Annotated in this window: 52 protein-coding genes and 1 pseudogene; 20 read left to right on the top strand and 33 right to left on the bottom strand. The window is 71.8% G+C overall.

Features of this window, described 5'->3' with window-relative positions:
- The 4 genes from HDR73_RS16295 to HDR73_RS16280 all read left to right on the top strand — a co-directional run.
- The coding region (locus tag HDR73_RS16295; RefSeq protein ID WP_287136488.1) for a sensor histidine kinase at window positions 1-1,192 on the top strand (1,192 nt) is incomplete at its 5' end.
- A complete protein-coding gene (locus tag HDR73_RS16290; RefSeq protein ID WP_012299571.1) occupies window positions 1,189-1,887 on the top strand; it encodes a response regulator transcription factor in 699 nt (232 codons plus the stop codon). The genes HDR73_RS16295 and HDR73_RS16290, both read left to right, overlap by 4 nt.
- 171 nt (window positions 1,888-2,058) lie before the next feature.
- Window positions 2,059-2,478 carry an organic hydroperoxide resistance protein gene (locus HDR73_RS16285; RefSeq protein WP_011931929.1) on the top strand — a complete coding sequence of 140 codons (420 nt, stop codon included), beginning with the start codon at window positions 2,059-2,061 and terminating at the stop codon, window positions 2,476-2,478.
- Window positions 2,479-2,560: 82 nt separating this feature from the next.
- Window positions 2,561-2,944 carry a chorismate mutase gene (locus HDR73_RS16280; protein WP_012299570.1) on the top strand — a complete coding sequence of 128 codons (384 nt, stop codon included), beginning with the start codon at window positions 2,561-2,563 and terminating at the stop codon, window positions 2,942-2,944.
- Between the two features lie 132 nt (window positions 2,945-3,076).
- On the opposite strand, the gene HDR73_RS16275 is transcribed toward HDR73_RS16280, so the two are convergent.
- Window positions 3,077-3,922 carry a LacI family DNA-binding transcriptional regulator gene (locus HDR73_RS16275; RefSeq protein WP_049791929.1) on the bottom strand — a complete coding sequence of 282 codons (846 nt, stop codon included), beginning with the start codon at window positions 3,920-3,922 and terminating at the stop codon, window positions 3,077-3,079.
- 278 nt (window positions 3,923-4,200) lie between these two features.
- Between HDR73_RS16275 and HDR73_RS16655 the strand changes: the two genes are divergently transcribed.
- The 7 genes from HDR73_RS16655 to HDR73_RS16245 are packed head-to-tail and all read left to right on the top strand — an operon-like array spanning window position 4,201 to window position 8,999.
- Complete coding sequence (locus tag HDR73_RS16655) at window positions 4,201-4,536, top strand: LOG family protein (RefSeq protein ID WP_198433865.1); 336 nt, start codon at window positions 4,201-4,203, stop codon at window positions 4,534-4,536.
- Window positions 4,448-4,795, top strand: a complete 348-nt coding sequence (locus HDR73_RS16270; protein WP_223842644.1) for an LOG family protein — start codon at window positions 4,448-4,450, stop codon at window positions 4,793-4,795. The genes HDR73_RS16655 and HDR73_RS16270 overlap by 89 nt, the downstream gene beginning before the upstream one ends.
- 23 nt (window positions 4,796-4,818) lie before the next feature.
- Complete coding sequence (locus HDR73_RS16265) at window positions 4,819-5,424, top strand: haloacid dehalogenase-like hydrolase (protein ID WP_049791928.1); 606 nt, start codon at window positions 4,819-4,821, stop codon at window positions 5,422-5,424.
- Window positions 5,421-6,404: a ribose-phosphate diphosphokinase gene (prs, locus tag HDR73_RS16260; protein ID WP_012299568.1), complete on the top strand. Its 984-nt coding sequence runs from the start codon at window positions 5,421-5,423 to the stop codon at window positions 6,402-6,404. The genes HDR73_RS16265 and prs overlap by 4 nt, the downstream gene beginning before the upstream one ends.
- Entirely contained in the window at window positions 6,401-7,093 is a 693-nt protein-coding gene (locus HDR73_RS16255; protein ID WP_012299567.1) for a ribulose-phosphate 3-epimerase, read from the top strand. Before prs ends, HDR73_RS16255 begins: the two co-directional genes overlap by 4 nt.
- Window positions 7,090-7,632 (top strand): phosphoribosyltransferase family protein, encoded by a 543-nt coding sequence (locus HDR73_RS16250; protein WP_012299566.1) that lies wholly within the window; start codon window positions 7,090-7,092, stop codon window positions 7,630-7,632. Before HDR73_RS16255 ends, HDR73_RS16250 begins: the two co-directional genes overlap by 4 nt.
- 41 nt (window positions 7,633-7,673) lie before the next feature.
- Window positions 7,674-8,999 (top strand): MFS transporter, encoded by a 1,326-nt coding sequence (locus HDR73_RS16245; protein WP_041464645.1) that lies wholly within the window; start codon window positions 7,674-7,676, stop codon window positions 8,997-8,999.
- A 209-nt stretch (window positions 9,000-9,208) separates the two neighbouring features.
- Here the strand turns inward: HDR73_RS16245 and HDR73_RS16240 are convergent, their stop codons facing one another.
- The 13 genes from HDR73_RS16240 to HDR73_RS16180 all read right to left on the bottom strand — a co-directional run bounded on the left by HDR73_RS16240 (window position 9,209) and on the right by HDR73_RS16180 (window position 23,664).
- A complete protein-coding gene (locus tag HDR73_RS16240) occupies window positions 9,209-10,192 on the bottom strand; it encodes an ATP-grasp domain-containing protein (RefSeq protein WP_012299564.1) in 984 nt (327 codons plus the stop codon).
- A gap of 115 nt (window positions 10,193-10,307) precedes the next feature.
- Complete coding sequence (locus HDR73_RS16235; RefSeq protein WP_012299563.1) at window positions 10,308-11,129, bottom strand: endonuclease/exonuclease/phosphatase family protein; 822 nt, start codon at window positions 11,127-11,129, stop codon at window positions 10,308-10,310.
- Between the two features lie 67 nt (window positions 11,130-11,196).
- Window positions 11,197-11,724 carry a YdcF family protein gene (locus tag HDR73_RS16230; RefSeq protein WP_223842643.1) on the bottom strand — a complete coding sequence of 176 codons (528 nt, stop codon included), beginning with the start codon at window positions 11,722-11,724 and terminating at the stop codon, window positions 11,197-11,199.
- A gap of 212 nt (window positions 11,725-11,936) precedes the next feature.
- Window positions 11,937-13,835, bottom strand: coding sequence for a DUF4012 domain-containing protein (locus HDR73_RS16225; protein ID WP_012299561.1), 1,899 nt, complete (start codon window positions 13,833-13,835; stop codon window positions 11,937-11,939).
- Complete coding sequence (locus HDR73_RS16220) at window positions 13,832-15,034, bottom strand: O-antigen polymerase (protein WP_223842642.1); 1,203 nt, start codon at window positions 15,032-15,034, stop codon at window positions 13,832-13,834. Before HDR73_RS16220 ends, HDR73_RS16225 begins: the two co-directional genes overlap by 4 nt.
- A gap of 6 nt (window positions 15,035-15,040) precedes the next feature.
- Window positions 15,041-15,544 carry a hypothetical protein gene (locus tag HDR73_RS16215; protein ID WP_041464643.1) on the bottom strand — a complete coding sequence of 168 codons (504 nt, stop codon included), beginning with the start codon at window positions 15,542-15,544 and terminating at the stop codon, window positions 15,041-15,043.
- Complete coding sequence (locus HDR73_RS16210) at window positions 15,523-16,572, bottom strand: polysaccharide pyruvyl transferase family protein (RefSeq protein ID WP_012299560.1); 1,050 nt, start codon at window positions 16,570-16,572, stop codon at window positions 15,523-15,525. Before HDR73_RS16210 ends, HDR73_RS16215 begins: the two co-directional genes overlap by 22 nt.
- The gene (locus tag HDR73_RS16205; RefSeq protein ID WP_012299559.1) at window positions 16,569-17,759 is read right to left on the bottom strand and encodes a polysaccharide biosynthesis protein; all 1,191 of its coding nucleotides are present in this window, start codon (window positions 17,757-17,759) and stop codon (window positions 16,569-16,571) included. Before HDR73_RS16205 ends, HDR73_RS16210 begins: the two co-directional genes overlap by 4 nt.
- Complete coding sequence (locus HDR73_RS16200) at window positions 17,756-18,802, bottom strand: glycosyltransferase family 4 protein (protein WP_223842641.1); 1,047 nt, start codon at window positions 18,800-18,802, stop codon at window positions 17,756-17,758. The genes HDR73_RS16205 and HDR73_RS16200 overlap by 4 nt, the downstream gene beginning before the upstream one ends.
- Window positions 18,802-19,932 (bottom strand): glycosyltransferase, encoded by a 1,131-nt coding sequence (locus HDR73_RS16195; RefSeq protein WP_012299557.1) that lies wholly within the window; start codon window positions 19,930-19,932, stop codon window positions 18,802-18,804. Before HDR73_RS16195 ends, HDR73_RS16200 begins: the two co-directional genes overlap by 1 nt.
- Window positions 19,932-21,407: a sugar transferase gene (locus HDR73_RS16190; protein ID WP_041464642.1), complete on the bottom strand. Its 1,476-nt coding sequence runs from the start codon at window positions 21,405-21,407 to the stop codon at window positions 19,932-19,934. The genes HDR73_RS16195 and HDR73_RS16190 overlap by 1 nt, the downstream gene beginning before the upstream one ends.
- Window positions 21,408-21,498: 91 nt before the next feature.
- Entirely contained in the window at window positions 21,499-22,218 is a 720-nt protein-coding gene (locus HDR73_RS16185) for an arsenate reductase/protein-tyrosine-phosphatase family protein (protein WP_012299555.1), read from the bottom strand.
- A gap of 9 nt (window positions 22,219-22,227) precedes the next feature.
- Window positions 22,228-23,664: a tyrosine-protein kinase domain-containing protein gene (locus tag HDR73_RS16180; RefSeq protein ID WP_041464641.1), complete on the bottom strand. Its 1,437-nt coding sequence runs from the start codon at window positions 23,662-23,664 to the stop codon at window positions 22,228-22,230.
- Between the two features lie 214 nt (window positions 23,665-23,878).
- Between HDR73_RS16180 and HDR73_RS16175 the strand changes: the two genes are divergently transcribed.
- Window positions 23,879-26,158 carry an acyltransferase family protein gene (locus HDR73_RS16175; protein WP_012299553.1) on the top strand — a complete coding sequence of 760 codons (2,280 nt, stop codon included), beginning with the start codon at window positions 23,879-23,881 and terminating at the stop codon, window positions 26,156-26,158.
- A 322-nt stretch (window positions 26,159-26,480) separates the two neighbouring features.
- Here HDR73_RS16175 and HDR73_RS16170 read toward each other — a convergent pair whose 3' ends face one another.
- From HDR73_RS16170 to HDR73_RS16135, 8 genes and pseudogenes are all read right to left on the bottom strand, one after another.
- Complete coding sequence (locus tag HDR73_RS16170) at window positions 26,481-27,518, bottom strand: acyltransferase family protein (RefSeq protein ID WP_041464640.1); 1,038 nt, start codon at window positions 27,516-27,518, stop codon at window positions 26,481-26,483.
- Window positions 27,519-27,609: 91 nt separating this feature from the next.
- Window positions 27,610-28,326 carry an SGNH/GDSL hydrolase family protein gene (locus HDR73_RS16165; RefSeq protein WP_012299551.1) on the bottom strand — a complete coding sequence of 239 codons (717 nt, stop codon included), beginning with the start codon at window positions 28,324-28,326 and terminating at the stop codon, window positions 27,610-27,612.
- A gap of 200 nt (window positions 28,327-28,526) precedes the next feature.
- A complete protein-coding gene (locus HDR73_RS16160; protein ID WP_041464639.1) occupies window positions 28,527-29,579 on the bottom strand; it encodes an endonuclease/exonuclease/phosphatase family protein in 1,053 nt (350 codons plus the stop codon).
- 247 nt (window positions 29,580-29,826) lie between these two features.
- The gene (locus tag HDR73_RS16155) at window positions 29,827-30,624 is read right to left on the bottom strand and encodes a dienelactone hydrolase family protein (RefSeq protein ID WP_223842640.1); all 798 of its coding nucleotides are present in this window, start codon (window positions 30,622-30,624) and stop codon (window positions 29,827-29,829) included.
- A 2-nt stretch (window positions 30,625-30,626) separates the two neighbouring features.
- Window positions 30,627-32,990, bottom strand: coding sequence for a phosphoribosylformylglycinamidine synthase subunit PurL (purL, locus tag HDR73_RS16150; protein ID WP_012299548.1), 2,364 nt, complete (start codon window positions 32,988-32,990; stop codon window positions 30,627-30,629).
- Window positions 32,987-33,682 carry a phosphoribosylformylglycinamidine synthase subunit PurQ gene (gene purQ / locus HDR73_RS16145; RefSeq protein WP_012299547.1) on the bottom strand — a complete coding sequence of 232 codons (696 nt, stop codon included), beginning with the start codon at window positions 33,680-33,682 and terminating at the stop codon, window positions 32,987-32,989. Before purQ ends, purL begins: the two co-directional genes overlap by 4 nt.
- Before the next feature lie 152 nt (window positions 33,683-33,834).
- A pseudogene (purS, locus tag HDR73_RS16650) lies at window positions 33,835-34,074 on the bottom strand (phosphoribosylformylglycinamidine synthase subunit PurS); the annotation flags it as partial.
- 95 nt (window positions 34,075-34,169) lie between these two features.
- Window positions 34,170-34,853 carry a DUF2848 domain-containing protein gene (locus HDR73_RS16135; RefSeq protein WP_012299545.1) on the bottom strand — a complete coding sequence of 228 codons (684 nt, stop codon included), beginning with the start codon at window positions 34,851-34,853 and terminating at the stop codon, window positions 34,170-34,172.
- A gap of 165 nt (window positions 34,854-35,018) precedes the next feature.
- Between HDR73_RS16135 and HDR73_RS16130 the strand changes: the two genes are divergently transcribed.
- Window positions 35,019-36,416: an MFS transporter gene (locus HDR73_RS16130; RefSeq protein ID WP_012299544.1), complete on the top strand. Its 1,398-nt coding sequence runs from the start codon at window positions 35,019-35,021 to the stop codon at window positions 36,414-36,416.
- Between the two features lie 107 nt (window positions 36,417-36,523).
- Here HDR73_RS16130 and HDR73_RS16125 read toward each other — a convergent pair whose 3' ends face one another.
- Window positions 36,524-37,198, bottom strand: a complete 675-nt coding sequence (locus tag HDR73_RS16125; protein ID WP_012299543.1) for a GntR family transcriptional regulator — start codon at window positions 37,196-37,198, stop codon at window positions 36,524-36,526.
- A gap of 28 nt (window positions 37,199-37,226) precedes the next feature.
- Here HDR73_RS16125 and HDR73_RS16120 point away from each other — a divergent pair, with 28 nt between their 5' ends.
- On the top strand, window positions 37,227-38,066 hold the full coding sequence (locus HDR73_RS16120; RefSeq protein ID WP_012299542.1) for a carbon-nitrogen hydrolase family protein: 840 nt from the start codon (window positions 37,227-37,229) through the stop codon (window positions 38,064-38,066).
- Window positions 38,067-38,072: 6 nt separating this feature from the next.
- Here HDR73_RS16120 and HDR73_RS16115 read toward each other — a convergent pair whose 3' ends face one another.
- The 7 genes from HDR73_RS16115 to HDR73_RS16085 form a co-directional block, all read right to left on the bottom strand.
- Window positions 38,073-39,233, bottom strand: a complete 1,161-nt coding sequence (locus tag HDR73_RS16115) for an MFS transporter (RefSeq protein ID WP_133064087.1) — start codon at window positions 39,231-39,233, stop codon at window positions 38,073-38,075.
- An 8-nt stretch (window positions 39,234-39,241) separates the two neighbouring features.
- Window positions 39,242-40,429, bottom strand: a complete 1,188-nt coding sequence (locus HDR73_RS16110; RefSeq protein WP_012299540.1) for a class I tRNA ligase family protein — start codon at window positions 40,427-40,429, stop codon at window positions 39,242-39,244.
- Window positions 40,429-41,691, bottom strand: a complete 1,263-nt coding sequence (locus HDR73_RS16105) for a B12-binding domain-containing radical SAM protein (protein WP_012299539.1) — start codon at window positions 41,689-41,691, stop codon at window positions 40,429-40,431. The genes HDR73_RS16110 and HDR73_RS16105 overlap by 1 nt, the downstream gene beginning before the upstream one ends.
- On the bottom strand, window positions 41,688-42,695 hold the full coding sequence (locus HDR73_RS16100; RefSeq protein ID WP_012299538.1) for a Gfo/Idh/MocA family protein: 1,008 nt from the start codon (window positions 42,693-42,695) through the stop codon (window positions 41,688-41,690). Before HDR73_RS16100 ends, HDR73_RS16105 begins: the two co-directional genes overlap by 4 nt.
- The gene (locus HDR73_RS16095) at window positions 42,682-43,719 is read right to left on the bottom strand and encodes a Gfo/Idh/MocA family oxidoreductase (protein ID WP_106408647.1); all 1,038 of its coding nucleotides are present in this window, start codon (window positions 43,717-43,719) and stop codon (window positions 42,682-42,684) included. Before HDR73_RS16095 ends, HDR73_RS16100 begins: the two co-directional genes overlap by 14 nt.
- Window positions 43,710-45,254: a Rossmann-fold NAD(P)-binding domain-containing protein gene (locus HDR73_RS16090; protein WP_012299536.1), complete on the bottom strand. Its 1,545-nt coding sequence runs from the start codon at window positions 45,252-45,254 to the stop codon at window positions 43,710-43,712. The genes HDR73_RS16095 and HDR73_RS16090 overlap by 10 nt, the downstream gene beginning before the upstream one ends.
- A 145-nt stretch (window positions 45,255-45,399) precedes the next feature.
- On the bottom strand, window positions 45,400-46,389 hold the full coding sequence (locus HDR73_RS16085) for an aldo/keto reductase (protein WP_012299535.1): 990 nt from the start codon (window positions 46,387-46,389) through the stop codon (window positions 45,400-45,402).
- Between the two features lie 124 nt (window positions 46,390-46,513).
- Here HDR73_RS16085 and HDR73_RS16080 point away from each other — a divergent pair, with 124 nt between their 5' ends.
- Both HDR73_RS16080 and HDR73_RS16075 read left to right on the top strand, forming a co-directional pair.
- Window positions 46,514-46,987, top strand: coding sequence for a Fur family transcriptional regulator (locus HDR73_RS16080; RefSeq protein WP_041464638.1), 474 nt, complete (start codon window positions 46,514-46,516; stop codon window positions 46,985-46,987).
- A 76-nt stretch (window positions 46,988-47,063) separates the two neighbouring features.
- Entirely contained in the window at window positions 47,064-48,593 is a 1,530-nt protein-coding gene (locus HDR73_RS16075; RefSeq protein ID WP_012299533.1) for a catalase, read from the top strand.
- Between the two features lie 79 nt (window positions 48,594-48,672).
- On the opposite strand, the gene HDR73_RS16070 is transcribed toward HDR73_RS16075, so the two are convergent.
- A complete protein-coding gene (locus HDR73_RS16070) occupies window positions 48,673-49,359 on the bottom strand; it encodes a pectate lyase (protein WP_223842639.1) in 687 nt (228 codons plus the stop codon).
- A 387-nt stretch (window positions 49,360-49,746) separates the two neighbouring features.
- On the opposite strand from HDR73_RS16070, the gene HDR73_RS16065 reads away from it, so the two are divergent.
- A complete protein-coding gene (locus HDR73_RS16065; RefSeq protein WP_198433863.1) occupies window positions 49,747-50,748 on the top strand; it encodes a hypothetical protein in 1,002 nt (333 codons plus the stop codon).
- Between the two features lie 85 nt (window positions 50,749-50,833).
- Here the strand turns inward: HDR73_RS16065 and HDR73_RS16060 are convergent, their stop codons facing one another.
- Together HDR73_RS16060 and HDR73_RS16055 are read right to left on the bottom strand one after the other, a co-directional pair.
- On the bottom strand, window positions 50,834-51,382 hold the full coding sequence (locus HDR73_RS16060; protein WP_049791926.1) for a GNAT family N-acetyltransferase: 549 nt from the start codon (window positions 51,380-51,382) through the stop codon (window positions 50,834-50,836).
- Window positions 51,379-51,954, bottom strand: a complete 576-nt coding sequence (locus HDR73_RS16055; RefSeq protein ID WP_223842638.1) for a GNAT family protein — start codon at window positions 51,952-51,954, stop codon at window positions 51,379-51,381. Before HDR73_RS16055 ends, HDR73_RS16060 begins: the two co-directional genes overlap by 4 nt.
- Before the next feature lie 86 nt (window positions 51,955-52,040).
- Here HDR73_RS16055 and HDR73_RS16050 point away from each other — a divergent pair, with 86 nt between their 5' ends.
- From HDR73_RS16050 to HDR73_RS16040, 3 genes are read left to right on the top strand one after another with little or no spacing between them, the layout of a single operon-like run.
- Complete coding sequence (locus HDR73_RS16050; protein ID WP_012299528.1) at window positions 52,041-53,189, top strand: AI-2E family transporter; 1,149 nt, start codon at window positions 52,041-52,043, stop codon at window positions 53,187-53,189.
- Window positions 53,186-53,986 (top strand): DUF1206 domain-containing protein, encoded by an 801-nt coding sequence (locus HDR73_RS16045; protein WP_012299527.1) that lies wholly within the window; start codon window positions 53,186-53,188, stop codon window positions 53,984-53,986. Before HDR73_RS16050 ends, HDR73_RS16045 begins: the two co-directional genes overlap by 4 nt.
- The gene (locus tag HDR73_RS16040; protein ID WP_198433862.1) at window positions 53,983-54,711 is read left to right on the top strand and encodes a PhzF family phenazine biosynthesis protein; all 729 of its coding nucleotides are present in this window, start codon (window positions 53,983-53,985) and stop codon (window positions 54,709-54,711) included. Before HDR73_RS16045 ends, HDR73_RS16040 begins: the two co-directional genes overlap by 4 nt.
- The last annotated feature ends 217 nt before the right edge of the window (window positions 54,712-54,928 follow it).

Raw genomic sequence — 54,928 nt, 5'->3', positions numbered from 1 at the left:
GGGCTGGGTCGTCGGGATCCTCGCGGTCGCCCAGTGCGCACCCCTCGCCGCGCGCCGCCGCCACCCGCGCGCCGTGCTCCTCGCGGTCTCGGTGCTGCAGGCCGGGCTCGTGGCGGCGCTGCCGCCCGGCTTCGTCTTCTGGGCGGCCGCCCCCGTGGTCGCCGCGTACACGGTCGGCGTGCGGCTGCCGGTGGGGCCGGCCGCGAGGATCGTCGCCGCGGCCCTCGGGATCGAGGCGGTCGGCGCCGTCCTGGCCGCCACCGCCTGGCTGCGCGCGGAGCTCATGCCCGGGGTGGTCCGCGTGCCCCTCGGCCTCCCCAGCCTGGTGGAGGCGGCGTCGCTCCTCGCCAGCGGGATCCTCATCGCCGTCGCGAGCGCCGCCGTCGGCTCCTGGGTCGCGCTCCGCCGCCGGCACGACCGCGACGTGCTCGCGCGCGCCGTCGAGACCGTGGAGCACCAGGCGGCGCTCACCCGCGCCGCGGTCGCCGCCGAGCGCACCCGCATGGCGCGCGAGCTGCACGACGTGGCCGCGCACCACCTCACGGCGCTCGTCGTGCAGGCGGGCGCCGCCGAGCGCCTCGTGGACCTCGATCCCGAGCGCGCCCGCGAGTCGCTGCGGGGGATCCGCGTCCAGGGCCGCGAGACGCTCGACGCGCTGCGCTCCATCGTCGGGATCCTCCGCCAGACGTCCGACGGCGAGGGCGGCGGCGACGCGGGCACCGCCCCCGTGCCCGGCCTCGCCGACCTCCCGGGCCTCGTGGCGGCGGCCCGCACGTCGGGCACCGAGGTCGAGGAGCGCGCGACCGGCGACGCGCCCGCGCTCGCGCCGCTCGCCGACGTCACCGCGTACCGCACCGTGCAGGAGGCGCTCGCGAACGCCCGGCGGCACGCGCCCGGATCCGCCGTGACCCTCACCACCGAGGCCGGCCCCGCGCGCATCGCGCTCACCATCGAGAACGCGCTGCCCGCTGCGGCACAGGCGACGGCGCCCGGCTACGGCCTGGTCGGGATGCGCGAGCGGGCCGCGCTCGTCGGCGGCCGCCTGGAGGCGGGCCCCACCGCATCCGGCACCTGGCGCGTGCGCCTCGAGCTGCCGGTCGAGCCCGTCCCGGCCGCGCCCGTCCCGGCCGCGCCCGTCCCGACGGCGCCCGTGCCGGCCGGGCCCGCATCGGCGCAGGGGGCCGACGCGTGATCCGCGTGGTGCTGGTCGACGACCAGTCCATCGTCCGCGCCGGCTTCCGCGTCGTGCTCGAGACGGCCGGCGGCATCGAGGTGGTCGGCGAGGCGTCGGGCGGCCGCGAGGCGGTGGAGCTCGTGCGCCGCCTCGCGCCCGACGTCGTGGTGATGGACGTGCGGATGCCCGGCGGCGACGGCATCGAGGCGACCCGCGCGATCACCGGAGCGGATGCGCATGCGGACGCGAAGGCGGACACCCCGGCGCGCGCGCCCGGCGACGATCCGCAGGGCCCCGCCGTCCTGGTCGCCACCACCTTCGACCTCGACGAGTACGTCTTCGGCGCGCTCGAGGCGGGCGCGCGCGGCTTCGTGCTCAAGGACGCGGAGCCCGAGGAGTTCATCCAGGCCGTGCGCGCGCTCGCCGAGGGCCGCGCCGCCCTCGACGGCGTGACCACCCGCCGTGTGATGGACGAGTTCACGCGACGCCGGGTCGCGTCCGCCGTGCACCCCGGCGTCGAGGTCCTCACGCCGCGCGAGCAGGACATCGTGCGGCTCCTCGGCGACGGCCTCTCCAACGACGAGATCGGCGGCCGGCTCGTGATCGAGACCAGCACCGTGAAGTCGCACCTCACGCGGATCATGACGAAGCTCGGCACCCGCGACCGCCTGCAGACCGTCGTGTGGGGCTACCGCTCGGGCCTGCTGCCCTGACCGCTGGCGGGCCGCCACGACGCGCCCGGAGGAGCCGCCGCGACGCGCCCGGGCGGCCGGCCGGGCCGCGCACGATGCATCCGCCGCGTTCGCCCGCGATCCACCGTCCGTGCCGCGAACGTCCACCGCGGGCGGCGCGCGCTCCCAGCCCCGTCGTGGTCTGATGGATGCATGGAACCCATCTACACCGCTATCGCGCACGCCTCCGGCGGAGGACGCGACGGACACGTCCGCAGCGAGGACGACCGCATCGACTTCGATACCCGTCCCCCCAAGGAGATGGGCGGCTCGGGCGAGGGCACGAACCCCGAGCAGCTCTTCGCCGCCGGGTACAGCGCCTGCTTCCTCGGCGCCACCCACCTCGTCGGCAAGAACGCCGGCGTCGACACGAAGGACGCCGGCGTCTCCGCCAGCGTCTCCATCGGCGACAACGGCCAGGGCGGCTTCGGCCTCGCGGTCGAGCTCGACGTCTACCTCCCCAACGTGGCGCCCGAGCGCCGCCAGGAGATCGCGGACGCGGCCCACCAGGTCTGCCCGTACTCCAACGCCACGCGCGGCAACATCGACGTGAAGGTCACCATCGTCGACTGATCCACCCGAGCGAGCAGAGGCGGGCGTCCCCATCGGGGACGCCCGCCTCCGTCGTCCAGGCGCGGATGGGTAGGGTCATCGCATGCCTGAGAACACCGGCCCCGCAGGGGCGCCCCTCGACGACGACGCCCGTGCCGCCCTCGAGGAGCTGGGGGAGATCCGCGGGAGCATCGACAACATCGACGCCGCCCTCGTGCACCTGCTCGCCGAGCGGTTCAAGTTCACGCAGTCGGTCGGCCGGTTGAAGGCCGCGCACGGGCTGCCCGCGGCGGATCCCGAGCGCGAGCGCCGTCAGATCCTCCGCCTCCGCGCGCTCGCCGAGGAGTCGAAGCTCGACCCGGCCTTCGCGGAGAAATTCCTGAACTTCATTGTCGCCGAGGTCATCCACCACCACACGCGCATCGCCGAGGACCAGGGCGCGGCCACCTCGGCCGTCGCGCCCGAGGACGGCGGCCCGGCGGCCTGACGACGCCGGGCGCTCCGCTTCGAGGCGGGAAGGGGGGCATTCTCTGCGAAGCTTCTGGGGCGCGATCTGCTTGGCAAGCGGCAACTTGGCCAGCCGTCTCGTGGATCACCCGCCCATTTGACAGCCTGTGCGTCAGGCCACAGAACCTCTCAGTTGCAGAGTCGCGGGGATAATCCGTGAAGCTGGAGGCCTGCCATCGTGCCACCAGCTGCGCAGCAGCGACATCGCAGTAGAACCGAGCACCTCGGCCTCAATCCTGACGCTCGTGAGCCCAGGAACCAGCCACTTGTCTATCTCTCGATCGTCAAAGCTCGCTATGGAGACTTCGGCGGGGATGCCCAGGCCGAGTGAGGCTGCGGCGAGGTACACCCCGAGCGCCATGTCGTCCGTGTCGCAGACGAGGGTGAGTGGCATGGTGCGCTGACCGAAGACGCGCAGCGCCTGCGCCCTGGCAGCACCGACGGTAGCCGGCGTGCGGATGATCGAGTAGTGGAGCCCTGTGCCTTCAAGAACGGCACGCATCGCAGAGCCGCGACTCTCGAACGTCCACGAGGACAGGTCGGCCGCCAAGTGGATGATGGGGCGTTCCGGGCGGCTCACCAGATGAAGCGCCAGCTCACGCGCGCCAGCGGAGACATCGGCATTCACTGTGGGAACCGGCCCCGAGGGGTCGGCATCAAGGAGCACCGTGGGTATTCGCTGCGCGGTGGCTTGGACCTCGTCCCAATCCAGTGAGCAGCCGATGATGCCATCCACAGTTCGGTTAAAGGGCGGGAGGGCGGAGACGTCATCGGCCGCAAGCGGATAAATGATCACGTTTACGTCCTCGATCCTCGCGGAGCGGGCGAGGGAATCATGGACAGCGGCAAAGAAGCTGTTCCCCAAGACGGGGGTGAGGAGCGCGACGGTCTTCGAGTAGCCGACGCGTAGCTCGCGGGCTGCGGTGTTGGGGGGAGTAGCCGAGTCTGTCGGCTGCATCCAGCACGCGCTCCCGTGTCCGATCCGAGACCCGGCCATTCGCCTTGCCAGAGAACACCAGGGACACCGTGGTTTGTGACACCTCAGCAACTCTGGCAACGTCGTGGCTCGAAACCCGCTTCCTGGGGAGGTATTCGTCCGTGGAGTTCACATGGTCCCTTCGAGGGTAGTGCGCCCTCCGTGCGGGCGTGGCTCGGCAGCTCCAGCGTTGCGCACCCCTCAGTGTAGGGCTAGTCTCCTCCCTGCTGAGTACTACGTATGACTACGGAGAGGCGCAAATGAAGTCCATTGCAGTGTTCTGCGGAGCGTCATCCGGCGCCTCGCCCCTATACGAGCGGGCCGCACGCGAGCTGGGCAGGGCTCTGGTGGAGCGCGGAATGAGCCTTGTCTACGGCGGCGCGTCAACCGGCCTCATGGGCACCATCGCCGACGAGGTGATATCGCTGGGTGGGACGGTCGTGGGAGTGATTCCCGACAGTCTCGTGCGTTTCGAGGTGTGCCACAGGGGCCTTACTGAGTTGCGACGTGGTCGCCGACATGCACGAACGGAAGGCGATGATGGCTCGGCTTGCCGACGCATTCGTAGCTCTACCCGGCGGCCTCGGTACTTCTGAGGAGGTATTCGAAGTCGCGACCTGGTCGCAACTCGGGATGCACGCCAAGCCCATCGGGTTCGTGAACACCCTGCGCTACTACGATCCACTCTTCGCATTTCTCGCCCATGGGGTGGAGCAGGGGTTCATGCACCGGGAACACATCCAGCATCTACGCCTCGATGAGGATCCCGATGCCCTGCTCGATGAGCTTCTGGGTTCAGTCACGCCGCCTCATCTGTTCCAGTCCCGTGCGGCGCGAGCGGCGATGGTGCAGTGAGCGGCGCGATCACACGACTCGTAGTGTTCGACCTCGACGGAACGCTCATGCCGGGCACGACCGCCGCGCGTGAGATTTCAGTAGTCGCAGATGTGCTGGCTGAGATTCGGTCGCTCGAGAGTCAATATGACGCGGGCCTGCTGGACAGCCTCCAATTTTCCGTCTCTGCGCTCGCTCTCTGGGGTGACCGCTTCGAGGAGGCCTGTCGCGAAGCAGCCGCACGTGCTCCTCGCATCGGCTCGATGACACGGGTGCTGTCCGACCTGGTATCGATGGACATCGTCACATGCCTGGTGACGATGGCTCCGCTGGAGTTCGCCACCCTGTTCGCGTCATTCGACTATGTTCGCGCTTCTCAGTATGGGCTGAAGATCATGGGGCCAGGCGACAAGCCAGGTGCTGTCGACGCTATCCGATTGGATTTGGGCGTCGCCTCGGAAGAGGTGGTGGTGGTCGGTGATGGAGCCTCCGACATCCCCCTATTCATCAAGTTCCGCAGGACCATAGCCATGAATGCCATACCGGAGCTCTCCGGTATCGCGCGGCATTCCTATGAGGGCGACGACCTCCGCGAGGCGATCGGGCTCGAAGTGGAACAGTTCGCTTTTCAGAGCGGGGGTGGGAAGTGATTGTAGCTTCATGCGCGGCATTCGAAAGAGATCATCCCACCGCCCTGGAGAAGATAGTGGCCTCGATGAACGCCCCTGTCACCGTGCACCGATCCATCGATGAGGTATTCCCGGACGGCGAGATTTGCGTCGCGTTACCGCAAGGCACCCTGGTCGAAGATGTGCTGCTGCTGCAGTCGTTGTCCACGGATCCTGTGGCATTGAATGACGCGGTCTTCGCGCTCCTCGCTTCGATACGCATGTACCGCGTTGCTGGAGTGGCTCGGATCACTGTGTTCGCACCGCACCTGGCGTACTCCCGTGAGGAGCGAGCGGCGGCAATCGGGGGACGCGTGTCGACGACACAGCTCCTAGCCGACTTAATAGGCGCTGCGGGGGCGGACTGCGTCATTGCAGCGCAATCGGGGTCCGTGGCTCTGGTAAGCGAGGCCTACAAGCCACTGGCGATCGAGCAGCTCTACGCGACGAATTTCTTCGTATGGTGCATCGAGTCGATGCAGATTGCTGATCCGGTGCTCGTCGCCCCCGACCATGGGGCGGCGGATCTAGTGCGCAACATCGCTGCACGCCTTGGTCTCCAGCATGCGCGTGCTGACAAGCAGCGGAAGGGTGCGACGGATGTGGCTCTCAGCCTCACGGAGCAGGCAGGTGCGCTCAAGGGCCGTGAAGTGATCATCATCGACGACCTGGTCTGCAGTGCAGGAACTCTCGACCAGGCGGTTTCCGCCGTACGCACGCTCGGCGCTTCTCGTGTCACCGCGGTGGCGGCACATCTCCGGCTTACTCCCCTCGGCATGTCTCGCATACGCGCCATGGTCGCAGCAGGTCACCTCGCCGGGCTCGTTGCATGGGATACCTGCGGCGCGCCGCGTGTGAGGGGTGTGCAGACCTTCGCGTTCGCCGATTGGTTGGGGCCTGAGCTCTGCGCGGTGCTCCGAAGGCGGTCCAGAATTGATGCGAACGAGGAAGCAGTCTCGTGAGCGAAACGCAATTGACATTTTCCGTCTCCGTCGTCTGCATCAACCAGACGCATCTCTGGAGAGAATTGACCGCGATCAGATCGCTCGGCGTCAGTCGACTGCACATAGACATCATTGACCCGTCTTTCGGTAATCTCGGCATGGCTCCCGAGAGCATCCGGGACCTCAGCGATGACCTGCGAATGCCGGTCGACGTCCACGTCATGGTCGCCGAGCCCTCTTTGCTGGTCCCAAAGCTCGTGGATCGTGGCGCTCAAGCGATCCTTGTACATCAGCGTCATGTGACTCCCGAGGCGCTCGAAGTTCTACGCGCCGCTACGGTCGGCGGTACGGAGGTCGGGCTCGTGCTCGACGCATCGGAATCCCCGAGGGACTGGCTTATCGACATTGTCCGCCCTCAGAGGTTAGTGGTGATGGCCGTGACGCCCGGCGGCGCGGGCCGCCCGTTCAGGCGCGAGGCTCTTGATACTGTTCGTATGGCGGCAGAGTTCCGCGGAAAGTCTTCAGTGGAATCAGTCGAAGTCGATGGGGCAGTCAGTTCGATCACCATCGGCAAACTCGTCGACGCGGGTGCCGACTCGTTTGTCCTAGGAAGCTCCGTATTTCCGGATCGGGTGGCGCGTGCGGACCGGTTCCTGCCATTGCTGGAAGCGGCGGGAGCGGCGGACGGGGAAAGGGTGGGCCGGTGAGCGGCGTGGACGTGGATTTCGCGGGTGTTTCAAGGACGCTGCCAGCGGTTCCGCTTCCCAGCGGGATTCGTGTGGCATATCTGAAACTGTATGGCGACGTCGAGCTCACTGAGCATTGCGCGTCGATACTTGCGGGCGAGATGCGGTCGGATGTCGAAGTTCTGCTCGTGGGCGAGAGTGGCGGCATTCTGCTGGGCCATGTCATCGCCCGCCGACTCGGTCTCCCGTATGTACTTGCTCGCAAGAAATGGCGGCCCAACATGGAGCACCCGTTGCGGCAGTTTGTGCGCTCGATAGGGACCGATGGTGACCAAGTGCTCCTGGTTGATGATGAGGACCAGGTGTTGCTAGCCGGCAAGAGAGTGGCGATCGTCGATGAGGTGATAAGCAGTGGCGCGACCCTCGGGGCCATGCGGGCGCTGGCATGTTCCGCCAACGCGACCGTCTCACAGGTGCTTGCGGTCGCTACCGAGGGCGACCATCGGGATGACGTCGTGGCACTCGCACATCTACCACTCTTCTCGGACGGCGTTCGATGATATTGCGGGCATCGAGGGCTTCGCGATCGGCGCCATGGCTCTTGTGTGCGATCCAGTTCCTTGTCGCGGTCGAGTTCTCGATAGTCAACGTCGCGGTGCCGGACTTGCAGGACGACTTCGGCACCGCGGCACCGGTGACGCAGTGGGTGCTGTCGGCTTACGCGATCGGCTTCGCGTCGCTCTTGTTCTTGGGAGGGTGTGCGGCGGAGAGGTTGGGCGCTAGATCCGTCGTCATAGGAGGGCTTCTCTGCTTCTCCGTTACGAGCGGCGTGGCGGCGATGACGCCAGACATATGGTCGCTCATCGCCATACGGGTGCTCCAGGGTGCATCCGCGGCGTTTCTGACTCCTGCAGCGCTCACGCTCCTAACGAGCCTCGGCGACGGTCCGGCTCGTGACCGCTGGTTAGCTCTTTGGGGAGCAGCAGCGTCGGTGGGATTCGCTGGTGGTGTCATCTCGGGCGGGGTGTTCACCCAGCTCTTCGGGTGGCGGAGCGTGTTCGTGTCCTGTGCGGTCACAGCCTGCATCTTGTTGGCATCTTCGCTCTTCGCTTTGCCGCAGGTGACCTCGGGTGCGCGGCAGGTCGATGTGCTGGGCGCGAGCCTCTTCGCTCTGACTGGAGTATCGATCGCCTCCGCTTTCGGAATGACCGCTGACGCGTTGGGAGATGCCCGTGTCGCCATCTGGGCGGCAGTTCTTGCCGCGGCGAGCGGTGTCCTGCTGATCTTCCAGCAGCAGCGGAGCCGAAATCCTCTTGCTCCTCGAGGGCTATTGAGGCGGCGGGACGTAAAGATCGGCATGTTGCTGAGCTTCGTGGCCCCGGCGGCGGGCGGGTCGATGGTCTACTTCTCTTCTCTCTACATGCAGAACGTCTTGGGCTGGTCCGAGCTCGGCACCGGCGTGGCGTTGCTTCCGGATGCCCTGGCGGCTGCGGCTGGTGCCTATGCGGCGCCGGCGCTCGTTAGGCGCGTTGGTGTGAAGTTCACTGTGTGTGTTGGATTCAGCGCCATGCTGTTCGGGTTGTTGATTCTGTGCATGCGACCAAGCGCCTCTACGGCGACAGTCATTCAGGTGCTCGTGGGTACGAGTCTCACCGGGTTTGGCCTCGTCTTGTGCGGTGTTGTCGCAACGGTTGCGGGCTCCCGGAACCTCTCAAAGGGGGAACACGGCGCTTCCGCCGGTATCCTTACCGCCTCACAACAGTGGGGCGTTGCTGCCGGTCTCGCGCTGGGCGCGAATGCCGTGGCATTGTCGGGCAACCCGGCAGCTGGCACACTAGTCGGTGCCCTAGTCGCTTCAATGGCGCTACTTGCGATTCTGATCGCCGCTTTGTCTAGCTTCAGGCGGGCTCCGACCCGTATCTCTTGATCGTCCTTCGATCCGAGGGAATCCGATGGTCGCGTGTGGGTTCGCAGAGCACATGCGGCAGCCGGCTGCTGCACGCAGGCGCATATGTCGCATCCACTGACCCGCGGGGCATTTGTGCGGCTGCGGCGCTGAGTCAACCGCGCGTGCTTAGTTTCGCGTCTCTCGACACCGATGTTGGCGCGCGGAGAGCGCATGGACACCTCGACCGATTATTCCTCCGGGTAGGCCTCCCGCAGCACGCGCTCCAGCAGCTCCGCCACCGCGCCCGGACCCGATGCCGGCGCGACCGCCTCGACGCCGGCGTTGTAGTTCGTGTTGGTGTTCACGTCGTACGTCACGAGCCGGCCGTCCGCGGTCTCGATGAACTCGATGCCGGCCACCTCGATCCCGAGCCCCGCGAGGAACGCGACGTACCGCTCCACCAGCGGGTGCTCCGTGGTGATGTCCTCCCGCAGCGAGAAGATCGTGTCGCCCGGCTGCTGCGCGATGGTGGCGCCGGGCGGCATCACGAGCGCGCCGGTCGCCGGGTCGATCGCGCAGGCGTCCGCCGGGCAGAGCTGGTAGCCGCCGCGCGCGGTGTCGGCCTGGATCGCGTAGACGAACCGCCCGCCGACGATCTCCACGCGCGTCACCCGCGGCGTCGCCGCCTCCAGGTACTCCTGCAGCAGCGTGATCCCGTCCTGCGGCTCCTCGAAGTCCGGCCCGTCGACGTAGGCGGCAAGCTCCTCGACGCTGTCGAACCTGCGGACGCCGAGGCCCTTGCCGCCCTGGTTGTGCTTCGTGATGAAGGGCGTCGGCAGTCCGCGCGCCGCCTCGACGATGCGGTGGCTGCCGACCACGGCGCGCGTGCGCGGCACCTCGATGCCCGCCGCGCGGAGCGCCGTCAGCTGGTCGACCTTGCTCACCTCGATCTCGATGGTCCGGCGGCCGTTGACCGTCCGGCGGCCGTGCGCCTCCAGCCACGACATGAGGGCGCGCGTGTAGTCCTTGGAGAGCGCGTGGTCGCGCGTGTGGGCCGACGCGCTGATCCGCGACCAGAAGATCCCCTCGGGCGGTGCCTCGTCGATCTCGAGCACGCCGTCGGTGAGGAGCCACTCCTCGTACGGGACGCCGCGCGCGTCGAGGGCGGCGGCGAACGGCCCGAACCACTCGGAGTTCTCGTGGATGGCGAATACCTTCGGTGCGGTGGTCATCCCCCCAGGCTACGAGGCGCGCGGGGCGGCGACGGACGCGTGACGGCCGGCGTCAGCCCATCGGCCGCGTCAGCCCGGCGGCGTCAGCTCGACCCGCCGCGTCAGCCCGGCGTCGTCAGCTCAGGCGCACGAGCGCCTGCACCGGAAGGTGGTCGCTCATCATGCGGCCGCGCCAGGTGAAGTCGTTGACCGCGGCGGCGCGCACGTCCACGCGCTCGCTCACGAGGATCCAGTCGATGCGGGGGGCGCCGACGACCGGCGGCCGGTAGTCGGGGAACGTGCCGAACGCGGGCGTCGCCTGGCGCGCCGTGTCGAGCCAGGAGTCGCGGAGCCCGGCCCGGCGGGTGAGGGCGTCGTAGGGGAACGAGTCGACGGGCGCGTTGAAGTCGCCCATGAGCACGAGCGGCAGCCCGGCGAAGCGCGTGCGCACGAGCTCGGCGATGGCCTCGGCGGCGCGGTCGCGTGCCTCGGCGACGTCGTGGTCGAGGTGCGTGTCGAGCACCACGAGCGGGTGGCCGGTGGCCTCGTCCTGGAAGCGGGCCCAGGTGAGGATCCGCGGCATGGGGTTGCCCCACGTCATGCTGCCGATCACGTCGGGGGTGTCGGACAGCCACATCACGTCGTGCTCGAGGAGGGTGAGACGGGACGCCTGGTAGAAGATCGCGCCGTGCTCGCCGTGGCTGCCGCCCTCGCGGCCCTGCCCGACCATGCGGTACGACGGCGGCAGCGCCTTCTCGATCGCCTGGATCTGCGGCCACAGCGCCTCCTGCACGCCGAGCACCGTGGGCCGCTCCTGCTGCAGGAAGCGCGTGAGCACCTCCTGGCGCTCGGGCCAGTGGTCGGCCTCGCCCTCCCGGGTGCCGTGCCAGGGCATGCGCACGTTAAGGGAGATCAGGTGGATGTCGTCGCCGGTCGTCGGGCCGATCGCGGTGGTCATGACGACCATTCAACCCCGTGCGGCTGATCGCCTGTCCGCGCGACGACGATCGGGTCGGGAACGGGCGTCAGCAGCCGGGCGTGACGAGCGCCTTGACGAAGGCGCCGGTCTGGTACGTGTACTGGGAGACCCACTGGCGGAGGCTGAAGTCCACCGGGTCCTCGACCACCATGAGGTCGCCCGTGAAGCAGCGCGAGAAGATCAGCTGCGTGCGCGTGACGTGCGGGGTCCAGGTGATGACGATGGCGCTCTTCCAGCCGTTCTCCTCGGACTTCTCCTTGAGGTATCGCGCCTCGCCCTGCGTCGTGAACGGCGACGGGGTGTCGCACGTGACGGGGTAGGGGAACTCGCCCTGGCAGGCCGCGAGCTCGGCGGCCGACTGCGGGCCCGTGGGCGGGACGGAGAAGACGACCGTGTCGGAGTAGCCCTCGTCCACCAGCTTCGCCGCGAGGTCGCGGCGCGTGGGGTTGGGCGGGCCGATGACGTAAATCACGTCGGCCTTGTCCGGCTGGCTCGCCGGCGGGAAGACGAAGAGCGGGATGCCGGCCAGGAGCCAGGCGAGGAGGAGCACGAGGAGCGCCAGGAGGGTGCGCACGATCCATCGACGGACGCGGTGTGCCCGGCGGGGCGGGGTGGTGGTGCTGGGTGTCAACGTGTGCTCTCGGCCTGATGGATCCGCGGGGGCGGCGTGCGGGCGTGCGGGGGCGGGTGCGTCCCCCGGCGGCTCGTCGAGCCTATGGGGACGCGTGACGGTCGCGAAGCCCCCATCCGGGGCGGGCGGCGCGGTGCCGTGGCGCGGGCGGCGGATCAGCCGCCCGTCGAGCAGGGGACCTGCGTGATCTCGGACTCGAGCGGACGCACGAGCGGCGTGTGCCGCACCTCGAGCGGGCCCTGGGCGTCGGACGCCGGCATCGTGAACGTGACGTCGACCGTCTTCGTGTCCTGCGGCGCGAGCTCGGTGCGGATGCGGATCATGCCGCGTCCCATGTCGGTGCCGCGGGCCTCCTCTGTGGTCAGGTCGGCGTCCGTCTTCCAGCCCGTGACGGTGGATCCGACGGGGCCGTAGACGAGGAGGTCGTCGAACTGGCGGCCCTTGGCCGTGCCGTCGAGGCCCGTGACGTAACGCGGCAGGCTCGTGGCCGCGTCCGCCGGGGCGATGCTCGTCATGTCGACGGACACCGTGTACGTGGTGGTGTCGCCGCAGGTCTCCGCCTGGACGCGGGATCCGGAGCGCAGGTAGTAGCTCATCTTGGATCCGGATCCGATGTCGTTGAAGTACAGGCCGATCGCGGTCGCGTCCGAGTTGTCGTCCGGCAGCGCGCCGCTCAGCGGCCCGCCCTCGATGAGCGTCTGCTCCTCCGGCACCGTGCTCCACAGCAGGAGGCGCTTCTCGTCGATGGCCCGGTCGATCGCCGTGACCAGCGGGACGACGGGCGGGGTGTCGGTGACGAGCTTCGCGAAGATCGTGCTGGCCGCGCTCGCGAAGTAGCGGTCCTGCGCCAGGTAGTCGGGGTACTGGCTGTAGACCGCGCCGAGGAGCGTGGGCACCGCGTTCTCGGCGTTCAGCTCGTCGCCCGTGGCGAGCGTGATGGGGCCGGTCGCCTCCAGCAGGTAGCTCAGCGCGATGGGGTCGAACGACAGCACGCCGTCGACCCGGTCGCCGATGTTGGCCTCCCAGTACGACTTGGCGAGGGCGCCCGATGTGGGGAAGTCGGGGAACATCGTGATGTTCTGCTCGAACCGGTCCGAGCGCGGCTCGATGAGGCGCACGGTCTCGTCGGGCACGTCGCCCTGCCGCACGTTCCGCGGGAAGTCGTTGCTCGACGCCTGCTTCGCGATCCGCACGGTGCCGTCCTCGACGGTCAGCAGCACGAGCGCGGCCGGGTTGCCGCCGGTGGAGCGCACCTCCGCGTTGTTCTGGAACATCAGCAGGTAGTTGCGGGCGCCGTCGGCGCCGAGGAGGTCGGGCAGGACGCCGGTGACCTCGCGGAAGGTGCCCGCGGTCTCCTCGGTGCTCGTGAGCGTGTCGTCCATGAGGTCGACGTCGTCGGCCACCTGTGCCCAGAGGCTGTCGCGGTCGATGGTCTCGAGCTCGGCGCGGGCGCCGGCCAGGCCGTCGCTCGCGGTCTGCACGGTCTGGCCGAGGGAGCGGATCCCGTCGAGGTCGATGCGGCCGAGCACGGGCGTGAAGGCGGAGAGGGAGACCTCGGTGGCGGGCGTCACGACGTCGGTGGCGAGCCGGTCGCTGGTCGCGGCCAGCACGCGCGCGGCGTGCAGGTTCGGGCCGACGAAGGGGATCCACTCGTACGCGCCGAGCACGCCGTCGTCCGCGGCCTCCGCGGCCTTCGCGGTGTGGTCGCGGAGCTCGGCGGCGCCGGCCTTCGCGGTGTCGATGTCGCCCGCGAGGAGCGCCGTCTGCACCTGGTCGGAGAGCGGGAGCGCGTCGCGCAGCTCCGACTGCACGGTGTCGACGCGGGGGAGGATCAGCGCGGCCGAGACCGCGGTGCCGATCACGACGACGCCGAGGACGCCGACCGGGATCCAGAGGCGCTTGCGCTTCCACAGCGGCCGAGGCGTGCGGGAGGCGTCGCGTTCGGCTCGGCCGTCGCGGCCGTCGCGGCCCGCGCGGCGGCTGCGGCGGTCGGGTGATCCGTCGGAGCCGTCCGGTCCGTCGGCCGGGGGGAGGATGTCGTCGATGCCGGTCACCGGTCGGACATCCGGTCCACGGCCGGCCGTCCGGCCGGGAAGGCGCGGCCGTTGCCGATCGCGGGGCGGGCGTCGGCCGGCACGGAGGCGGATCCGCCGACGGCACCGAGCCCGGCGGCGCCGGCGCCGATGAGCGCCTGCTCGCGCACGGCGGCCGGCGCGGTCTCGTCGGGCAGGGGCACGGGCGCGCTGACCGGGCCGGTGACCTGCTTGCGGGTGGAGGAGATCCAGAAGAAGGCCACGAGGATCACGAGCGACGCGATGCTCGTCGACATGCCCTGGTACGCGTCGCCGCGGATGAGGGAGAAGAGGTACGGCGTGACGACGACCGCGATGGCCGCGCCGAGGAGCCCGCGGCGGCGCATGCGCGCGCGGATGAAGAGGCCGGCCACGAGACCGAGGAGCGCGCCGACGGCGACGACCCCGAGGATGCCGAAGTTCGAGAACGCCTCGCCGATGGCCGAGAGGCTCGTCTCGACGCGGTTGACGCCGTAGAACCGGGGCACGTAGGTGGACGTGAACCACGTGTTGCCACCGCCGAACGGCTTGTCCTCCCAGAGCCCGCGGGGCACGAACCAGGCGGGGACCGCGGCGTACGTGGCGCCCCACTGGTAGACGAAGTCGGGCAGCGACGCCACCTCGTTGAGGCGGATGAGCACGTCGAACGGGCGCGTCTCGATGCCGCTGGTGAGGCGGTCGAGGAGCACGCCGATCGGGTCCTGCGTGAGGCGGTCGAGCGAGCGGCCGTTGTCGAAGGTGGACTCGCGGATGACGATCGAGTAGACCATCGCGACCACGGCCGTGACGCCGCCGATGAGGGCGATGCTGCGGAAGCGGAACGGCTTCGGGCCGATCTGCTTGAGGATCAGGAACGGCAGGAACACGCCGATGATGAGCGGGCCGCGGCCGCCGGCGGATCCGGCGCAGACCACGAGCACGAGGACGGCGACCAGGTTGACCCAGTTCCAGCCCTCGAGGCCCCTCTGGCGGCGCGCGAGCACGTTGTAGACGATCGCGATCTGCACGGGGATGTAGGAGAGGCCGATGAACGACTTGCCGGAGAGGAAGTCGCTCCGGTTGGCGAGGCCCGTCGTGTACGCCTGGATGCCGCCCGAGGAGAACACCAGGTACACGAGGAGGCCGAGGGCCACGACCGAGGAGATGACCACGAGCGCCTGCGCCACCGACGTGTTGAACACGCGCTGCTAGCGCACCTGCGTGTCGGGGTCGACGACGGCCGGGCCGCCGGCGATGGCGTTCTGCTCGAGGGCCGCTGCGTCCTCGCCGCTGCGGGCGATCCGCCGGGCCTCGCGGGCCACCGAGTAGTAGTAGACGACGAAGAACGCCGAGAAGAAGATCAGCGCCTCGATGAGCGCGGAGCTGGCCGCGAGCTGCAGCGTGGGGGAGAAGAAGCGCGTGTCGGCGATGGCGCCCGGGCTCGTCTCCATGCTGTTGGCGACCGTGAGCGGGCGCAGCACGAACAGGAGCAGGCCGGTGAAGGCGACGATGCCGCCCGGGGTGATCGGATCCCCGTTGGAGACCGTCTCCTTCACGAGCACGCCGACGAGCAGGATCGCGAGCACCGCGATCATGAACGGGTAGGACAGCTCGTTGCCGAGCAGGGCCACGCCGCCGAGCGCGGCGAGGACGGTGAGCACCACGGCGGCCGCGAAGACCGCCGGGGTCGCTAGGCGGTACGTCGGACCCATGTGGTCATCTCCTCGAAAGCCGCGTCCAGGCGGGCGGTGGCGGCGACGAGCGCCGCCGCGGTGGTGGATGCGGCACCGGCGTCGGCCGGGGCTGCGATGGCGGTGCGGACCGCCCGGTCGAACGCGGGCTCCGTGCGCGTGCCGAACTCGGTCGTGAACGCCCCGACCTTGGTGGCGCCACCGACGGCGACCACGGGCGTCGTCAGCATCGTACCGAGGTACATGGCGTGCATGCGAGAGGCGATGACGACCTCGCGGTCGGCCATGATCCCGGCCGCGCGGCGCCAGCCGTGGTCGCCGGGCTCGGTCGTGAGCCGGGCGCGCACCTCGGGGTGCAGGGCGCCGGCGTCGGAGTCGTCGCCCTGGTCCATCGACACGAACACGACCTCGCCGAAGCGCTCCTCGAGCGCGGCGACGTCGGCGAGCGTCGCCTGCGGGGAGTGCTTCGCGTTGAGCGCGACCACGGCGCCGCGGCGATGCGCGGCCGGCGCGGCCATGGCGGCGAGCTCGGGGGCGGCGAAGAGGCTGACGTCGGCGGCGACCTCGATCGGGAGCTTCGAGTAGCCGGCGGCACGGCCGGCGGAGTCGGGGTCGCGGGTCCAGACGCGGGCACCGTCGAGACCCGAGCGGAGGGCGAGGCGCGCGCGGCGGCGGGTGACGGGATCCGCGCCGACGCCGAACACGGCGAGCGGCGTGCGGCTGGTGCGCGCGATGAGCCCGGTCACCGCCATGAGACGGGGGAGGCCCGCGAACGGGCGGTCCGGCTGGTCGTCCGCGAGGAGCGTGCCGCCGCCGACGACGACCGCGTCGACCTGGCGGACGAGGTCGGCCAGCGCGCGGACGCCGGAGACCCGGGCGCGCTCCTCGGTGGAGTCGAGGCGCGCGGCCTGCCCGAAGTCGGCGATCACGGTCTCGTGGCCCGCCCGGCGGAGCCGCTCGGAGAGCGCGTCGGTGAGGAAGGCGTCCCCGAGGTTCTGCGGGTGGCCGGACGCGAGGGTGCGGTCGGCGGAGACGATGAGGGTCCTCATGCGTCCTCCTTCCTGACGGGGCTGGTGCGGTGGCGGATGAGGAGCGCGGCGATGGCGGCGCTCAGGACGAGCTCCGCGACGAGCGTGACGCCGGCGAGCAGGGCGGGGCCGGCCGTGAGCGCGGCGGCGAGCGTGAGGACCACGGCGACGACTCCCGTGACGATGGTCGCGGTGAGCCGCACGCGGACGAGGTCGGAGCCCATCGCGTACGCCATGAGCGCGTAGTTGCCGAACTTCGGGGCGACCGACAGCAGGATCACGAGGAAGATCGCCTGGTCGAACGCGTCGCCGCCGAAGACCTGCTCGACCGGGCCGCGGAGGAGCGCGAGGATCCCGGCCAGCACGAGGCCGCCGAGCGCGAACCGCCACCAGTAGGCGCGCGCGGGGCGACCGGCGGCGCGGATCCGCGGGATCAGCTGCTGCGAGAGCGTCGCCGGCAGCACCTCGAGCGGCTGCACCACGCGGTAGGCGAGCGCGAGCGGCGTGACGGCGTCGACCCCGAGGATGGCGGTGCCGAGCACGAGCGGCGCCTGCGAGTAGAGCGCGCTGAGGGATCCCGAGAGGCCGAACTCCAGGATCTGCGGGAACACGCGCACGGGCTCGTCGCTCGTGGTCGCGAGGCCGCGGCGGACGGCGATCCACGTGCCCGCGGTGACGACGAGCGACACGACCGGGAAGGCGAGCAGCACGAGGATCTCGGGCACGAGCACCGCGATGACGAGCGGCACGGCCTTCAGCACCACGAGCGCGAGGTCGGGGAACGCGTAGGACGCGTCGCGGCGCCCGACGAGCAGGGGCGCGCGGATCGTGCGGGTGAGCGAGTCGAGCACCTGGCTGACGCCGAGCGCCGCGAGCAGCAGCACGGCCTCGCCCGGGATCGAGGAGGCGGCCGCGACGGTGAGCACCACGGCGATCACCGCGCCGAGCGAGCCGAGCCCCGCGTGGAAGGCGACCGCACGCGCATGCACGCTCCGGGTGAGGCGCGCGCGCGGCAGCGACAGCAGGAAGTTGGCGGCGCCGGAGTCGGTGATGATCGCGAACGAGCTGAGGAGCGCGAACCCGGTGACGAGCGCGCTCTGGGCCGACCCCTCCGACAGCCGCGTGAGGACCACGAGCAGCACCAGCTGGAGCACGCGCGTGAGCCCTGCGGCTCCCGTGGGGAGCAGCAGCCCGATCCGCCGGATCATCGCGTCCCGATGCTCTGGTAGGCGTCGTGGACGGTCTGCGCGGAGGTGCGCCAGTCGAAGCGGCAGGTGACGGCGCGGCGGATGCGCGCGGCGTCCTCGTCCTCGAGCGGGTCGGCGGCCGCCAGCCGGGCGAGCGCCCCGGTGATGGCGGACGTGTCGGCGGGGGAGAAGTAGTCGGCGTCGTCCTCGCAGATCCAGTGGAAGACGGGGATGTCGGAGACAGCGAGGCGCGCGCCGGCGACCATCGCCTCCACGAGCGGCAGGCCGAAGCCCTCCGCGAGGCTCGGGAACACGACGCCGCGCGAGGCCGCGTAGAGCACGGCGAGCTCGTCGTCGGTCACGTAGCCGGCCAGCTTGATGTCGTCCGACTCGGCCATGTCGACGTCGCCGAAGACGGCGCTCTTCGCGCCCACGAGCACGAGCGGATGGGCGGCGCGGGTCTCGGCGGGCAGCTCGAGGTACGCCTCGGTGAGGCGCTTGAGGTTCTTGCGCGGATCCATGCTGCCGACCGCGAGCAGGTACCCGCCGTCGGTCACGCCGAACCGCTCGAGCACGCGGGCGCGCTCCTCGGCGCCGCGCGGCTCGCCGAACACGGGGCTCGGCGCGTTGGGCGCGACCACGACGGGCGCGCTGGAGAGGCCGAGCTCGCGCACCTGCTCGGCGACGGGCTCGCTCACGGTGACGATCACGCGCGCGTCGCGCAGGTTCGCCTTGAGCAGGGGCACGTGGGTGACGACGTACTCGCGGCTGTACCACTCGGGGTTCGTGAGCACGAAGAGGTCGTGGACGACGACGATGTGGCGGCGGTGCACGAGCGGCGCGCGGCTCGTGAGCGACAGGAGCACGTCCTGGCGCGTGATCCACGGCAGGGTCGTCTGCACCCAGAGCCAGCTGCGCGCGCCGGACGACGCGACGCCCTCGGACGGCGTGGCGCGCGTGACGCCCTTCTTGCCCTCGAGGGCGCGGGCGATCTCCGTCGCGTAGCGCTGCTGGCCGGTGACCCGCTGCCCTGCGTAGGCCTCGTTGACGACGAGCCGGCGCATCACGCGACCGCCCCGTCGAGGCGGGCGCCGTCGTGGCGGACCCAGGAGGCGATGTGCCGCTCGAACACGGCGGCGTCGAAGTCGTGGGAGCGGCGGACGCTCGCGGCGGGATCCAGGGCCGCGGCCCGGGCGACGGCGTCGGCGAGCTCGGCGCCCTCCCACGCGTGCACGTGCACGCCGGTCACGCCGTCGACCACGCTCTCGGTCGCGCCGCCGACGTCGGTGACGAGCACGCGGGCGCCGGCGGCCATGGCCTCGACGGGCATGATCCCGAAGTCCTCGACCGCGGGGAACACGTACGCGAGCGCGCGCTGGTAGAGCGTGTAGAGGAGCGCGTCCGACGGGCGCGGCACGATCGTCACGGGCACGGTGGCCGCGTCGGCCTGCGCCTGGAGCTCCTCGGCGAGGGGGCCGGATCCGGCGAGCACGACGGGCACGCCCGCGGCCTCTCCCGCGCGGATCACGAGGTTGAGCCGCTTGTACGGCACGAACCGGCTGGCGCCGAGGAGGAACTGGTCGGGCAGCGACGCGGCGAGGGCGGCGTCGGCGCCGGTGAGCGCATCCGCCCACGACGCGGTGCCGCGGATGACGGACGCGTCGACGGGCGGGTGGATGACCCGCGCGTCGACGTCCCACGCCGTGCGGATGCGGTCGCGCACGAACGCGCTGTTCGCGGCGACCTCGGCGCGGGAGGCCTGCGCGCGCCGGCGGTCGAGGGCGCGCAGCGGGGGAGCGGCCGCCTTGACGAGCGGGTTCGCGCCGCGCTGGTCGAGGTCCGGGGTCCAGAGGTAGCGCGCGGGGCTGTGCACGTAGACGTGGCGGCGGGTGCCGTGGTCCCCGTGGCCGAGGTGGTGCGCGAACAGGTGCGAGCTCGCGAGGGTCCACTCGTACGCGTCGAGGTCGAGCGAGCTCCACGTGAGCGGCATGAACGGCAGGGCCAGCGGCTTGCGCTTCCGCAGCGGCGTGCGCGCGATCCAGCTCTCGCGCACCGGGCGGTCGCCGAACCGGCCCGGGTCGTCGTTCCAGAGCGTGAAGAGGTCGGCGTCGGGGAAGGCGTGCGCGAACGCGTCGAACACCTTCTCGGATCCGCCCGACTTCTCGATCCACTCCTGGACCAGCAGGCCGCCCATCAGACGGCCCCGTCCGCGCCGAAGACGGCCTTGAACGTGCGCGCCAGGATGATGATGTCGCCCGTGAGCGACCAGTTCTCCACGTAGTAGAGGTCGAGGCGGATGGCGTCCTCCCAGGAGAGTGACGAGCGTCCCGAGACCTGCCAGAGGCCGGACATGCCGGGCTTGATGAGCAGGCGGCGGCGCGCGGCGCTGTCGTACAGCGCGACCTCGCCCTCGCGCTGCGGGCGCGGGCCGATGAGGCTCATGGATCCCAGCAGCACGTTGAGGAACTGCGGCAGCTCGTCGAGCGAGTAGCGGCGCAGCACGCCGCCGACCTTCGTGATGCGCGGGTCATCCGTCACCTTGAACAGCGGGGTGTCGGCCGTGCCCTGCTGCTCGAGCAGCGCGAAGAGCTCGGCGTCGGCGTTCATGCGCATCGAGCGGAACTTGAGCATGTGGAACGGCTCGCCGTTCAGGCCGATGCGCTCCTGCTTGTAGAAGACGTCGCCCTTGCTCGTGGCCTTGATGAGGATCGCAAGGATGAGGAAGACGGGGCTCAGCACGATGAGCGTGATGCCGGAGACGACGATGTCGAACAGGCGCTTGGAGAGCAGCTTCCGTCCCTCGAAGCGCGGCGTCTCCACGTGGATGAGGGGGAGGCCGGCGACCGGGCGCGTGTGGATGCGCGGGCCGCCGATGTCGGTGAGGCCGGGCGCCATGACGAGGTGGTGGCGGCCGGGCTCGAGGCGCCAGCTGAGCTCGCGGATCCGCTCCGGCGGCAGCTCGTCGCTCGAGGTGAGCACGAGCGTGTCGGCGCCGAGGCGCTCGAGCTCCCCGAGCACGTCGTCCGCGTTGCCGACGACGGGCACGTCGAGGCCCGGGAGGCGGGACGGCCGCGCGTCGCCCGTGAGGCACGCGCCGACCACGCGGTAGCCGGCCTTGGGGGCGCGGGCGAGCGTCGTGGCGGTGTGGGTGGTGCTCTCCAGGGATCCGACCAGGAGGATCAGCGAGGAGAACTCGCCGCGCCGGCGCTGGGCCGAGAGCCACACGCGCCAGAGCGCCCGCGACAGCAGCAGCAGCACGAGGCCGAGCGGCAGGCCCGTGACGATGTAGCCGCGCGCCAGGTCGATCTTCACGAGGAAGGCGACGATGGCGATGATCCCGAACAGCCGCAGCGTCGCGTCGGCGACCTGCTTGTACTCCTGCGTGCCGGTGCCGACGATGCGGTAGTCGCGCGTGCTGTAGACGGTGAGCACGAACAGCCACGAGAGGATCAGCACGACGGAGACCATCGTGTAGGTGACGGCGACGCCCTGGGCGTTGCCGCCGAGGTCGACCGTGCCGGCCGTCGTCCCGAACCACAGGAACTGCACCCCGAAGGTCGTGAGGATGATGACGATCGCGTCGCTCAGCGCGAGGCGCCGGGCGTAGACGACCCGCCAGCGCGAGCCCTCCTGGGCCTCGTCCGTGCGTCGTGTCTGTTGCGTGTCCACTGGTCCCCCGGGGCAGGTGGCTCCCGATCGGGAGCCGGCGGTGTCTGATGGAGCGGCGTGCGCTCGCGTGGGCGGTGGTGGTCTGGTCGGGTCAGCCCCGCAGGCGCGGCGCGTCGGTCCGGGTCACGGCGCGCACCGACTCGAGGATCGACTCGATGGCGCCCCCGGCCTGCTCGCCCGAGGCGTCATACGTGGCCTGCGAGCGGCGGTACGGGTCGACCACGTCGTAGTCGTCCTCGTGCGCGGGCGGCAGGGTGACGCCGCGCTGGGCCGCGACGAGCGGGATGAGCGCCCGCAGCTGCTCCGGCACGTCGCCGTCGCACGCGATGTGCTTCTCGTCCCCCGTCACCTCGACGAGGTGCTCGAACAGCGCCGCGAACTCGCGGATCGTGAACGTGAAGCGGTTGGCGCGGGGCACCGCGCGCACGACGGCGCTGCGGTGCTCGCGCGCCATGGTGAGCACCAGGTCGACCCCCTGGATGATGCCGGGCGTCAGGAACCGCGCCTGGTGCTCGCTCGGATCCCCGCCGTACCGCACGGAGAGCTCCGCCGCCTGCTCGGGCATGCGCTGCCCCTCGGCCGCGATCGTGCCGGCGCTGGAGAAGCGCACGACCGAGTCGGCCTCGGCCGCGTGGTCGCCGAAGATCGCCCGCACCCGGGCCCGGAGGACCTGCTCGGCGAGGGCGGAGCGGCAGATGTTGCCCGAGCAGACGAACAGGACGCGGAACGAGCCGTCGTCGACGCCCTCGGAGGATGCGTCGCCGAGGGCCGCGCGTGCGGCCCTGCGGCTCGTGGGGGGGAGTTCCGACATGGAGGGGAGCTACGCCTTGATCTTCTCGATGGGCGCCTTGGTCTTCTGACCGTCCTCGTCCTCCGTGTACCCGTACCCGTACCCGTACCCGTACCCGTACCCGTAGCCGTAGTGGCCGTAGCCGTACGCGTCCGGGCCCTTGGTGGGGAGCATGGTGATGACGAGGCCGAGCACGTCCGCGCCCACGTTGGTGAGGTTGGCGATGGCGCTCTTCAGCTGCGTGCGGTGCGTGCGGCCCGCGGCGACCACGATGATGGCGCCGCCAGCGTTCTTGGACAGGATCGCCGCGTCGGTGACGGGCAGCAGCGGCGGGGCGTCGATGAGCACGACGTCGTAGCGCGCCTCGAGGTCCTGCAGCAGGCGGGCCATGCCCTGCGAGCCGAGGAGCTCCGACGGGTTCGGCGGGATCTGGCCGGCGGGGAGGATCGAGAGCATGCCCGAGCCCCAGGGCTGGATGACGTCCTCGATCTCGGCGCGGCCGATGAGGATGTCGGTGAGGCCCACGGCGCCCTCGAGGCCCATGTAGGACGCGAGACGCGGACGGCGGAGGTCGGCGTCGATGAGGACGACCTTGATGCCCGAGTCGGCCAGCGCCAGCGCGAGGTTCGAGCTGGTCGTCGACTTGCCCTCGCCCTGGATGGACGAGGTGATGACGAAGCTGCGCGAGCGGCCGCCGAACTCCAGGAACTGGAGGTTCGTGCGGAGGCTGCGGAAGGACTCGGCGCGGGGGCTCCGCGGGTCGTCCTGGACGATGAGCGGACGCTCGGTCGCCTTCGGGTCGTACGCGATGCCGCCGAGGATGGGCTTCGTCGTGACGAGCTCGACGTCGCGCTCCCCGCGGATGCGGTTGTCGAGCGTCTCGCGGAGGAGGCTGACGCCCACGCCGATGAGGAGGCCGATGAGCGCGCCGACGATGATGTTGACGGGCAGGTTCGGCGAGGACGGCGACTCGGGGATCTCCGCCTGCTCGAGCTGTGTGATCTGCACCTGCGGCGTGCCCTCGATGGTCTCCGGGACGAGCGTGCCGACGACCGTCTTGAGGCTCTCGCCGATGGCGTCCGCGAGGGTTGCGGCGTCCTGGCGGGACTGGTCCTTGACCGTGATGTCGATGATCGTGGTGTCGAGCGGCGCGGAGGCGCGGACCGACTCGGCCAGCTCGCGCGACGTGACGTCGAGTCCGTACTGGTCGATGACGGGCTGGAGCACGGCGCGGGTCGTGACGACGTCCGCGTAGCTCTTCACCGCCTGCGTGATGAAGTTGTTGCCCTGCTGCAGGTCCTGCACGTTGGAGGAGCTGCTCTGGGCGACGTACATCTTGGTGGACGCCTCGTACTCAGGGGTCTGGAGCAGGGAGAAGGCCGCAGCGGCACCCACCCCGACCAGGAGCGTCAGGATGATCAGCACCGCGCCCCTACGCAGCATCCGAATGAAGTCACGGAGCGCCATAACTTAGAACCCTTCCCCAAAAGCACACAGGCGCGGAGTGTCCGCATACGTGGGATATCCACAGCCTCGGCTGTCTATCATCACACAGCTCTCGAGCGGTGCCAGCAGCCCGGAACGCCCCCGTCCGGGGCGTGGTAGGGCCCGAACCGCCCTGTTAGGGTCGCTCAGACAGCAGTGCTGCACGGCGGTACACGAGTGAGTAGGGACCTGGGCCATGAGCTCGCAGACATTTCGCCGGGGCACGCCCGCGCTCCCGGATCCGTCGGAGCTCCGCTCCGCGCCGGACGACAAGAACCCACCAGCTGAGGGGGATTCGCCCGCGGTGAACCGCGGCTTCAGGCCGGACGTCGAGGGCCTGCGCGCCCTCGCGGTGGTCGCCGTCATCGTCGACCACCTCTTCGACTGGCCGTCCGGCGGCTTCGTGGGCGTCGACGTCTTCTTCGTCATCAGCGGCTTCCTCATCACGGGCCTGCTGCTCAAGGAGTACGAGCGCACCAAGACGATCTCGTTCCTCGACTTCTACAAGCGCCGCGTCCGCCGCATCATGCCGGCCACGCTCCTCGTGCTCGTGGTCTCCACGGCCGTGTCGTTCCTCGTCTTCAACGTGGTGCGCGCGCAGGCCAGCCTGTGGGACGCCGTCTGGTCGGCCCTCTTCGTCTCCAACTGGCACTTCGCCAGCGCCGGCACCGACTACTTCGCGTCCGACGGCCCCGTCTCGCCGTTCCGCCACTACTGGTCGCTCTCGGTCGAGGAGCAGTTCTACCTCGTCTGGCCCGTGTTGATCTTCCTGGTCATCACGTTCGCCCGCCGCCGCACCCCCAAGAACCGCGTCAAGCGCGCCCGCCTCTTCACGCAGACCATCGGCATCACGGTCGGCGTCCTCATCGTCGCGTCGCTGGCGTGGGGCTTCTACGAGACCCAGGCCCGCTCGACGGTCGCGTATTTCTCCACGTTCTCCCGCGCCTGGGAGCTCGGCATCGGCGCGCTGCTCGCGATCTTCGCGGCGCGGATCGCCACGCTGCCCGCAGCCATCCGCCCGGTGCTCGGCTACGTCGGCCTCGCGGGCATCATCGCGTCCTTCTTCCTCGTCTCCGGCGACAACGCGTTCCCGGTGCCCTTCGGCCTGCTGCCGGTCGTCGCGACCGCGCTCGTCATCGCCTCGGGCATCGGCGGGGTGTCGAAGGCGATGGTGCCGATCACGAACCCGGTCACCACCTACATCGGCAAGCTCTCGTTCTCGCTGTACCTCTGGCACTTCCCGGCGATCATCCTGCTGGACTCGCTGATCCGCGACCGCACGATGTACTACGCGGCCGCGATCGGCGCGACCCTCGTGCTCGCCATCGCGTCGTTCCACCTCGTCGAGGACCCGATCCGCCGCTCCAGCTGGCTCGACCCGAAGAAGGCCGGCCGCCGGTCCGCGGGCATGCAGCTGAAGATGACCGTCGCGGCGCTCTCCGTCGTCGCGGTCGCCGTGGTCGGCGTCGTCGCCGTGGCCGTCGTCCGCGACGACCCCAGCGACCAGAGCCAGCTCGGGAGCGGGACGCCCAGCACGGGCGGCACCGCCGCTCCCGTCGAGGCCACCGGCACCGCCCTCGCGACCCGGGGCGAGCAGATCACCGCGGCGCTCGCGTCGGACGAGTGGCCGGCGCTCGATCCCGCCGTCGAGGCGTTCGGCGACTTCGGCCGCGACGTCATCGCGCCCGAGTGGGCGAAGGAGGGCTGCCTCGGCGCCGACCTCGCCAAGGAGAAGGACGCGATCAAGAACACCGAGCACTGCGTCTACGGGAACGCCTCGGCGGGCCCGGACAAGACCGCCGTGATCTTCGGCGACTCGCTCGCGATCAGCTACGCGCCCATGCTGCGCGCCAGCCTCGGCGACGAGTGGAAGGTGCGCATCCTCACCATGGCCCGCTGCCCCGCGTCCACCGTCACGAGCACCGACACCGACGGATCCGAGTACACGGAGTGCGGGGACTTCCGCACCTGGGCGCTCAACGAGATGAACGCCACCAAGCCGGCGCTCGTGCTCATGAGCGAGGCCGTGGACAACTCGTACCTGTCGAGCAAGGCCACGGGTGGCGCCGCCGACCGCGAGTGGCAGGCCGGTGCGCTCACCACGATGAACTCGCTGAAGACCGCCGCGTCGAACGTGATCGTCCTGTCCCGCCCGCCGGCAGCCACGGCCCTCGTGGAGTGCAAGACGCCGACGAGCTCGCCGAACGACTGCCAGTCCACGGTGTCGCCGTCGTTCATCAGCCACGCCCGCACCATGGAGGCCGCGGCGACCGAGGTCGGCGCGCCGGTCCAGTTCATCAACACGCAGGGCTGGTTCTGCAGCCAGGGCACGTGCCCGGCGTTCGTGAACGGGATCCCCGTGCGCGGCGACACGTCGCACCTCACGGCCCGCCAGTCGCAGGACCTGGCGCCGATCATGTCGGACGTCCTCGCGCCGCTCGGCATCGGCGCCGCCCCGGCTCCGGCCGCCGGCTGACCCGCCCGCCCCACCGCACGCCACGACGGGCGCTCCTCCTCCGGGAGGGGCGCCCGTCGTCGTGCGCCCGGCGGCGAAGGCGTCCGTGCGGCGGGCGGACGACCCCCGCGCGGGACCCCCGCGCGGAAGGAGGGCGACCTGGCCCGAGCGGAGATGACGCGCACCGACGGGTCCGGCGCCCGGCGCGAGTCGCCCGGATCGGGGACCACGTCCGGGGCCCGATGATCGTCGTGCGGCGGATCCGAGGGGGCTGCGGGCCCGCTCGTGCGCGGCCGGCGCGCCGCCCGCGGTCAGCGCGCTCCGGGGAGCGCGGCTCCGAGGATCAGCTCCGCGGCGCCCTGGCGGCCGACGAGCGGCTCGTGAGGCGGCGGGCGACGCCGATGAACGGCACCTCCACGAACCGGTGCACGAGCCAGGAGACGACGAGCGTGACGGCGATGGCGGCGGCGACCCGCACGATCCCCTCGGGCACGTCGAGGGCGCGAACCACGCGGTAGGCCAGCGGGTGCAGGAGGTACGCGGCGTAGGAGATCGCGCCGAGCCAGATCAGCACGCGCGAGTGGGCTGCCCGGCGCGACGCGTAGAACGCGAAGAACAGGCCGAGCCCGAGCAGGAACGACACGGCGTAGTCGAAGGGCGGCCACGCGGCGTCCTGCCCGCCGTTGAGGTAGGTGAACAGCGGCACGCCCACGACGCCCGCGACGAGCAGGCCGCGCCAGGCGGTGGATCCGTCGCGGTCGCGCAGGTGGATCACGTGCCCGAGCGACGCCGTGTAGAGCAGCAGCGGCAGCGTCCAGGGCAGCTCGCGCTCGAGCACCCGGCCGGCGATCGCGGCGGCGACGAAGCCCGCGAGCCAGACGTAGCCCATGACGACGCTCCGGTCGAGGCGGCCGATGAGCTTCGCGACGAGGGACCGGCCGTAGAAGATCAGCTCGATGCCGAGGGTCCATGCCGTCGGCACGATCGTGGAGATGCCCACGGCGCCCTGCACCATGAGCACGTTCGCCATGATCACGAGCGGGCCGCCGAGCTCACCGTCGCCCGTGGTCGCGACCCACAGCATCATGAGGCCGAGCACGAGCCAGTAGAGCGGGAAGAGCCGGTAGAGGCGACGCACGAGGAAGGTGCGGGTGTCCTGGCGCTGGAGGCTGAGCGGGATCACGTAGCCGCTGACGAGGAAGAACGCGACGACGCCCACGCGCCCCGCGTCGATCCACTGGCGGCTGAAGTCCTCGAACGCCGGGTACTCCGCGGCGATCAGGTGCTGCAGCACCACGATGAACGACGCGACGCCGCGGACCGCCTCGAGGAACTCGATCTTCCGACCGGTCTCGCTCTTCACTGTCACGGTGCTGGTCACGCGGGCTCTCCTCTGGTGCGGGCGCGACGCTTCCGAGGCACCGCTTCGACCCTAACCGCCGGGTCGGCGGCGGGCGGGCGGGGGGATGCCCCTACTTCTGGGCGTCTGCGTCGTCGAGGACCTCGGTGCGCACGTAGTTGCGCACCTCGGCGCCCATGAGCTTGTAGCCCTTCATGTTCGTGTGGATCCCGTCGCGGAAGAACTCCGAGCGCCACTTCATGTCCTTGTTCGTGAGGTTCTTCCACGGGTTGAAGAAGTGGTAGCCCTGCGCTTCGGCGAACTGCTCGAGGTGCGCGTTGACCTCGGGCGGCGTCTCGGGCGAGGCGTTCTGCGGCGGGATCGCGAGGATGACCGTGTCCTTCGGCGCGAGCTTCTCGACGGTCTGCAGGATGTCCGCGTCGAGCTGCGTGTCCGGCACCTGCGCGATGCGGTTGTTGGTGCCGATCATGATGAGCGCGATGTCGACGTCCTCGACGGTGGGCGTGTTCGCCGCCATGACCGTGCTGGTCGCGCCGTCCGTGCCCCAGCCGCCCGCGAAGGTCAGCGGGTCGCCCACGACGTAGTCGACGTAGGCCATGCCCTGGTCGATGCCCTGGGGCAGCGTGCCGACGAAGCCGTTGGTGTTCGAGTCGCCCATGACGACGATGCGCACGAGGTCCTCGGGCGCCGTCGACGCGGACGCGCTGGGCTCGGGTGCACCCTCGGTCGTGGTGGGCGTCGGCTGCGGGTTCGCGCTGGTGCACCCGGCGAGCAGGAGGACGGCGGCGAGGGCGCTGACGGCGCCCCGGGCCATGCGACGTGCGGGCATAGGTGTTCATCCGATCGTGGAGGGGTCCGCAGCAGCGGCGAGCACGTGACCCCGTCAGCCGCTGCGATCACGGGGCCGCTCAGAAACCATTGTGGCATGCGGTTTCCGTCGGCCCGATGGCGGCGTGGCGTGGCGCGGATCCACAGAGGGCGTGATCGCGTCCCCGGCCGACGGGCGGCCGGGCCTCGCGTCGGCGCGGCTCAGGCGGTGCGCGCGAGGCGCACGAGCGCCTGCACGGCGGCGTGATCCGAGGGCGACCGGCCCTCGTACGTGTACGGGTTGATGGCCGAGTCGACCACCTCGACGCCGTCGCCCGCGAGGATCCAGTCGATGCGCTCGCCCTCGGGGACCGGGTCGCCGTAGGCGGTAAACGTGCCGATGCCGGGGGTCGCGTGGTGCGCGGCCGTGGTCCAGGTGTCGGCGAGGCCGGCGTCGCGCGTGAGGATGTCGTACGCGGCCGACTCCTCGGCCGGCGCGTTGAAGTCGCCCGTGACGACGACGGGCGCGCCGGACGCGACCTCCTGCAGCCGCTCGGTGATGAGGTCGGCGCTCTTCACGCGCGCGAGCTCGGACTCGTGGTCGAGGTGCGTGTTGAGGTGCACGAACTCGGCGCCGCTGCGGCGGTCGCGGAAGCGCGCCCACGTCGCGATGCGCGTGGTGCTGCAGCCCCAGGAGCGGGATCCGATGAGCTCCGGCAGGTCGGACAGCCAGAACTGGTCCCACGCGACGACGTCGAGGCGGCGCTCGTCGTAGAAGATCGCGCTGTACTCGCCGCCGGACCCTCCGTCGCGGCCGTAGCCGAGCATGCGGTGATGGGGGAGCGCCCGGGCGATGGCGGGGAGCTGGGCCGAGAGGGCCTCCTGCACGCCGAGGACGGTGGGCTGCTCGAGCTGGAGGAAGCGGGCGAGCACGGGCTCGCGGTCGGCCCAGTGGTCGGGATCGCCCGGCTCGGTCGAGGGGCGGGCCAGGCGGATGTTGCAGGTCATGACGTGCACGAGGTCGCCCTCGGCCGAGCCGATGGTCGCCTGCTGGGTCGGGGCGGGAGCTGCCGGGGCCGCTGCCGCCTGACGAGACGGAGGGGGGTCGGCCTCCGCGGTGCCGTCCGGACCGTCCGTCGTGGTGGTCGTCTCGTCCGCGCGCGGCCGCTCGAGGAGCGCCGTGCCGGAACCCCGGGTGGGCCGTCCGACGCCGGGCTCGGAGGATCCGGCACCGTCGAACAGGTCGCGTCGGCTGAATCCGCCGCTGGCCATCATGGAGATCTCCTCGGGTCGCACGTGTCTCGCATGATCAGCCTGCGCGACGGGACCCCCGGGGGGACCAACGGTGCATGGCGGATGCGTGAACTGCACGCACAAGTCTACGCGAGGGGTGCGGGGATGGCAACCCGAGGGCGGCGTGTCGGCGGGTCGCGGAGGTTTCCGCCAGCCGGCGCATGGCCCGCGGACAGACACGCGCGCCGCAGGCTCCTGCCGGCGGCGCGCGGATGGACGCGGGGAGGGGTCAGCCCAGGTGCTCCGCGAGGAAGTCCGTGAGCGCGCGCCATGAGCGGCGCTCGGCGCGGTCCTGGTACTGCGCGCCGTGCTCGGGCGAGTCGACGCCCGGCACCGAGAAGGCGTGCATGGCGCCGCTGTAGGTGACGACCTGCCAGTCGATCGCGGGCCGCGTGCGCATCTCGTCCTGGAACGCGGCGACCCTCTCGTCGGGGACCATCGGGTCATCCGCGCCCGTGAGGACGAGGATCGCGGCCTTCACGTCGGCCACGTCGGCCGGCTCGTGCACCACGAGGCTGCCGTGCAGCGAGATCGCGGCCTTGATCTCGGCACCCGCGCGAGCGACCTCGAGCGAGGCGCTGCCGCCGAAGCAGTAGCCCATCACGGCGATGCGCGACGGGTCGACGTCGGGTTCGGCCGCCAGGCGGTCGATGCCGGCCTGGACGCGGGCGCGCATGAGCGGGAGGTCGGCGTAGTAGGCACCCGCCACCTCGGCGGCCTCCTCCGGGCCGGGGCGCACGTCGCGGCCGTAGACGTCGGCCGCGAACGCGACGTAGCCGAGGCGCGCGAGCATCTGGATCCGCGCGGCCACGTGCCCGCCGACGCCGAACCAATCGTGGATCACGAGCACGGCCGGGCGGCGTCCGCTCTGCGACGCGTCGCGCGCGAGGAGGCCCTCGAGCTCGGTGCCCTCGTGGTCGTACAGCACAGGGCCCATCTGGATGTCCGCGCCCTCGGGCAGCGGCACGCGCTCGGTGAGCTCGGCGAGGGACGGCGACCAGACGGGGGTCGATGCGGGGTCCGTCATGCTCATGCCTCCACGGCGGTGCCGAAGCGGGCGGGGAGCGTGGCGCGGTGGATCCCGCGCAGCTCGTCCACGGACAGGGTGAAGAGCCCCTGCAGCTCGAGTCCGGGTGCCTGCGCGTCCGTGACGCCGATGCGGAGCACCGGGTAGCCGCGGCCCTCGCAGAGGCCCTGGAACTTCACGTCGTCCTCGCGCGGCACCGTGACGAGCATGCGGCCGGTGGACTCGGAGAAGAGCGCGGTCGCCGCATCGACGCCGTCGCGCTGGACGATGCCGTCGAGCCACACGCGGGCGCCGACGCCGAAGCGCATCACGGACTCCGCGAGCGCCTGGCCGAGGCCGCCGTCGGAGAGGTCGTGCGCGCTCGCGATGAGCGACTGCGTGGCGCCCGCGGCGATGAGCGACGCGAGGTCCTTCTCGGCGGCGAGGTCGACCACGGGCGGGACGCCGCCGAGGTGGTCGTGCACGCTGCCGGCCCAGGCGGATCCGTCGAGCTCCTCGCGCGTGACGCCGAGCAGGTAGATGTTGTCGCCCTCGTCCTGCCAGCCGGACGGGATGCGGCGCGCGACGTCGTCGATCACGCCGAGCACGCCCACGACGGGCGTCGGGTGGATCGCCTGCGTGCCCGTCTGGTTGTAGAGGGAGACGTTGCCGCCCGTGACGGGGATCTCCAGCTCGAGGCAGCCGTCCGCGAGGCCCTCGACCGTGCGGCTGAACTGCCACATGACCTCGGGGTCCTCGGGGCTGCCGAAGTTGAGGCAGTCGCTCACCGCGACGGGCGTGGCGCCGGACGCGGCGACGTTGCGGTACGCCTCCGCGAGCGCGAGCTGCGCGCCGCGGTACGGGTCGAGCTGGCAGAAGCGGCCGTTCGCGTCGGTGGCGACCGAGAAGCCGAGGCCGCTCTCCTCGTCGACGCGGACCATGCCGGCGTCGTCGGGGAACGACAGGGCGGTGTTGCCCATGACGTAGCGGTCGTACTGGTCGGTGATCCACGACGCGTCGGCGAGGTTCGGGCTGCCGAGGAGCTGGAGGAACTGCGCCTTGATGTCGTCCGGCGCGGTGGGGCGCGCGAGGCGCGACGCGGAGTCGGCCTGGAGGGCGTCGATCCACGTGGGGTAGGAGACGGGCCGGTCGTAGACGGGGCCGTCGACCGCGACCGTGCGCGGCTCGACGTCCACGATGCGCTCGCCGTGGTGGTCGATGACCAGGCGGCCGGTGTCGGTGACCTCGCCGAGCACGCTCGTCTCGACGTCCCACTTGCGGACGACCTCGAGGAAGCCCTCGAGCTTCTCGGGCTTCACGACCGCCATCATGCGCTCCTGGCTCTCCGACATGAGGATCTCCTCGGCCGTGAGCGACGGGTCGCGCAGCAGCACCTCCTCGAGCCGGATGTGCATGCCGCCGTCGCCGTTGGACGCGAGCTCGCTCGTGGCGCAGGAGATACCCGCGGCACCGAGGTCCTGGATCCCCTCGACGAGGTCCTTCGCGAACAGCTCGAGGCAGCACTCGATGAGCACCATCTCGGCGAACGGGTCGCCGACCTGCACCGCGGGGCGCTTGGTCGGGCCGCCGTCGGCGAAGGTGTCGCTCGCGAGGATGGACGCGCCGCCGATGCCGTCGCCGCCCGTGCGGGCGCCGAACAGCACGACCTTGTTCCCCACGCCGCGCGCGTTGGCGAGATGGAGGTCCTCGTGGCGGAGGACGCCCACCGCCAGCGCGTTGACGAGCGGGTTGCCCTGGTACACGCGGTCGAAGTAGGTCTCGCCGCCGATGTTCGGGAGGCCGAGGCAGTTGCCGTAGAAGCTGATGCCCGCGACCACGCCGTGCACGACGCGCGCGGTGTCGGGGTCGTCGATGTCGCCGAAGCGCAGCGCGTCCATGACCGCGACGGGACGGGCGCCCATCGAGATGATGTCGCGGACGATGCCGCCGACGCCGGTGGCCGCGCCCTGGAACGGCTCGATGTAGGAGGGGTGGTTGTGGCTCTCGATCTTGAAGGTGACGGCCCAGCCCTCGCCCACGTCGACGACGCCCGCGTTCTCGCCCATGCCGACCATGAGGTCCTTCTTCATGGACTCGGACACCTTCTGCCCGAACTGGCGCAGGTACTTCTTCGAGGACTTGTAGGAGCAGTGCTCGCTCCACATGACCGAGTACATGGCGAGCTCGCCGCTCGTGGGGCGGCGGCCGAGGATCTCGCGGATCTTCAGGTACTCGCCCTCGGTGAGCCCGAGCGCCGCGTACGGCTGCTCCTTCTCGGGGGTCCGCTCAGCCATCTCGACGGTGTCGGCGACGTGGCGGCGGAGGCTGCGTCCCTCTCCCGCGGGGGTCTCGGTGGGGACGGATGCGGGATCGGGGTGGACGCTCACTGCGCGAGGACTCCTTCGAGGACGGACGTGAAGAGACGGAGGCCGTCGACACCGGAGCGCATGGCGGCCGGGGTGTCCGGTCCGAAGCCCTCCTCGACGGCGTGCTCGGGGTGGGGCATGAGGCCGACGACGTTGCCGCGGGCGTTGGTGATCCCGGCGATGTCGCGCAGGGATCCGTTCGGGTTGCCGCCGAGGTAGCGGAAGGCCACGCGGCCCTCGCCCTCGAGGCGGTCGAGCGTGTCGGCGTCGGCGATGAAGCCGCCCTCGCCGTTCTTGAGCGGGATGGTGATCTCCTCGCCCGCGGTGAACGCGCTCGTCCACGCGGTGCCGGTGGCCTCGACGCGGAGGCGCTGGTCGCGGCAGACGAAGTTCCCGGCCTCGTTGCGGATCAGCCCGCCGGGCAGCAGGTGCGCCTCGGTGAGCATCTGGAAGCCGTTGCAGATGCCGAGGACCGGGACGCCGCGCTCGGCGGCGTCCACCACCTCGCGCATGATCGGCGCGAAGGCCGCGATGGCGCCCGCGCGGAGGTAGTCGCCGTAGCTGAAGCCGCCGGGGAGCACGATCGCGTCGACGCCCTGGAGGTCGTGGTCGCCGTGCCAGAGCGCGACGGGCGTGGCGCCCGCGAGCCGGACCGCGCGCTGCGCGTCGCGGTCGTCGAGGGATCCCGGGAAGGTGATGACCCCGACGCGCATCAGCGCTGCTCCGCCGCGGCGGAGCCGTGGGGGAGCGGGTGCGCGGCGACGTCGGTGTCGGCCGTGCCGCCCTCCGCGATGGTGTGGTCGTCGGTGACGTTGCCGGTGGACATGTCGGCCTCGGCGGAGATGCCGAACCCGTCGAGCCCGGCGACGTGGACGCTGATGACGTCCTCGATGACGGAGTTGGAGAGCATGTCGGCGGCGAGGCTCTGGACGTCGGCGAGCAGCGCGTCGTCCACCTCGCCCTCGACGGTGAGCTCGAAGCGCTTCCCGATGCGGACGCCGGTGAAGCGGTCCTTGCCGAGGCGGGCCAGCGCGCCGGCCACGGCCTTCCCCTGGGGGTCGAGCAGCTCGGCCTTGGGCATCACTTCGACGACGATCGTGGGCACGATGGGACTCCGGATTCCTGGAGGCGGGTGGATGCGCTCAGCGTACCGGAAGGCCGGGGCCCGGCAGGCGGGTCCCCGGGAGCCGGCGGAGCCGATCAGCCGATCGCCTCGGGGAGCAGCTGCACGCGGTACGCGGCGTCGATGGTCTCGCCGGTGGCGGGATCCTCGAGCTGCACGCGCCAGCGCGACGCGAACTGGTCGACGCCCGGGATCATCGCGACCGTGCCCGAGATGAGCACCGTGCCGGGGACGCGGAGGCCGCGCTCGGCGAGCACCTCGAGCCAGTGGTCGGGCGTGAGGAGAGCGGCGAGCGTGGAGTCCTGGATCAGCTCCTCCGCGCCCTCCTCGCCGACCCAGCCGCGGAGGCGGATCGCGTCGAGGCGGTCGCGCACGTCGGCGAGGCGCCAGGCCTTGCGCCCGAGCACGTCGGGTCCGGCGTTCTTGCTCCACGCGACGCCGTGCACCTCGAGCGCGCGGTCGGTGTGGTCGCACGCGACGGTGAGGAGCACGTCGTCGTCGGTGACCACGAGGGCCCACTCGGCCTCGCCCGAGGTGCGACCGTGCTGCGCGGGCACCGTGTCGGCCTGCGACGCGAGGTACGGCGCGACGGGGTAGAGCGCAGGCGTGGTCTCGGGGCCGGGCACGCCGAGCTCGGCCAGCTCGTCGATGTGCGCCTGCACCTCGGCCTGGTCGCGGCCCGCGTAGCCCGCGTTGAGGAGCGACACGACCTCGACGCTCGGGGTGGATCCGTCGGGCAGCTGGAAGCGCAGGGTGGTCATCGGTCCTCCGGTGGTGTTTCGAGCGTGTGAAGAGATGCGGATCCGGGTGCCTCGACCATGGTGCCGGGGCCTCGGTATGCCTACTGTATACAACACACCGACCGGACGCCGGGCGGGGTCCGATCGCCGGATCCACCGCACGGCCCCACCCACCCGAGGAGCCCCATGGCCGACGACCCCACCGCCTCCCCGGCGACGCCCGCGCCCGCATCCGGCGCGCCCGCGGCACCCGCCGCGACCGAGAAGCCCACCCGCCGCGAGCTCGTGAAGGCGTTCACCGCGAGCCTCACCGGCACCTCGCTCGAGTGGTACGACTTCGCCGTCTATTCGGCGGCCAGCGCCGTCGTGTTCCCCGTCGTCTTCTTCCCGTCGTCGGATCCCTACACGGCGACGATCCTCGCGTTCTCCACCTACGCGGTCGGCTACGTGTCGCGCCCCGTCGGCGGGTTCGTCTTCGGGCGGCTCGGCGACAAGATCGGCCGGAAGCCCGTGCTCGTGCTCACGCTGCTGCTCATCGGCATCGCGACGTTCCTCATCGGCGTGCTCCCCGGCTACGCGACCATCGGGCTCGCGGCGCCGATCATCCTGGTGCTCCTCCGCTTCGCGCAGGGTGTGGGCGTCGGCGGCGAGTGGGGCGGCGCGGTGCTGCTCTCGAGCGAGTTCGGGGATCCGCGCAAGCGCGGGTTCTGGTCGTCGGCCGCGCAGGTCGGCCCGCCCGCCGGCAACCTGCTCGCCAACGGCGCGCTGGCGCTGCTGACCGTGCTGCTCACCGAGGAGGACTTCCTCGACTGGGGCTGGCGCGTCGCCTTCCTCCTCTCGGCGCTGCTCGTGGCGTTCGGCCTCTGGATCCGCCTGAAGCTCGAGGACACCCCCGTGTTCAAGGCGCTCCAGGAGCGCGGCGACCGGCCGAGCGCGCCCGTGTCGGAGGTCTTCCGCACGCAGATGCGGCCGCTCGTCGCGGCGATCCTGTCCCGCGTCGGACCCGACGTCCTCTACGCGCTCTTCACCGTCTTCACGCTCACCTACGGCGTCAACTCGCTCGGCTTCGAGCGCAGCCAGGTGCTCGTGGCGGTGCTCGTGGGATCCGCCGTGCAGCTGTTCACGATCCCGTTCGCGGGCGCCGTGAGCGACCGCATCAACCGCCGGGCGCTGTACGCGGCCGCCGCGGTGGGCGCGGCCGTCTGGGCGTACGTCTTCTTCGCGATCACCGACGGCTCGTCGACCTTCGTGCTCGGAGTGGGCATCGTGCTCGGCCTCTTCTTCCACTCCTTCATGTACGGGCCGCAGGCGGCGTACATCATCGAGCAGTTCTCGCCGCGGCTCCGCTACACGGGTGCCTCGCTCGCGTACACGATCGCGGGCGTGATCGGCGGGGCCATCGCGCCGCTGATGTTCACGATCATCTACGAGGAGACCGGCAGCTGGGTCGGCATCGCGCTCTACCTCACGGCCGCGGTCGTGCTCACGCTCGTGGACCTCGCGATGGGCCGCGACTCCGACGCGTCCGAGGACGAGGAGTACGTGCGCACCGGCGCCGAGGGCGTGGCGGCGGCACGGGTCTGACGTTCGCCGCGCGACCCGGCGGGGCCCGGATCCCCGCCTCCGGGGTCCCGGCGTCGTCGCGTTCCGGGTCGCTCGGCGGATCCGCACGGCGGCGGCCGCGGCGGGAATCAGGCGCGCAGCAGCACGTCGAGCGTGACGGCGAGGTGGCGGTCGATCGCGTCGCGCGCGGCCTGGGCATCGCCCGCGGCCAGCGCGTCGACGATGCCGGCGTGCTCCTCGCAGACCCGGTCCTGCCGGTCGGTGGCGCGGTAGAGCGCCTCGACGCCCACGAGGATCTGGCGGGCGCGGAGCTTCGCGTAGGTGCGGCTCATGAGCTCGCTGCCCGCCGCGTCGACGAGCAGCTGGTGGAACCGACGGTCGTGCTCGATGAACGCACGGCCGCTCTCGCGCGGCGGCTCCTCGACCATCGCGCGCTGCTGCTCGAGCACCTCGCGCATCGCGTCGAGCGGCGTGCGATGGTGCTCCACCGCGCTCGTGGCCGCGTGGCGCTCGAGGACGCCGCGGAACTCCATCAGCTCGGCGATCTGGCGGCCGGTGATGACGGGGATGCGCGCGCCGCGCTTGGGGATCATCTCCACCAGGTCGTCGGCGGCGAGCAGCAGCAGGGCCTCGCGGACGGGCGTGCGGGAGACGCCGATGCGCTCGGCGAGCTCCTGCTCGTTGAGGAACGCGCCCTGCTGATCCGGGTCGGTGAGGACGTGCGCGTGCAGGAACTCGTAGGCCCGCTCGCGGCCGGAGAGGGCGCTCGCCGAGGTGCCTGGATCGCCCGCCCGTTCTCGCATACGCTATGTATACATCACGAGGAGGACCATGAAGATCGCGCTCGCACAGATCATCAGCTCGCCGGATCCCGCGGAGAACCTCGCACGGATCGGGCGCTTCGCGGAGGACGCCGCGCGGCAGGGCGCCGAGCTCGTGGTGTTCCCGGAGGCGGCGCAGCGCGCGTTCGGGAACCCGCTGCCCGAGATCGCGGAGCCGCTCGACGGACCGTGGGCGTCGGGCGTGCGGGCGATCGCCGAAAGGCTCGGCGTGGTGATCGTGGCGGGCATGTTCACTCCCGGCGCGGACGGGCGGGTGCGCAACACGCTGCTGGTCGCTCGGCCCGCGGGAGCGCCGGCCGAGGGCGCATCCTCGTACGACAAGATCCACCTCTTCGACGCGTTCGGGTTCCGCGAGTCCGACGCCGTCGACCCGGGCGATGCCGTCGCCGTGATCCAGGTCGGCGGCACCCGCGCATCGCTCGCCACCTGCTACGACGTGCGGTTCCCCGCGCTCTTCCTCGCGGGCGCCGACCGGGGCGCCGTGGTCAGCATCGTGTGCGCGAGCTGGGGCGCCGGCCCCGGCAAGGCCGACCAGTGGGACCTCCTGCTGCGGGCCCGCGCGCTCGACTCCACGACCTTCGTGGTCGCGGTCGGCCAGGGCGACCCCGCGACGCTCGAGGCGGGATCCCGCGGCCACGACCCCGCGAGCGGCGCGCCCACGGGCATCGGCCGCAGCGCCGTCGTCTCCCCGCTCGGCGAGGTGCTGCACCGCCTCGGCGGCGAGGAGGAGCTGCTCGTCGTCGACATCGACCCGTCGGCCGTCGAGGCTGCGCGCAGCACGCTGCCCGTGCTCGCCAATCGACGGCGGGGGCTCGAGCAGGCGGTCTGATCCGTCTCAGCCGAGCACCGGCTCCTCCCGGTCGTCGCGCCCCTCGGTCGGGCGCGCGCCCGGCCGGAGCCCGATCGCGAGCGCGGATCCGAGCGACGCGACCACCCCGATGGCGACGAACACGCCCCAGCTGCCCGTCGCCCCCGCGGCGGTGACGGCGGCTGCGATGACGGGTGGCATGAGGGCGGCCGTCAGCCCCCAGGACGACCCGACCACGCCGAGCGCGGCCACATGCAGTGACGCCGGCGTCCGGGCGAGGATCGCGGGCACCATGCCCGCCGTCAGGAGCAGCTCGCACGCGGTCCAGGCGACGCCGAAGACCAGCCAGCTGTCGGTCGCCGCGACCGCGACCGCGGTCACCGCCGCCCCCGCGAAGCCGGCGACGAGGTAGGCGGGCGCGGAGGCGTCGCGGACGACGCGCAGCACCACCGGCTGCGCGACGATCAGGAGCACGACGTTGGTCAGCGCCGCGTACACGTACGACTCCGGGGTCGCCGTCGTGAGCGCGAACTGCATGCCGAGGCCCTGCATCACGGCGGTCGCCCCCGCCGCGAGCACGAGCGCGGACCGCAGGCGCGTCACGGTGCCCCGGATGCCGGGGGCGCCTGACGGTGCCGCGCGCGTGACGGCGGCGGCGCGGGGGATGAGGGACGCCGCGACCAGCAGCACCGCGCCCTCCACGGCGAAGAGCGGCCCGAGGTCCGAGCCCGACGCGGCGACGAGACCGGCGATGCCCGTGGCCACGACGCCGCCGACGTTCGCGCTCCAGGAGATGATCGACTGCGTCCGTGCCTGCCGGTCCGCGGGGGCGGCGACCGTGAGGAGCGTCCCGATGAGCGACCGCGCGAGGCTCGACGACGCGCCGATCGCGAACATGGCGGCGGTGGGCAGCGCGAGCGACGCACCCGCGGTGAGCGGCAGGAGCATCAGGGCGGCGCCGTTGAGCACGAGCGTCGCCACGAGCACGGGTCGGAGCGGCCGTTCGCCGAGGAGGAGGCCCGCGGCTGCCGGGAGCAGCACGGATCCGACGCCGAACGCCGTGAGGATCACCGCGATCTCGCCCGTGGCGTGCTGTCCGCGGAACCACACCACGGCCACGATCGAGGTGAACCCCGCCGCGCGGACGAGCACGAGCAGGGCGAGGAGGCGGCGGGAGAGCCGCGTCACGGCCGGGGTCACGGCGCCGTGGCCCAGCGGACGAACCCGGCGATCCCATCGTGAGCACGTCCCGGTGCCGTGTCCTCGGGCGCGCCGTCCGCGGGTCCGGCGAGGAGCGCGCGCGTCATGCCGCCCAGGTCGAGCGCGTCCAGCGCGGCGAGCCTCGGAGGGTGGGCCGCGACCGAGCCCGCGCGCAGCCGGGGCAGCTCCCGGTCGGCCAGGCGGGCGAGGTCGCGGAGGCGCAGGGCCGCGTCGCGCCGGGGGAGGCCGAGGCGCAGGATCCACCAGCGGAGCGCGGCGGGCCCATGATCCGTGAGCAGGCGCGACGCCGTCGTGCCGTCGGCGGACGCCGCCTGCGGGGATCGGCCGTCGACCGACACGTGGTGGTGCACGTGGATGACGTCGGCGCGCGGCAGCCCTAGGACGGTGCAGAGCAGGGGGACGAGCGTCAGGTGCAGGTTCACGAGCCCCTTCCCGCAGACCTGGACACGGGTGCCCGCCGCCGCCCAGCCGCCCTCCGGCCGCTCGAGGAGGTAGCTGCACGCGGCCACGAGACCCGAGTGGATCACCTGGTCGGCGTCCCCCGGCACGGCGACGCCCGCCCCGCCGGTGCGCTCGGCGGCGCGCGAGACGCTGAGCCGGGCGGGGGCGGCGGGCGCGGCCCGGGCGAGCGGCACGGCGGGGCCGCGCAGCGCCACCCCGTCGCGCCAGGCCCCGAGCGCCTCCTGAAAGGGAGCGGTCCGCAGGAACCAGTTCCGCTCCGAGCGGAGCACGAGGCCCGTCGCGCCGCAGGTCGGGCAGCGCGCGACGGATCCCGCGGTGTCGGCGAGCGTGCGGCACGCCGGGCACTGCATCCGCTTGTACGTCGCGCTCTCGAGCACCCCGCGGGCGTCCAGCTCAGACCACACGCCGCGCGCGAGGTCCTGGATCGGCGGCGCACCCGTTCCCGCAATGGCGACCGGCCGCCCCACGATGCTCCGCGCCATGCCTCGCAGGTGCGCCAGGTCGGCCGGCGGCCCCGCCGCGACCGCGGGGATGTTGTGGTCGTCCCGCGTCACCGCGACGGTCGCCCCCGGGCCGGCGCCGCCAGCGTCCCCGCACGCGGCCGCGATGGCGCCCGCGACCACGAGGTCGACCGCGTACCCGACGTGGTCGTAGGAGTGCGCGGAGGCGGGCGGCACCGTGACGAGGACATGACCGGGCATCAGTACAGCGCGTTCCCGATGTAGTTCGGCAGCGCCTGCAGCCGGCGCTCGAGGTCGTCGAGGTCGGCGGGGTACTCCTGCCGGTACCGCTGCGTGATGCGGTCGACCCCGTACCAGTCGCGCGGGGGCCCGTCCGGCGAGTAGCGCGCCGCGATCTCGTCGTACAGCGGCGTGCCGGGACGCAGGAAGAGCTGGTTCAGGCCGAAGTAGCCGGGGATCGTCGCTGCCCAGTCCACGATCTCCCCCGAGCGGCACGTGGGGTCGTCCGGCAGCCCCAGCAGCACGAACGCGAACGGGGTGATGCCCGCGTGCGACAGCTTCTCGATGGCCTGCTGGATCTTCTCGGCGGGGATCCGCTTGCCCACCCCGGTCTCGCTCACCGCGGGCGACTCGGCGCCCAGCCACATCCCGCGGCACCCCGCCTCCGCCCAGGTCGTGACGTCGGTGCGGAGCACGACCTCCGTGCGGGTCTGCCCCGTCCAGCTCACGCCGCGGCCCGTCATCTCCCGGCACAGGTCCGTGTAGAAGGACCGGTGGAGGCCGAAGACGTAGTCGAGGAAGAAGATGTCCGACACCCCGCGCGAGGTCTGCTGCTCGATGGTCGCCAGCGTCGTCTCGACGGGCTCGGCGCGCATCCTCGTGCCGAACGGCAGGTGGCAGAAGGAGCAGCCGTAGGTGCAGCCCCGCACGCCGAGGACGATGCCGCAGGTGCTGCGGTGCAGGGATCCGTCGGTGAAGGTCTCCGCCGTGTACGCGCTCGCGTCGATGAGGTCGTAGTCGGGCACCGGCATCTCCTCGGCGGAGAGCGGCGCGAACCGGCCCGAGAACGGCAGGACGCGCGACAGGGGCGCGCCGCCCTCCTCGAGCAGCGCCACCGCGCCGATGGCCGCCGCGTCGGCCTCGCCGCGCGCGACGTAGTCGACCCCGAGGTCCTCGAGCGTGGGCTGGGGCAGCTGCGTGCCGTGCGGGCCGACGGCGATGACGCGCGCCTGCGGCCACCGGTCGCGGATCCCCTCCACCGACCTCCGCACAGGAGCGAGGTCGAGCGGGTAGCACTGTGCCCGGTCGGCGATGGCGGTCACCACCACGACGTACGCGGGGTCGAGCCCCGTCGGCGGGATCTTCGCGACGCGCTGGTCCCAGATCGCGACGTCGTGCCCGTCGCGGGCGAGCACGGATGCGGCGATCAGCGCATCCAAGGGGTGCTGCAGGAAGTCGCGGGAGAACTCGTCCTCGACGATGGTGAACATGACGTGCGTCATGCCGGTTCCTCTCTGTTCAGGTGGCGCTGGATTCGGTGGATGAGGTCGGTGGTGCGGACAGAGGTCTCGTCGATGCGCCGCGGTGACGTCCGCGACGGATCGGCGAGGAAGCCGCGCAGCTGCGCGGCGTGGGGGGCGAGCCAGTCCGGGTCCACCTCGGGCACGGAGGTCTGGCGCGCGTAGAGGCCGGCGTCGGGCACGTCGACGGCCGGGGGCGCGAGATCCACGACCGCGGCGCCCGACTCGAGCACGAGCGACCCGGCGGTGCCGTCGATCGTCACCCGGGGCGCCCGGCCCGGGAAGGCGCGCGTCGTGTAGCGCAGCGTGGTGAGGCAGCCGGATGCCTGCTCGAGGACCGCGGTGAACGGCGGGTGCCGGGTGGCGCGATCCTCCCCGGCGCCGACGTGCGCCGGCACGACCGTGACCCCGTCGACCGGTCCGAGGCACCAGATCGCGAGGTCGAGCTCGTGGTACGCGAGGTTCGCGAGCTCGTGCTCCGAGCGCGCGGGCGACGCGGCGAAGTAGGCGTCCGACCGCCAGAGCGGGATGTCCACGAGCGCGCTGCGGACGATGCCCAGCGCGCCCGCGCGGATCCGATCGCGCGCCCGTCCCCACGCCGCGACCTGACGCAGCTGGCTGACGACCTGCACGCTCCGGCCCGCCGCGTCCGCGTGCCGGTTCAGGGCCCGGATGCCGTCGCCGGTCAGCGCCGCCGGCTTCTCGACCAGCACGTGCGCCCCGAGGTCGAGGGCGCGGTGGGCGAGCGCCTCGTGGGTCGGCGGCGGGGTCGCGATGATCACCGCCGGCGGGCCCTCCGCGAGCGCGTCGTCCAGGGTTCCGACGGCGTCCCGGTCGTCGAGCGGCTCCCATGGCTCGGGCGCGCGGCGGGAGCCTACGTGCAGCCGGCCCACGAGCGGCACGAGGTCCGGGTGCGTCCGGAGCAGGCGGTGGTACGCGCGTCCCATCGCGCCGTACCCGAGGAGCGCGACGTCAGCGGAACGCATGCGTCCCGCTCAGCTCCGGGGTCGGGGGTGACCCGAGCTCGAGCAGGAGGTCGGTGTGCTCGATCATGTCGAGGTCGACGTCCATGCGCCGCGGCCGCCGGATGACGAGCCGCAGGAGGGAGTCGCGCATCGAGATCCGCAGCGGGTCGTCGGGGATGTCGCGCACCCTGTGGCCGTCTGGCCCTTCGTGGACGAGCAGGGCTGTCTGCGCCGACGGGAACGTCGTCGACGAGGCGTACGACGGGGCCAGCCACAGTGTGATCCGCTCGCGGCCGTCGTCCAGTCGCACCACGCGGTGGTTCGCGGGGTCGCACCGCGCCTCGCCCCACCCGTCGGCGGGGACGAGCTCCGATGCACCCGCGATCCGGCTGTGCAACGTGACGTCGCGCCCGCTACCGGAGGTGGTGGCGTAGCGGGCCTCGACGAGGTACCCGTCGACGTCCGCGAGATCGAGCGCGGACCGGCCGGGCGCGGTCTCGCGCAGGTCGTCGCCGGCGACCCCGAGGGAGCGGGCGATGGCGTAGATGTGCGGCCACTCGTAGCCGAGCACCCCGGCGACCCAGTCGGTGAAGCGTCCGCGGGCCTCGTCGGGACGCCGGTCCTTGACGAAGCTCACACTCAGGGCGTGATGCGGGCGGATGCGGGCCTCGTGCCCCAGGGCGCGGATCGCGATGCTGTCCTGGTACTGCGACGCCACCTCCAGCACGAGGTCCGGGTGCTCCGCCAGCAGGCTCAGCAGGGCGGGCAGGTCCTCGGGGGAGCAGACCGGCTTCTCCACGAGCACCGCCGCCGCGGGCTCCCGGGCGACGATCTCGCGGATGATCCGCAGGTGCGTCGACGTGGGCGTCGCGACGATCCAGACGGCGGGTGCGCCGGGCGCGCTCGCCACGTCCGGGTGCACGAGGAAGGGCTCGGCGCGGGGATCCAGCTGCGGGTCGACGATCTCGGCGTCGTGCCCCATCCCCACGAGCAGGGCGGCGCGCAGCCGTCCGATGCGGCCGCCGCCGACCACCGTCACGCGCACGTCCGGCCCTCCTGGAAGTGGTGCTCGTAGTACCGGGCGTAGAGGCCGGACCCGCGCACCCACGCGTCCACGTCCGCCAGCTGGACGCGGGCGTCGGGCTCGGCGTCCACGCGCTCGGCGAGCCTGCCCAGCACGATGTAGGTCGCCGCGCGGTACAGGTCGTAGCCGCCGTTCGGGATCCCCTCGAACCGGTGGAGGTTGAACGACCGCCCGTCGCCCAGCACGGTCGGTCCGCCGGCGACGTGGTGGTCGCGGAGGGCCGAGAGGTCGGCGGTCGCGAATGCGGTCACGTAGGAGGTGCTCGGCAGCGATGCGAGCGTGGCGGCGTCCGCGATCGGCTCTCCGGTGCTGGAGATGAGGAGCGTGGGCTGCATGGCGACCGCCTCGTGGATCGAGGGGGTCGTCTCGAAGCCGTCCTCCGCGGCCGCGATGAGCTGGAGATGGTCGGTGTCCACCACGACCACGCGGCACCCCAGCGAGCGGAGGCCGCGGGCCATGCGCGCACCGAGCGTGCCGAAGCCCACGCTCACGACCCGCTTCCCGATGAGCTTCTCGCCGCGCAGGGCCTCGCGGAGCCGACGGAGGCAGGAGTCCGCGATCTCGTCGTAGCCGATGCGCTGCTTGACCTCCGACCGTGCCATGTTGGCGACGGGCAGGTCTCGGGCCAGCGGGCTGCGGGCCAGGCGCTTCAGTCCGCTGACCGTGAGCTCGACGGCCGCGTCGGGGCGCTCCCGGAGCACCGGATCCCCGCGGTGGTCGGTGAGGCCGAGGAGCCCGCCGTCGTCGACCATCACGACGCGCTGACCGGATCCGTGGGCGTCGGCGATGAAGCGGTCGACCGCCCGGGCGGACTCCACGGCCCGGGCCGCCTCGCCGGCCGGGGCGGTGCCGTCGACGGCGGAGTTGTCGAGCCGGCGCACATTCACCCCGAGCGCGCGCAGGGTCGCGGCGATGCGCACGCGGTTGAGGGTCTGGTCGCCCTTGTCCAGCACGATCGCGTCCTCGGGTCGCAGCCCGGACGCGAGGAGCGCGCGCACGAGGCCGAGCGAGTTCTCGACGAGGTGGTCGCGGAAGACCACGCGCCAGCCCCCGGCCGGGAAGGGGTGCGCGTGCACCGCCCAGCCGAGCATGGGCATGGCGTCGACGACGGCCGTCTGCTCTTCCTCCGAGAGGCAGCGGTCGTGGATGCGGATGGAGTCGTGCAGGGCGTCCGCGACCTCGGGCGCATCCGCGTGCAGGGTCGCGTGGAAGGAGCGGCTCCGCGGGGTCGCGGGGAGGAGGGACCGCGGGGCGAGCTGACCGAAGGCGGTCACGACGCGCACCTCGCCGCCCGCGGCATCGCGCCAGACCCGCGCAATGGCGTCGGGGCCGTCGGCACCCGGGGGGTCGCCCGGGAGCTGGACGAGCCCGAGCTCCCGGGCGGCGGCGTCGAGGGCGGCGAGGAGGAGGAGGGGATCGGCCGTGCCGGAGATGGTGCGCCCGGGGGCCGAGGAGGAGCCGGTTGAATGAGGTGTGCGGATCGACAGGCTGGTCACGCGGAGCACGCTAACGGGCGGGACTTGTCCGGCCAAAAGGGCTCGGATCTGGTTGCGGCAACCCGCTCACTTGATTACATTTCACCCCCGCACGGGGCGCGACCGGCGTCTCCGTGGGGATCCCCGGAGATCACCACGGAGGTTTTCATCTGTCGATGGCGCTCATGTCCGCGTATCGGTCGCCAGCGGGAGTCGGCAGCGACGAGATCCGCGTCAGCTGCTCCGGCGTGAGGCGCACGGTGTCAGCCGCGAGGTTCTCGTCGAGGCGCGTGACGCGCTTGGTGCCGGGGATCACGGCGATGTCGTCGCCCTGCGCGAGGATCCACGCGAGCGCGACCTGGGCGGGCGTCGCGTCGAGCTCGCCCGCGACGTCCTTCACGGCGTCGACGATGCGCATGTTCTGCGCGAACGCCTCCTGGGCGAAGCGCGGCGACGAGGAGCGGTAGTCGGCCTCGGAGAGGTCGGCGATGCTCGAGATCGCGCCGGTGAGGAAGCCGCGGCCGAGCGGCGAGTAGGCGACCGGCCCGATGCCGAGCTCGCGCAGCACGTCGAGAACGGGGCCCTCGGGGTCGCGGGTCCAGATGGAGTACTCGCTCTGCAGCACCGAGATGGGGTGCACGGCGTGGGCCCGGCGGATCGTGTCGGGGCCGGCCTCGGAGAGCCCCAGGTGCAGGACCTTGCCCTCGTCGACGAGCTCCTTCATCGCGCCGACGGTCTCCTCGATCGGCACGGCCGGGTCGACGCGGTGCTGGTACAGCACGTCGATGCGGTCGGTCCCGAGGCGCTGCAGCGAGGCCTCGACGGCGATGCGGATGCTCGTGGGCGAGCTGTCCATGCCGCGCTCGTAGTCCTCGGCGTCCTTGCCCGGTGCGTGCTTCAGCAGGCCGAACTTGGTGGCGATGACGATGTCGTCGCGGCGGCCTGCCAGCGCGGATCCGACCAGGCGCTCGTTCGTGAACGGCCCGTACGCCTCGGCGGTGTCGAAGAGCGTGATGCCCTGGTCGACCGCGCGGTTCAGGGTGCGGATCGACTCCGCCTCGTCCTGGCCCGCGCCGTCGTAGAACGCGCTCATGCCCATGCAGCCGAGGCCGATGCGGCCGACGTCGAGGCCCGTGCCGGTGTGGATGTGCTTCATGCGGTGCTCCGATCTCCTGCGGCCGGGTGGGCCGCCTGTCGAGCCTAGGCACGCTCCTGTCCGCGACGCGCCGCGTTCACGCGTTGTTTTGAACGATTCAAGGGAAGTGTGCTTGACTGCGGCGATGCCCACCGACCACGCGCCGCCCCTCGACGCCGACGCTCTGCGCGCCGCGCTCAAGGAGGCGGGGCTGCGCGTGACCCGGCCGCGCGTGGCCGTCCTCACGGCCGTCGACGCGGCACCGCACTCGGACGCCGACGAGGTGCTCCGCGCGGTCAAGGGCGAGCTCCCCGGCACGAGCATCCAGGCGGTCTACGGCGTGCTCGGCGCGCTCGCGGCCGCGGGGCTCGTGCGCCGCATCGAGCCCGCGGGATCGTCCGCGCGCTACGAGCGCCGGACGGGCGACAATCACCATCACCTCGTGTGCACAGGTTGCAGGACGATCGTCGACGTGGACTGCGCGGTGGGGGAGTCCCCCTGCCTCGCGCCGTCCGACTCGGCGGGGTTCCTCGTGGCGAGCGCCGAGGTGACGTACTGGGGCTTGTGCCCCGAATGCCGGACCGCAGCCGCGGATCCCGGTCCCACCGTCGCGACCTAGCGGTCGCCACCGGTGCGCCCTCGGCCGACCACCCGAGCCAGCACCTCCCCGTTCCACCGCTGACAGGAGAAACACCATGACCGACCAGAAGTACACGACCACGGACTCCGGCGCTCCGGTCGCCAGCGATGAGCACTCGCTCTCCGTCGGCCCCGACGGCGCGATCCCGCTGCACGACCACTACCTCGTCGAGAAGCTCGCGCAGTTCAACCGCGAGCGCATTCCGGAGCGCGTCGTCCACGCCAAGGGCGGCGGGGCGTTCGGCACCTTCCGCGTCACCGGCGACGTGAGCGCGTACACCCGCGCCTCCCTCTTCCAGCCCGGCGCCGAGGTCGAGATGCTCGCGCGCTTCTCCACCGTCGCCGGCGAGCAGGGCAGCCCCGACACGTGGCGCGACCCCCGCGGGTTCGCGCTGAAGTTCTACACGGACGAGGGGAACTACGACCTCGTCGGCAACAACACGCCCGTCTTCTTCATCCGCGACGGGATCAAGTTCCCCGACTTCATCCGCTCGCAGAAGCGCCTGCCGGGCTCGCACCTCCGCGACCACGACATGCAGTGGGACTTCTGGACGCTCTCGCCCGAGTCGGCCCACCAGGTCACGTGGCTCATGGGCGACCGCGGCCTGCCGAGCTCCTGGCGCCACATGGACGGCTTCGGCTCGCACACCTACCAGTGGATCAACGCGGCCGGCGAGCGATTCTGGGTGAAGTACCACTTCAAGACCCAGCAGGGCATCGAGATCCTGAAGCAGGAGCAGGCCGACCAGATCGCCGGAGAGGACGCCGACTTCCACATCCGCGACCTCACCGAGGCCATCGACCGCGGCGACCACCCGGAGTGGAAGCTCGAGGTGCAGATCATGCCCTACGAGGAGGCGAAGTCGTACCGGTTCAACCCGTTCGACCTCACCAAGGTCTGGTCGCAGAAGGACTACCCGCGCATCGAGGTCGGCACCATGGCCCTGAACCGCAACCCCGAGAACTACTTCGCGCAGATCGAGCAGGCCGCGTTCGCGCCTTCGAACTTCGTGCCCGGGATCCAGACCAGCCCCGACAAGATGCTCCTCGCGCGCATCTTCAGCTACGCCGACGCGCACCGCTACCGCGTGGGCACCAACCACGCGCAGCTCCCGGTGAACGCGCCGAAGTCGCCCGTGCACAGCTACTCGAAGGACGGCCAGGGGCGCTACACGTTCCAGGACGCCGGCACGCCCGTCTACGCGCCCAACTCGCACGGCGGCGCGCACGCCGACCCGGCTCGCGCCGCCGAGAGCGCCGGCTGGGAGCAGGACGGCGAGCTCGTCCGCGCAGCAGCCACGCTGCACGCGGAGGACGACGACTTCGTCCAGGCCCGGATGCTCGTCAACGAGTCGATGGACGACGCCCAGCGCGAGCGCCTCGTCGGCAACATCGTCGGCCACGTGAGCAAGGTCACCACGGCCGAGCTCCGCGCCCGCGTCATCCAGTACTGGACGAACGTGGACGGCTGGCTCGGCGAGGCCGTCGCCGCGGGCCTGCCGCCGCTCGCCGGTGACGCGCCCGTCGCCGAGGCCACCCCCGGCCCGACGCGCGACGCGGAGGAGGTCGGCGTGGCGGCCCACTGAGCTGCGGCGGTGACGCGACGATGCCCGCATCCGGTGGATGCGGGCATCGTCGCGCATGGAGGGCGGAGCGCCCTCCGCCCTAGGAGTAGAGGATCGTGCCGGGATCGAACACGCAGTACGGCGGGAACGGACCCCCTGCTCCCGGAACCGGCTTGGCCGCGGTACCCCGGCCGCCGATGGTGCGGTCGCAGACCTGCATGTGCACGCCATGGATGGTGACGTGATCGAGCGTGGCGGTGTCGCCGAAGTTCTGATTGACGCCCGCCACCTTGTACTTGCCGCCCGTGATGAAGACGTTGCTGATGACGATGTGCCGGGTGTACTGATTCGGGCAGTTGCCGCAGGAGCGCGCCAGCGTTCCGATGTCGCTCGCCGCGAAGTCCGAGAAGCGCGCCGTCCCCGCGCCGTCCAGCTGCACGACCTTGTCGTAGGCATGCGCCACGGCACCGCCGCGGATCGTGACGACGGACGATGCCGGCGATCCGTCGAGCAGCGTCACGGCGTCCTCGCCTACGTGCGGCCACCAGATGTTGATGAGGGTGCACGACGCCTGGCAGTGGATGCCGTCCCCTGCCAGCGGGCCGATGATGAGGTTCTCGGCTATCCCACCCGGCTCGATGAGCACCACGGGCTCCTGGAACTCCCCGTGCCCGTTCGTGGAGGCGTTGAGCTCCTGGTTGTGGAAGTCGACCGTCTGACCGGCCTTCACCAGGAAGGGCATGCTCTGCGCTGGGGCGACGTGGGTAGGCGTGGGGAAGGCAGGCATGTCCGAGATGGAGGACCCACGCGCAGGCAGCCCGGCTGCCTGCGCGGGAGCGGTCTGCGGGAGCGATAGCCCCAGCGCGAGGAGGGCCACTGCGGTCACTGCGGCGACGGCACCGAGCCGCCCGCGGAAGGGGCGGGTCGCCTGCAGGCGCGCGGATGCTGGGAAGGGAGGGGGCATGGAGGGGGAGACCGATCTGAGAAGGCGACGCGCGGGTGCCGTCGGCGAGAGTCACGGTACGGCGTCGGCGGACCGCTCTGTCCGGCTCCTCCCCAGGCGGGCCTCTCCTGGGGTGCCTGTGCACGGTGTCCCCATGGCGGGGCGCCGATAGGCCAACGTGCGACGGGCACGCTGACCGGCGTGCGCCTCATCCAACAGAAGGAAGCAATGATGGCCCCTGCCACATGCTCCACTCTCCTCGGCTCCGCGGCATGCGCGGCGCTCGCTCTCACCCTGCTCGGGTCCGCGGGCGCGGCGACCGCCGCCACGGCTCGTCCAGCCGACATCCTGCAGCACGTCATCCCGTCGTCGTCGGCCTCGGCCGCCGCGACCGGCTGGACGACCGCGCGCATGCACGCGGCAGTGCCCAGCGCCTTCGTCGACGACGACCCGGTCGACGGCGACCCGCCGACGACGGACGAGGACGTCCCGGCGGCGCTCGACACCTCGGCCGTGTCCGCGGACGCCGCTCTTCCCTCGGCCGCGGAGACCATCCCCGTTCCCGGATTCTCGGCGAACGACCACCTCGGGGTGGTTTTCTTCCGCAGCGGTGGCGTCGACCAGCGCAGCACCGGCAACGTGGTCGTCTCCGCCTCCGGCGACCTCGTCACCACGTCGGGCCGCAGCGTCTCGGCGCTGAAGGGCGCGTTCGTCACCGACCTCGTGTTCGTGCCGCAGTACGACGGCACCGCGCCGAAGGGCATCTGGCCGGCGACCGTCGTGACGGTAAAGTCGCAGTGGGTCACCGACCGCGCGGTCGACTTCGACACCGCCTTCTTCCGCGTGCAGGCACCTGCCGGCTCCGCGGCGGGCACGACCCTGTCGAGCGTCGTGGGTGCCTCCGGCGTGCGGTTCGCCGGCCAGCAGGACGACGAGGACTACCGCTCCACCGGGTACGCCCTCGACGGCGGCCACGACGGAACGAAGCCCGTGAGCGTCGAGAGCTCGGTCGAGCCGAACCCCTGGATGAACAAGGACTACGCCATCGAGGGCATCGAGACCGAGCTCCGGGCCGGGATCAGCGGCTCGCCGTGGGTCAACACGGACGATGACTCGGGAGACGTGCAGCGCGGCATGACGACCTTCGCCTACAAGCGGTTCACGCACGCGGCGTTTGGTCCGCAGTGGACGGGTGCGCTCCACGCGGTCTTCCAGGTGGCAGCCGCCTCCTGATCGTGCGGTGTCCGGCAGAGCACTGGCCGGGCATCTCCGCAGCGTCGCGCCGCACGGCGAGGCGTCCATGAAGGGCCGTCGCGCCTCACGGCGCGGCGGCCCGCTGCGTGTCCCCGGAGAGGGGTAGCTCCATCTCGAGGTCCTTCTGCATGCGATCCAGCGCGTACGGCACGCTCCGCCCCGTGAGGCGGAAGCCGCGGCGCTCGTAGTAGGCGCGGGCGCGCGGGTTGTCCTCGTGCACCTCGAGGCGGAGTGCCTGCGCATTCGGGCGGTCGCGGGCCCAGGCGATCACGGCGTCGAGGAGCATGTCGGTGACGCCCGCGGCGCGACCCCGGGCGTCGGGGGCGATGTAGACGCTCACGAGCATCACGCGCGTGGGATCCGCGGCGACGAACGCGTTCATGGCGCCGAGCCAGCGGCAGGTCGCCGGCTCGACGGCGACGTACGCGGTGCTCCCGAGCTGGTTGGCGCGCCGCGTGCGCGCCTGCCAGTCGGAGTCGGGCAGCGCCCGCGCGCTCTCGAGCGTCTCGAGGTAGGCGAGCGGGGTGTCCTCGAGCATCTCGAGGCGGAGCGCGCGGTACTCGCGCCAGTCCTCGGTGCGGAGGCGGTGGATCACAGCACGGGGCGCGCTCATACCAGCTGCCCGTTCACGTGGAGGTCGCCCGCCGGGAACGCGTCGGCGGCCGCGGTGACCGGCAGCATCATCCAGCCGTGGTCCTGGTGCACGACGCCCGCGGCGCCGAGGAGCGTGAAGCCGTTGTAGTGGCCGGTGCGGCCGGGCAGCGGGATCCAGCCGTGGCGCGCGTAGTAGCCGGTGGTCTCGTCGCCCGTCTCGAGGAGGCCGAACGGGACGGCGAGCCGGGCGAGCGCGCCGCGGATCCCGTCGGCGAGCAGCGTGCCGAGGCCCTGCCCCTGCCGCTCGGGGTGCACGGCGACCATGCCGGTGGATCCCATGAGCAGGTCATCGGCCGGGTCGCCCTGGCCGTCGCCGAACTCCACGAAGAGGCGGCGGATCCCGGCGTGCGCCATGAGCTCGTCGCCGTCGTGCACGAGGATCCGCAGCTCGGGCTGCGCGCCCGCCCAGCTGCGGGCGCCCGCGTAGCCCTCGCGGAAGTCGGGGAACGCGAGCGCGAGGAGCGCCGCGATCGACGTGTGGTCGGCGACATCGAGCGCGCCCTCGCGGACGACGGAGAGGCGGGGTCCCATGGACCGAGGGTATCGGCCGGTCACGCGGGTGTCCGGGCCCGGCCGCGGCCCGGTCACGCGGCCCGCCCGCCCGTAGGGTGGAGCGCATGACCACCCCGCAGTCCGTCTGGCAGGACAAGCTCGGCCGCCTCTCCATCCGCTGCGTGCAGATCCTGGCGGTCCTCGTGGTCGCCATCGCGATCGTGTACGCCGCCATCTCGCTCAAGCTCGTCGTGATCCCGGTGATCATCGCGCTGATCCTCGCCTGCGCCGTGCGCCCGATGGTGCTCTGGATGGAGCGCCGCGGAGTCCCCGACGCGCTCGCCGCGGTGATCGCGCTGCTCACCGGCCTCGTGCTCTTCGGCGGCGCGGTCACGGCCGTCGTCTTCGGCGTGCAGAGCCAGTGGCCGACGCTCGTGAAGGCCACCAGCGAGGGCGTCGACCAGCTGCAGGCGTTCATCGAGGAGGGCGGGCTGCCCATCGACTCGGCGCAGATCGACTCGCTCCGCCAGTCGGCCGTGGACTTCCTCACCAGCAGCCAGTTCGGATCCGGCGCCATCGCGGGCGTCTCCGCCGCGGCCGAGGTCGTCACGGGCGCGGTGCTCGGGCTCGTCGTGTTCTTCTTCTTCGTCAAGGACGGGCCGCAGATCTGGGCGTTCTTCATCCGCCCGTTCCGCGGTCGTGGCCGGAAGCGCGCCGTGCGCGTCGGCCACGAGGGCTCGAAGGTGCTCGGCGGGTACATCCGCGGTACCGCCACGGTCGCGCTCGTCGACACCGTCTTCATCGGCGCGGGCCTCTTCATCCTCGGCGTGCCGCTCGCGCTGCCGCTGTCGCTCGTGGTGTTCATCGGCGCGTTCGTGCCGATCGTCGGCGCCACCGTCGCGGGCATCCTCGCGGCGCTCGTCGCGCTCGTGACCAACGACCTCGGCACCGCCATCTGGGTCGTCGCCATCGTGATCCTCGTGAACCAGCTCGAGGGCAACCTGCTGCAGCCGGTCGTGCTCGGCAACGCGCTCAAGCTGCACGGCCTGGTCGTGCTGCTGGCCCTGACCGCCGGCACGATCCTCGGCGGCATCATCGGCGCGATCCTGTCGGTGCCGCTCACGGCCGTCGCCTGGACCGCCTGGAAGATCATCATGGAGCCCGACGAGGAGGAGCCCGAGCCGCCGGCACCCGCGCCGCTCGAACCCGTGAAGAAGGTGGCGCGCGGCCTCACCGCGAAGCTCACCGGCCGCACCTCCACGGCCTCCCGGTGAGCGCCACCGGCGCCGCGTCGAGCCTCCAGCGCTCGCCCGGCTTCGCCGTCGCCGCGCGCCTCGGGCACGCGGTCAACGGCCTGCTGCACCTGCTGATCGGCGTGGTCGCCTTCCGCCTCGCGACGGGCGGCGGGGGCGGCGAGGCCGACCAGTCCGGCGCGCTCGGCTCCATCGCGGGATCGCCCGGCGGTCGCGTGCTCCTCTGGATCGTCGTGGTCGGCCTCCTCGGGCTCGGTCTCTGGCAGCTCGTCGAGACCGTGCTCGCGCGTGGCGAGGACGCGAAGCGCACCTGGGCCGTGCGCGCGAAGGAGCTCGGCAAGGCCGTCGCGTACCTCGCGATCGCGGCCACCGCGCTGCGCTTCGCGACCGGCGGATCCAGCGACTCGTCCGAGCAGACGCAGTCGCTCAGCGCCCGCGTGCTCGCGGCACCCGGTGGCGTCGCGCTGCTCGTGGTCCTCGGGCTCGCGGTCGTCGCGGTCGGCGTCTACTTCGGCTTCAAGGGCGCGACGAAGCGCTTCCAGGAGGACATCTCCGTGCCGTCGGGCTCGCTCGGGCGCGGGATCACGGCGCTCGGCGTCGCCGGGTACATCGCCAAGGGCGTCGCGCTCGTCGCGGTCGGGGTGCTGTTCGTCATCGGCGCGGTCACGGCCGACCCGAGCCGCGCCACCGGCCTCGACGGCGCGCTCCAGTCGCTCGCGGGGCTGCCCGCGGGCGTCGCCGTGCTCGCGATCACGGGGCTCGGCCTCATCGCGTACGGCCTGTACTGCGGCGCCCGCGCGCGCTACGCGAAGCTGTGACGCCCCGCCTGGTGGCGGCGCTCGACGGCGTGCGGCCGGACGAGGTGCACGTGGTGCGGGTGTTCGCGGACGCGCACGGCGCGCACGGCAACGAGCTCGGGATCGTGCTCGCCTCCCCGCGCACGGACGGGCGGGAGCAGGCGATCGCGCAGGCGCTCGGCTTCAGCGAGACGGTGTTCGTCGACGAGGTGGACGCGCCGGGCGCGGATCCGCTCGGGGCCGCGATCCGCATCCTCACCCCCGCACGCGAGCTGCCGTTCGCCGGCCACCCGACCGTCGGCACCGCGTGGTGGCTGGCGTCGCGCGGGATCGACGTGGACCACCTGCGGGTGCCCGCGGGCGTCGTGGACGTGACGGCCGACCCGGCATGGGGCCCCGACTTCGCATGGCAGGAGCTGCCGTCCGTCGCGGACCTGCTCGCGCTCGACCTGCAGGCCGCCGTCGCGGATGCCACCGCCGCGGACGCGAGGGTCGACCACCTCTACGCCTGGGCGTGGATCGACGAGGCCGCGGGCACGATCCGCGCGCGAATGTCCGCTCCCGCGCTCGGCGTCCTCGAGGACGAGGCGACCGGATCCGCCGCCCTCCGGGTCACGGCCCGCCTGGGCCGCGACCTGCGCATCACGCAGGGCCGCGGCAGCGAGCTGGCCACGCGGCTGCTCGACGACGGCCGCGCCGAGGTCGGCGGCCGCACGGTCCCTGACCGCGTGATCCCGCTGCCCTGACCCGCGCGGCTCCGCCACCACGTCCCGGTGTACTCGGCCATGACGTTGGTGACACTTCGGGGCGTGTGAAGAGGCCTCCTGGCTTGATGGAGCTGTTCAGTTCAACCATCGCCAGGAGGCCTCGATGTCCCATCGCTAATGCCCGGTTGACTGTTCATGGTCGGCTTCTCCTCGTTCGCCGGGTGGTCGAGGATCGTCGTCCGGTGTCGCATGTGGC

The organism is Clavibacter sp., assembly GCF_014802555.1.
Taxonomy (GTDB): Bacteria; Actinomycetota; Actinomycetes; order Actinomycetales; family Microbacteriaceae; genus Clavibacter; species Clavibacter sepedonicus.
This window is presented reverse-complemented; position numbering and strand designations above follow the sequence as displayed.

Bases quoted from the DNA above. Each gene is read 5' to 3' on its own strand.
- HDR73_RS16275 (WP_049791929.1), bottom strand. From the start codon at position 3,922: ATGCAGCCGACAGACTCGGCTACTCCCCCCAACACCGCAGCCCGCGAG.
- HDR73_RS16240 (WP_012299564.1), bottom strand. From the start codon at position 10,192: ATGACCACCGCACCGAAGGTATTCGCCATCCACGAGAACTCCGAGTGG.
- HDR73_RS16125 (WP_012299543.1), bottom strand. From the start codon at position 37,198: ATGCGAGAACGGGCGGGCGATCCAGGCACCTCGGCGAGCGCCCTCTCC.
- HDR73_RS16060 (WP_049791926.1), bottom strand. From the start codon at position 51,382: ATGAGCGCGCCCCGTGCTGTGATCCACCGCCTCCGCACCGAGGACTGG.
- HDR73_RS16120 (WP_012299542.1), top strand. From the start codon at position 37,227: ATGAAGATCGCGCTCGCACAGATCATCAGCTCGCCGGATCCCGCGGAG.
- HDR73_RS16200 (WP_223842641.1), bottom strand. From the start codon at position 18,802: ATGCGCCGGCTCGTCGTCAACGAGGCCTACGCAGGGCAGCGGGTCACC.
- purQ (WP_012299547.1), bottom strand. From the start codon at position 33,682: ATGCGCGTCGGGGTCATCACCTTCCCGGGATCCCTCGACGACCGCGAC.
- HDR73_RS16080 (WP_041464638.1), top strand. From the start codon at position 46,514: ATGCCCACCGACCACGCGCCGCCCCTCGACGCCGACGCTCTGCGCGCC.
- HDR73_RS16135 (WP_012299545.1), bottom strand. From the start codon at position 34,853: ATGACCACCCTGCGCTTCCAGCTGCCCGACGGATCCACCCCGAGCGTC.
- HDR73_RS16175 (WP_012299553.1), top strand. From the start codon at position 23,879: ATGAGCTCGCAGACATTTCGCCGGGGCACGCCCGCGCTCCCGGATCCG.
- HDR73_RS16210 (WP_012299560.1), bottom strand. From the start codon at position 16,572: ATGAGGACCCTCATCGTCTCCGCCGACCGCACCCTCGCGTCCGGCCAC.
- HDR73_RS16160 (WP_041464639.1), bottom strand. From the start codon at position 29,579: ATGATGGCCAGCGGCGGATTCAGCCGACGCGACCTGTTCGACGGTGCC.
- HDR73_RS16185 (WP_012299555.1), bottom strand. From the start codon at position 22,218: ATGTCGGAACTCCCCCCCACGAGCCGCAGGGCCGCACGCGCGGCCCTC.
- HDR73_RS16050 (WP_012299528.1), top strand. From the start codon at position 52,041: ATGACCACCCCGCAGTCCGTCTGGCAGGACAAGCTCGGCCGCCTCTCC.
- HDR73_RS16100 (WP_012299538.1), bottom strand. From the start codon at position 42,695: ATGCGTTCCGCTGACGTCGCGCTCCTCGGGTACGGCGCGATGGGACGC.
- HDR73_RS16195 (WP_012299557.1), bottom strand. From the start codon at position 19,932: ATGGGCGGCCTGCTGGTCCAGGAGTGGATCGAGAAGTCGGGCGGATCC.
- HDR73_RS16180 (WP_041464641.1), bottom strand. From the start codon at position 23,664: ATGGCGCTCCGTGACTTCATTCGGATGCTGCGTAGGGGCGCGGTGCTG.
- HDR73_RS16070 (WP_223842639.1), bottom strand. From the start codon at position 49,359: ATGCCTGCCTTCCCCACGCCTACCCACGTCGCCCCAGCGCAGAGCATG.
- HDR73_RS16110 (WP_012299540.1), bottom strand. From the start codon at position 40,429: ATGCCCGGTCATGTCCTCGTCACGGTGCCGCCCGCCTCCGCGCACTCC.
- HDR73_RS16130 (WP_012299544.1), top strand. From the start codon at position 35,019: ATGGCCGACGACCCCACCGCCTCCCCGGCGACGCCCGCGCCCGCATCC.
- HDR73_RS16205 (WP_012299559.1), bottom strand. From the start codon at position 17,759: ATGATCCGGCGGATCGGGCTGCTGCTCCCCACGGGAGCCGCAGGGCTC.
- HDR73_RS16215 (WP_041464643.1), bottom strand. From the start codon at position 15,544: ATGGGTCCGACGTACCGCCTAGCGACCCCGGCGGTCTTCGCGGCCGCC.
- HDR73_RS16075 (WP_012299533.1), top strand. From the start codon at position 47,064: ATGACCGACCAGAAGTACACGACCACGGACTCCGGCGCTCCGGTCGCC.
- HDR73_RS16055 (WP_223842638.1), bottom strand. From the start codon at position 51,954: ATGGGACCCCGCCTCTCCGTCGTCCGCGAGGGCGCGCTCGATGTCGCC.
- HDR73_RS16165 (WP_012299551.1), bottom strand. From the start codon at position 28,326: ATGCCCGCACGTCGCATGGCCCGGGGCGCCGTCAGCGCCCTCGCCGCC.
- HDR73_RS16155 (WP_223842640.1), bottom strand. From the start codon at position 30,624: ATGACGGACCCCGCATCGACCCCCGTCTGGTCGCCGTCCCTCGCCGAG.
- HDR73_RS16065 (WP_198433863.1), top strand. From the start codon at position 49,747: ATGGCCCCTGCCACATGCTCCACTCTCCTCGGCTCCGCGGCATGCGCG.
- HDR73_RS16655 (WP_198433865.1), top strand. From the start codon at position 4,201: ATGAAGTCCATTGCAGTGTTCTGCGGAGCGTCATCCGGCGCCTCGCCC.
- HDR73_RS16280 (WP_012299570.1), top strand. From the start codon at position 2,561: ATGCCTGAGAACACCGGCCCCGCAGGGGCGCCCCTCGACGACGACGCC.
- HDR73_RS16235 (WP_012299563.1), bottom strand. From the start codon at position 11,129: ATGACCACCGCGATCGGCCCGACGACCGGCGACGACATCCACCTGATC.
- HDR73_RS16105 (WP_012299539.1), bottom strand. From the start codon at position 41,691: ATGACGCACGTCATGTTCACCATCGTCGAGGACGAGTTCTCCCGCGAC.
- HDR73_RS16285 (WP_011931929.1), top strand. From the start codon at position 2,059: ATGGAACCCATCTACACCGCTATCGCGCACGCCTCCGGCGGAGGACGC.
- HDR73_RS16085 (WP_012299535.1), bottom strand. From the start codon at position 46,389: ATGAAGCACATCCACACCGGCACGGGCCTCGACGTCGGCCGCATCGGC.